Source organism: Pseudomonas putida W15Oct28, from assembly GCF_000708715.2.
GTDB classification, from domain to species: domain Bacteria; phylum Pseudomonadota; class Gammaproteobacteria; order Pseudomonadales; family Pseudomonadaceae; genus Aquipseudomonas; species Aquipseudomonas putida_R.
In genome coordinates this window covers 57,672-113,930 of the sequence record NZ_JENB01000016.1, presented here as the reverse complement: position 1 = coordinate 113,930, position 56,259 = coordinate 57,672, and the positions used below count along the sequence as shown (strand labels likewise).

The following is a 56,259-nucleotide window of genomic DNA, read 5'->3' as shown; positions in this document are numbered from 1 at the left end:
GACCTGAAATCCGTCCTGCCGACCATTGCCGCGAATGCCATGCGTGCAGAGCAGGACCGCAGTGTACCGGCAGAGAATATCGCCTTGCTGAAAAGCATCGGCATGCACCGCGCCTTCTTGCCCAAACACTACGGCGGCATGGAAATCACCCTGCCGGAGTTCGCCCAGTGCATCGCCCTGCTGGCGGGGGCCTGCGCCAGCACCGCCTGGGCCATGAGCCTGTTGTGCACCCACAGCCACCAGATGGCGATGTTTTCGCCCAAGCTGCAGCAGGAGGTGTGGGGCAGCGACCCGGACGCCACCGCCAGCAGCAGTATCGCGCCGTTCGGCCGCACCGAAGAGGTCGAGGGTGGCGTGTCGTTCAGCGGCGAAATGGGCTGGAGCTCGGGTTGCGATCACGCCGAATGGGCGATTCTCGGTTTCCGCCGCAAGAATGCCGAAGGCGCTCAGGATTACTGCTTCGCCATCCTGCCACGCAGCGACTATGAAATCCGTGATGACTGGTATGCCGTGGGCATGCGCGGCAGCGGCAGCAAGACCCTGATCGTGCGTGACGCCTTCGTGCCCGAGCACCGCATCCAGAAGGCCAAGGACATGATGGAGGGCAAGTCGGCGGGCTTTGGTTTGTACCCCGACAGCAAGATTTTCTTCGCCCCGTATCGCCCGTATTTTGCCAGCGGCTTCTCCACTGTCAGCCTGGGCGTTGCCGAGCGCATGCTGGAGGTGTTCCGCGAGAAAACCCGCAACCGCGTGCGTGCCTACACCGGTGCTGCCGTGGGCGCCGCCACCCCGGCGCTGATGCGCCTGGCCGAGTCGACCCACCAGGTGGCCGCCGCCCGGGCACTGCTGGAAAAAAGCTGGGACGAGATTGCCGAGCACAGCGCCCGCCACGCATACCCGACGCGTGGCACGCTGGCGTTCTGGCGTACCAACCAGGGCTACGCCGTGAAGATGTGCATCCAGGCCGTCGACCGCCTGATGGAAGCGGCCGGTGGTGGCGCCTGGTTCGAGAGCAACGAACTGCAACGGCTGTTCCGCGATTCGCACATGACCGGCGCCCACGCCTACACCGATTACGACGTGTGTTCGCAAATCCTCGGCCGCGAGCTGATGGGCCTGGAGCCTGACCCGGCGATGGTCTGAGCCGCTGCCTGTTTTGAACCATCCCCTACAAGCACAACAACAAACAGGGCAGGCTGCCAGGCCTGCCCGGGAGTCTTGCATGTCCAACGAAACCTTCGATTCACGTGCCTTCCGCCGCGCTCTGGGCAACTTCGCCACCGGCGTGACTGTAGTGACTGCCGCCGGCCCCAGTGGCCGCAAGGTCGGCGTTACCGCCAACAGTTTCAACTCGGTATCGCTGGACCCGGCGCTGATCCTGTGGAGCATCGACAAGCGCTCCACCAGCCATGAAGTGTTCGAAGAAGCCTCGCACTTTGCCGTGAACATTCTGGCTGCGGACCAGATCGACCTGTCCAACAACTTTGCCCGCCCGAAGGAAGACCGTTTTGCCGGCGTCGTGTACGAAACCGGCGTCGGCGGTGCGCCGCTGTTGGTCGACTGCGCGGCGCGCTTCGCGTGTGAAAAGTACCAGCAGCTGGACGGTGGCGATCACTGGATCCTGGTGGGCAAGGTGGTGGCCTTCGATGATTTCGGCCGCTCGCCGCTGCTGTACCACCAAGGCGCCTATTCCATGGTACTGCCGCACACCCGCATGACCCAGCGCGCGGAGGGGCAGGCACCGAGCAGCCACTTCCAGGGTCGCCTGCAGCACAACCTGTACTACCTGATGACCCAGGCGTTGCGCGCCTACCAGGCTGACTACCAACCACGCCAGTTGTGCACCGGCCTGCGCACCAGCGAGGCACGCATGCTGATGGTGCTGGAGAACGATGCGGGCCTGAGCCTGAACGACCTGCAACGCGAAGTGGCGATGCCGGCGCGGGAGATCGAGGAAGCGGTGGCCAACCTCAAGCGCAAAGGGCTGATTGCCGATGACGAGGGGCGTGTGCGGTTGTCGGTGAAGGGCGTGGACGAGACCGAGGCGTTGTGGACCATTGCCCGCGAACAACAGCACAAGGTGTTCGGGCAGTTCAGTGAAGCGCAGCTGGATACCTTCAAGACAGTGCTGAAGGCGCTTATCAATATCTGAACCTGAAAGACCGGGGCCGCTTTGCGGCCCTTCGCGGGCTTGCCCGCTCCCACAGGTTTTGCGCTGAGTGCAGGCATACGCAACCACTGTGGGAGCGGGCAAGCCCGCGAACACCGGCAAAGCCGGTGCCATCCGCTAAGGTGCCTCAGTAGACACCACCCCCGGCACTGCTGACCACCGGGGTATCCTTGAACTTCCCCGCCAACTCGCGCAGCCCGCGCATCAGCACTGTGGTATCCACACCCACTGCCACAAACGCCGCACCCAGCGCGATGTAACGCCGCGCCAACTTCTCGTCCGCGCTGAGAATACCGGCAGCCTTGCCCGCCTTGCCAATGCGCACGATCGCGTCTTCAATCGCCGCCTGCACCTCCGGGTGCCCTGGGTTGCCCCGATGCCCCATCGCCGCACTCAGGTCCGCAGGCCCGATGAACACGCCATCCACACCCTCCACTGCAACGATCTCGTCCAGGTTGGCCAGGCCTTCCTTGTTCTCGATCTGCACCAGCAGGCACATCTGTTCATCGGCGTGGTCGAGGTAACCGGGGATTGTGTTCCAGCGTGAAGCCCGCGCCAGCGCGCTGCCCACCCCGCGAACGCCCTTGGGCGGGTAGTGCATGGCCTTGACCAGTTGCTGCGCCTGTTCGGCAGTTTCTACCATCGGCACCAGCAAGGTTTGTGCGCCGATATCCAGCACCTGCTTGATCAGCGCGGTGTCGCCGATCACCGGGCGGATCACCGCCTGGCTGGGGTAGGGCGCAACAGCCTGCAACTGCGCAAGCATGCCGCGCAGGTCGTTGGGCGCGTGTTCGCCGTCGATCAGCAGCCAGTCGAAACCAGCATTGGCGGCCAGTTCTGCACAGTAGGCGTCGGCCAGGCCGAGCCACAGGCCGATTTGCGGTTCGCCGCTGCGCAGGCGTTGCTTGAAGTGGTTGATGGGCATGTCCATGGGCAGGTCCTCAAACGAAGCGGCAGGCGATGGAGCCGAGCATGTCGTAGTCGACGTGGAAGGTGTCGCCAGGGCGTGCGGCGACCGGGCGGGTGAACGAACCCCCAAGGATGATCTGGCCGGGCTGCAAGGTGACGTCGTACGGCGCTAGTTTGTTGGCCAGCCAGGCAACGCCCTTGGCCGGGTGGTTGAGCACGGCAGCGCTGACCCCGGACTCCTCGATCACGCCGTTGCGGTAGAGCACTGCGGGCACCTTGCGCAGGTCGATTTCGGTGGGGCGCACGGCCCGCCCGCCCATCACCACACCGGCATTGGCGGCGTTGTCGGAGATGGTGTCGAACACCTTGCGCGTGGCCTGGGTTTGCGGGTCCACCTGCTGGATGCGCGCGTCAATGATTTCCAGCGCCGGGATCACCCATTCGGTGGCATCCAGCACATCAAACACGGTGACGTTCGGGCCCTTCAGCGGCTTGCCGAGGATGAACGCCAACTCCACTTCAACGCGCGGCACGATGAAGCGCTCGAAGGGGATGTCGCTGCCCTCATCGAACAGCATGTCGTCGAGCAAGGCGCCGTAGTCGGGCTCGGTGATGTTCGACGACACCTGCATGGCGCGCGAGGTCAGGCCGATCTTGTGGCCCACCAGCTTGCGGCCGGCGGCGATCTTTTTCGCCACCCAGGCGCGCTGGATGGCGTAGGCGTCTTCGATGGTGATTGCCGGTTGCTCCAGCGAGAACTGGCGCACTTGCTCGCGGGAGCGTTCGGCCTGGTCGAGGCGTTCGGCGGCGTGCTGGATGAAAGCGTTGTCTAGCATGGGGGCGGTCTCTAGATTCAAGGGTTGACGATGGCAGCCTGGGTGCGCAGCACCAGCAGGCCGCCCAGGGCGATGAAGACGGCGAGTACGTACAGGGCCAGGCTGGCGCTGTGGGTGGTGTCGCGTACCCAGCCGATGAAGTAGGGCGTGAAGAACGAGGCGATGCTGCCCAGCGAGCTGATCAGGGCAATGCCGGCGGCCTGGGTACGGGCGTTGAGGAACGCCGGCGGCAGTTGCCAGAACATCGGCAGCGCAGCGCTGGCGCCCATGCCGGCCAGCACCAGGCCGGCCATTACCGGCAGCGCCTGCTCGGGTGCAATGGCCGCAACGGCGATGCCGACGGCAGCCATCAGCAGCGGTACGCACAGGTGCCAGCGGCGTTCGCGCTGGCGGTCGCTGGAGCGCCCGCAAGCCAGCATGAACACGCAGCCGGCCACGTAAGGCACAGCGCTGAGCAGGCCGACACTGGCGTCGCTGGCCACCCCAGCGCTGTGAATCAGGCTGGGCATCCAGAACGCCAGGGTGTTCACCGCCAGCATCACTGCGCAATACACCGCTACTAGCAGCCACAGCGCCCGGCTGGCGAAAATGGCACTGAACGAGGTCACCGACTTGCGCTGTTCTTCCTCACCGAATTGCGCGCGCAGCGTGGCTTTCTGCTGCTCATTCAGCCAGCTCACCCGCTCGAAGTGTTCCGGCAGAACGGCCAGTACCACCAGGCCCAGCAACACCACCGGCGCGCCTTCGAGCAGGAACATCCACTGCCAGCCACGCAGCCCGCCCGTGTCGTGCATAAAGGCCAGGATGGCCCCGGACACCGGCCCGCCGACCACCCCGGCCAATGGCACGGCAATGGCGAACAGCGCGGTGACCTGGGCACGGCGCCCGGCCGGGTACCAGCGGTTGAGGTAAACCAGAATGCCCGGGAAGAACCCGGCCTCGGCCGCGCCCAGGGCAAAGCGCAACAGGTAGAATGCGCTGCTGCTTTCGATCAGCAGCATGCTGGTCGACAACAGCCCCCACACCACCATCAGGCAGGCGATCCAGCGGCGTGGGCCAACGCGGTCGAGCATCAGGTTGCTGGGGACGCCGAACAGCGCATAGGCAATGAAGAACAGCCCGGCACCCAGGCCATAGACCGTGTCGGACAAGTGCAGGTCCTGGCTCATCTGCATCTTGGCGAAGCCGATGTTGATGCGGTCCAGGTGGGCGAACAGGTAGCACACCAGCAGCAGCGGCATCAGCCGCCAGGTGACTGCCCGATGGGTACTGTCGGCCCGTTCAGCGTGTGCCTCGCGCGGCGAGGCGTGTTCGAGTGTGCTCATGTTTTTGTACTTGTTCTGTAATGAGTCGGGGAGGGCGTGGTTTGCGCTGGCGCGCTAGCGGTTGAACAGTGGGTGCAAGGTGCTGTGCTTGGCGTCGTAAACCTGTGCGGTGCTGTGGTCGATCTGCACGGTGATGCCGACCGGGCGCTGTTGCAGCAGGGGGTCCAGGCGGGCTTTCAACACCGCCAGCAAGCTGTCGCCCACTGCTTTGTGCACCTCGGCGCTGCGCCCGGTAGCCATGCGCAGGTTGGCGTACAGAAAGCCGTACTCGCTTTTGCCGTCGGCCACCGCGCAATGGGCGGCGGGGTAGGCCAGCACGCGGGTACCGCCAGTGGGGAACACGGCTTTGCCTTCGGCATCGCGTTGTTCAAGCATGGTGTCGGCCAGGGCGCGGCACAGGCCGGGGATGTCGGCGTCGGTTTCAAGGTCGGGGGTGTAGAGCAGAACCAGGTGTGGCATGGGTGCCTCCTCGGTGAGGCGCGGCTGGCCACCCGCCAGGGCGACCAGGCGCGAACGGGTGGGTTACAGGCGGCTGGTGGACACCACGGCGGCCGGGTTGGCGGCCTGGGCAGCAGGGATGGCGCCGCCGTCCTGCGGGGTGACCGGGAAAATCGCGTTGATCTGGCCGGTGCCGGAAGAGCCGAAGTAGGGCGTGACCACTTCGGCTTTGCCGTCGTAATCGGACCAGCCCAGCGCACCCAGCAGCATCGCCGTGTCGTGCATGAAACCCTCGCCGTGGCCCTTGGCGGCGTACTCCGGCAGCATCCCGCAGAAGGCTTCCCACTCACCGTCTTGCCACATTTGCACCACACGGTGGTCGAGGGTTTCGAGGAACGGGCTCCACACCTTGGTGGCAAAGTCCGGTGCCTGGCCGTTCTGCGCGAAGCGGTGCGACAGCGAGCCGCTGGCCAGGAACGCCACGGTGCCGTCGTAATGCTCTTCCACGGCCTTGCGCATGGCCCAGCCCAGGCGGGCGCTGTCGGCCAGGTAGTGCGAGGTGCACAGTGCCGAGACCGAGACCACCTTGAAGTGCTGGTCCTGGTTCATGTAGCGCATGGGCACCAGGGTGCCGTATTCCGGGGCGAGGGTGGTGGCGTGGTGGGCCATGGTTTCGACGTTGAAGCGGTTGCATTCTTCGGCCAGCAGCTTGCCCAGCTCGGGGTTGCCGGGGAAGGCGTAGGGCATGTTGCTGATGAAGTGCGGCAGTTCGTTGCTGGTGTACACACCCTCGAAATGCGGCCCGCACAGCACGTGGTAGTTGGCGTTGACCAGCCAGTGGGTGTCGAACACGACAATGGTGTCCACGCCCAGCTCACGGCAACGGCGGCTGATTTCGTGATGCCCGTCGATGGCCGCCTGGCGAAAGCCCTGGCGCGGGCCTGGCAGTTCGGACATGTACATGGACGGTACATGGGTAATCTTGGCAGTGAGAGCGAGTTTGCCCATGGAAAGCTCCGGTTTGAGGATGTTGTTGTGGTGTGGGAGCAACGGTCGGCCGACGCGACGCCCTTGTGGGAGCGGGCATGCCCGCGAACACCGGCGTAGCCGGTGCCATCCACCGCGTCGGTTTTTTCGCGGGCGCGCCCGCTCCCACAGGGTTACTTACCCGATCGAGCCAGCGTTATACGCCCCAGCGAGGAATGTGGTGGCTACCCATGGAAATACACACGTTCTTGATCTCTGCAAAGACCTCGAAGCTGTACTGCCCACCTTCACGCCCGGTACCGGAACCTTTCACACCACCAAACGGCTGGCGCAGGTCGCGTACGTTCTGGCTGTTGATGAACACCATGCCGGCCTCGATGCCACGGGCCAGGCGATGGGCTTTGCCGATGTCCTGGGTCCAGATGTACGAGGCCAGGCCGTACTCGGTGTCGTTGGCCAGTTGCAGCGCCTCGGCTTCGTCCTTGAACGGGATCAGGCACACCACCGGGCCGAAGATTTCTTCCTGGGCAATGCGCATCTTGTTGTTCACGTCGGCGAACACGGTGGGCTGAATGAACTGCCCTTTGGCCAGGTGCGCCGGCAGGTTGGCCGGGCGCTCCAGGCCACCGGCGACCAGGCGTGCGCCTTCTTCGATGCCGATGCGGATGTAGCCGGTGACCTTGTCGTAGTGCTGCTGGGTGATCATCGAGCCGACCTGGGTTTTCGGGTCGGTCGGGTCACCGACGATCAGGCGCTTGGCGCGGGCCGCGAACTCGGCAACGAACTGCGGATACACGCTTTCCTGGATGAAGATGCGGCTGCCGGCGGTGCAGCGTTCGCCGTTCAGCGAGAAGATGGTGAACAGCGCGGCGTCCAGTGCACGCTCAAGGTCAGCGTCTTCGAAGATCAGCACCGGCGACTTGCCGCCCAGTTCCATCGAGTACTTTTTAAGGCCTGCGGTCTGCATGATCTTCTTGCCGGTGGCAGTGCCACCGGTGAAGGAAATGGCGCGCACATCCGGGTGGCGTACCAGTGCATCGCCGGCGGTGGCGCCGTAACCCTGGATCACGTTCAGCACGCCGTTGGGGATGCCGGCTTCTACAGCCAAGCGGCCCAGTTCGTTGGCGGTCAGCGGCGACAGCTCGCTCATCTTCAGCACGGCGGTGTTGCCCAGCGCCAGGCACGGCGCAGTCTTCCAGGTAGCCGTCATGAACGGCACGTTCCACGGGCTTACCAGGCCGCACACACCCACCGGCTGGTACAGGGTGTAGTTGAGCATCTGGTCGTCGACCGGGTAGGTGTGGCCGTCCATGCGCGTGCACACTTCGGCAAAGAAGTCGAAGTTGTGCGAGGCACGCGGGATCAGCACGTTCTTTGTCTGGTGGATCGGTAGGCCGGTGTCGAGGGTTTCCAGCTCGGCCAGTTTCGGCACGTTCTGCTCGATCAGCTCACCCAGCTTGCGCATCAGCCGGGCACGTTCCTTGGCCGGGGTGTTGGCCCACTTGGGGAAGGCTTCCTTGGCCGCAGCCACGGCCTGGGCCACTTCTTCGGCGCCGCCGCTGGCGACTTCACAGATGGCATCGCCGGTGGCCGGGTTGTAGTTGACGAAGGTGTCTTTGCTCTCGACCTCACGGCCGTTGATCCAGTGCTTGATCATGCTGCTCATGCCTTGTTGTTCTTGAAGAAGTCAGCTTCGCTGACGATACGGTTGACCAGGCGACCGACGCCTTCCACTTCCACCACCACTTCATCACCCGGCACTACATCGGCCAGGCCTTCTGGGGTGCCGGTGGCGATCATGTCGCCCGGTTGCAGGGTCATGAAGCTGGAGAAGTATTCGATGAGGTGCGGGATGTCGAAGATCATGTCCGCCGTGGTGCCTTCCTGCTTCAGCTCACCGTTGATCCAGGTGCGCAGCTTCAGGTTGCTGACGTCTGGCACATCGGCGGCATCGACAATCCATGGGCCGACCGGGGTGGTGGCGTCACGGTTTTTCACCCGCAGGTTGGGGCGGTAGTAGTTTTCCAGGTAGTCGCGGATGGCGTAGTCGTTGCACACGGTGTAGCCGGCTACATACTCCAGGGCGTTTTCACGCTTGACGTTTTTTGCCGGCTTGCCAATGACCGCGACCAGCTCGCACTCGTAGTGCATGTATTCGACGTTGTCCGGGCGCCAGGTGACCTGGTTGTGGCCGGTGTAGGTGCCCGGCGACTTGATGAAGGCCAACGGTTCGGTGGGCGGCGCGAAGGCCAGCTCCCTGGCGTGGTCGGCGTAGTTCAGGCCCAGGGCGAACATGCTGCCGGTGGCCGGTGGCAGCCAGGTGACCTGGTCCTGATGGACCAGGCGGCCGTCGGCCAGGCGCAGGTGATCGTCTTCGACCGTGACATCGTGGGCTTGGCCGTCGAACTGGATACGGGCGTGTTTCACAGGTAATTCCTCACTCGGCGACGATGTGGTTGGTCAGCTTGCCCAGGCCGTCGATCTCGATGTCGACGCGGTCACCTGGCTGTACATCGACGCGGCCCTCGGGGGTGCCGGTGATCAGGATGTCGCCGGCGTGCAGGGTCATGAACTCGCTGATTTCGGCAATCAGCTGGGCCACCGTGCGCACGCAGTTGGCGGTGTTGTTGTGCTGGCGAAGTTCGCCATTCACATACAGGCGCAGGCCCAGGGCATCGGGGTTTGCCACCTGGCTGGCGGGCACCAGTTCGGGGCCGACCGGGCAAAAGCCATCACGGCACTTGGCCTTGACCGCCGGGCGGTAGTAGCTGTCTTCGGGCAGGCTCACTTCGTTGACGATGGTGTAGCCCGCCACGTGCGCCAGGGCATCGGCCACGCTGACGCGGCTGGCGTCCTTGCCAATCACCACACCCAGCGCCGGGCCGGGTTGCACGCGCTGCACGCCGGCCGGGAACACCACCTGGCCTTCATGCTGGTTGCGGGTGTTCGGGGTTTTAACGAACAGCACCGGCTTGACCGGCAGTTGCTTGTACGGTGCTTCGACGAACGCCGCTTGGTGCTGCTGCAGCAAACCCTGGTAGTTCAGCGCGACGCCGAACAGGGTGCCGCTGGCAATGTCATGCAGGGCATGGCTCATGCTCTTCTCCTGGCAATGCAGGGCGGTGGCCGTCCTGCGGATTTCGTTAATGTGTTAATGTTATAGTTAATATGTTAACGATGGTCAAGGGGTGGCCAGTGGCGCCTGCCGGCAAGGCAGTGCACCATGGGCCATCGTCAACAGGGTTAAGCGATTTGCGAGCAAGCAGCCATGAGCGACCGGCATCCGATACCGAACATCAACATCGGCCAGGTCTACGACCAGCGCTATAGCGACAGCGAGGTGCATTACGACCGGCTGGGCAACCTGGCAGGCTTTTTCGGGCGCAACATGCCGGTGCACCGGCATGACCGGTTTTTCCAGGTGCATTACGTGAAGTCGGGCACGGTGCGGGTGTACCTGGATGACCAGCAGTACATCGAGGCGGGGCCGATGTTTTTCCTCACGCCGCCCACGGTGGCGCACGCGTTCGTCACCGAAGCTGACAGCGACGGGCATGTGCTGACGGTGCGCCAGCAACTGGTGTGGCAACTGATCGAAGCCGATGCCAGCCTGCTGCCGGCGGGCATGCAGGTGCAGCCGGCCTGTGTGGCGCTGGGCAACCTGCCGGCCGAATACAAGGCCGAGGCGCAGCGCCTGCAAGGCTGGCTGGAAGCGTTGAGCGACGAATTTGCCACGCAGCAACCGGGGCGCGAGGCGGCGTTGCAGTCGCTTACCCGCCTGATCATGATCAGCCTGCTGCGGCTGTGCCCCCACTCGCTGGAATCGACCCCGGCGCGGCATGAAGACCTGAAGATCTTCCACCGCTTCAATGCCCTGATCGAAGCGCATTACCTGGAGCACTGGCCGCTGGCCCGCTACGCGCAGCAGATCGGCGTGACCGAGGCGCGGCTGAACGATGTGTGCCGGCGCATCGCCGACTTGCCGTCCAAGCGCCTGGTGCTGGAACGGCTGATGCAGGAGGCCAAGCGTTTGCTGTTGTTTTCCGGCAGCACGGCCAACGAAATCTGTTACCAGCTCGGTTTCAAGGACCCGGCCTATTTCAGCCGCTTCTTCAACCGCTACGCCAAGCTCACGCCCGGGGAGTACCGCCAGCGGCAGGCAGAATTGCAGTGAAATGGCCACGTCGGCTCACCCGCTTGCTGTTGTTGTTTGCAACGGATGGTCGCAGCCCGCGCGCCGGGCTTGAATGGGTTTTCCGTGGAACAGATTGCACTTTCCATCGCGCATGCCCTTAAATTCGTGAATTGAAAAAAAGCCACAGGTTTGACCATGACCAAGACCCAACCTTCGCTCACGCTAAGCCTGTTGCAGGCCCGAGAAGCCGCGATGGCATTTTTCAGGCCGCTGTTGAACCAGCACGACCTGACCGAGCAGCAATGGCGGGTAATCCGCATCCTCAAGCAGCATGGCGAGCTGGAGAATTACCAGTTGGCGGAGCTGGCCTGCATCCTCAAACCGAGCATGACCGGGGTACTGGGGCGCCTGGAACGCGACGGACTGGTGCGGCGGCAGAAGGCCGCGCAGGACCAGCGGCGGGTGTTCGTCAGCCTGACCGAAGGCGGGGAGGCGTGCTTTGCCTCGATGAAGGAAGGGATGGAGGCCAACTACCAGAAGATTCAGGCGCAGTTTGGTGAAGAGAAGCTGCAGCAACTGATAGGGTTGTTGAATGACCTGAAGCGCATCGCGCCGTAGCATTCTCCTGGCCTTGCGCGAACCTTTTGTAGGAGCGGCCTTGTGTCGCGATGGGCTGCGCAGCAGCCCCAAGATTTGAGCTTCGCCGCAGAAATCGCCGGGGCCGCTGCGCAGCCCATCGCGACACAAGGCCGCTCCTACAGGGGGCGCGTTCGCCGGTGGGGCGGAGCGAGGCCCCCAGTGCCGGCGAACCGGCCTTGAGGGTAAACGATCAGTACTCCCAGAAAATCCGCTGCAGCTCTTTGCTGTCCTGGGTCTTGGTCATGGCGACCATCGCCAGAATGCGCGCCTTCTGCGGGTTCAGGTCGTGGGCCACGACCCAGTCGTTCTTGTCATCCGGCTGTTCGGCGTTGCGCAGCACGAAACCGCCCTGGTTGACGTGCGACGAGCGGATGATCTGCACGCCGTTCTTGCGCAGTTCCTGCAACGCCGGCACCACCCGTGACGACACCGAACCGTTGCCGGTACCGGCATGGATCAGCGCCTTGGCGCCGTTTTGCGCCAGTGCCTTGTAGGCGGTGTCGGTCACGTTGCCATAGCCATAGGCGATGTCCACCTGCGGCAGGCTGCTGATCTGCTTGATGTCGAACTCGGAATTGACCGTGTGGCGCTTGGCCGGCAGGCGGAACCAGTAGGATTTGCCTTCCACCACCATGCCCATCGGGCCCCAGGCGCTCTTGAAGGCTTCGGTCTTGATGTTGACCGACTTGCTCACGTCACGGCCCGACTGGATTTCGTCGTTCATGGTCACCAGCACGCCCTTGCCGCGCGACTGCTTGTCGCTGGCCACGGCCACGGCGTTGTACAAGTTGAGCATGCCGTCGGCAGACATGGCGGTGCCCGGGCGCATCGAGCCGACCACCACGATTGGCTTGTCGGTCTTTTCTACCAGGTTGAGGAAGTAGGCGGTTTCTTCGAGGGTGTCGGTGCCGTGGGTAATGACGATGCCGTCGACGTCCTTGCTCTCGGCCAGTTCGGCAACGCGCTTGCCGAGCTTGAGCAAGTCTTCGTTGGTGATGCTTTCAGAGGCGATCTGCATCACCTGCTCGCCGCGCACGTTGGCGATGTCGGCCAGTTCCGGCACGCCGGCGATCAGCTTGTCGATGCCCAGCTTGGCAGCCTGGTAGGTGGCGCTGTTGGCGGCGCTGGCACCGGCGCCGGCAATGGTGCCGCCGGTGGCGAGGATGACCACGTTGGCCAGCTTTTGCTGGGTTTCGGCTTCTTTGGCCGAGGCGGTGGCTGGCAGGATCAGCAGCAGGGCGAGTGCGCTGGGGGCGAAGGTTTTAAGTGCGGCATTCATCGTTATTGTTCTCTCTCTTCCTAGTGAGATAGTTATTGAGTCGCGCAGGGCTTGAGGCATGTTTCGTACCAAGCCCGTACGCGCTCTTTGTGTAGGAGCGGCCTTGCGTCGCGATGGGCTGCGCAGCAGCCCCAAATTGCTGGCTTTTGCACATATCGCCGGGTCTGCTGCGCAGCCCATCGCGACACAAGGCCGCTCCTACAGGGGCATCAATCCATTCGCAATTCCGAACAAGCATAGGAAAAGGTGTTCGGTTTTCCGGAAAAATCTGGATAATCGGCACAGCAGCGCTTTGGCCTCCGAAATCAAACGGATTTGACAAACCCCGGTCCTGTTTCCATAGTTAGTCAACGCAAACGTTTGCGATCCGATAAAAAACACAAGATTCGGAGTCATCGTCCATGAAACTGCCGTTCCCCGGTCGTCTGCTGGCCCTCGCTGTCGTTTCCTCCCTTTCCCTCGCCCTGCCATTGTCTGCCGCCCATGCCGAAGACAAGCCCAAGGTCGCCCTGGTGATGAAGTCACTGGCCAACGAATTCTTCCGCACCATGGAAGACGGCGCCAAGGACTACCAGAAAACCCACGCCGACGAATTCGATCTGGTTGCCAACGGCATCAAGAACGAAACCGACACCGGCGAACAGATCCGCATCGTCGAGCAGATGGTCAATTCCGGCGCCAAGGCGTTGGTGATTGCCCCGGCTGATTCCAAGGCGCTGGTATCGGTGGTGAAGAAGGCCATGGACCAGGGCGTGGTGGTGATCAATATCGACAACCGCCTGGACCCGGACCTGCTCAAGAGCAAAGGCATCAGCGTGCCCTTCGTCGGCCCCGACAACCGCAAAGGCGCGCGCCTGGTTGGCGACTACCTGGCCAACGAGAAGCTCAAGGCTGGCGACCAGGTGGGCATCATCGAAGGGGTGCCGACCACCACCAACGCCCAGCAGCGCACCGCCGGCTTCAAGGACGCCATGGACGCCGCGCAGATGAAAATCGTCTCGGTACAAAGCGGCAACTGGGAAATCGACAAAGGCAACGCCGTCGCCGCCGCCATGCTCAACGAATACCCTGACCTGAAAGCCTTGCTGGCCGGCAACGACAGCATGGCGCTGGGCGCCGTGTCGGCCGTGCGCGCCGCCGGCAAGACCGGCCAGGTGCAAGTGGTGGGTTATGACAACATCAACGCCATCAAGCCGATGCTTGCCGATGGTCGCGTGCTTGCCACCCTCGACCAGGCCGCCAGCCAGCAGGCGGTGTACGGCATCCAGGCCGCACTGAAAATGGTCAAGGGCGAGAAGCCTGATGTGGATGCCGACAACGTCATCCAGACCCCGGTCCAACTCATCACCAAGCCCTGATTGCTGGCAGGAGAAACGGCCATGTCTGCATCGGCCAACGAAGTGATGCTCGCCGCCAGCGGCCTGGGCAAGACCTACGCCCAGCCCGTGCTCGGCGAGGTCAGCCTGAGCCTGCGCGCCGGGGAAGTGCTGGCCCTGACCGGCGAGAACGGCGCGGGCAAGAGTACGCTGTCCAAGCTGATCAGCGGCCTGGAGGTGCCCACCACCGGGCACATGACCTACCGCGGCCAGGCCTACGCGCCTGCCAGCCGCAGCGAGGCCGAGCGCCTTGGTGTGCGCATGGTCATGCAGGAGCTGAACCTGCTGCCGACGCTGACCGTGGCGGAAAACCTGTTTCTCGACAACCTGCCCAGCCGCTTCGGCTGGATCAGCCACAAGCGCCTGCGCCAGTTGGCCACGGCCGCCATGGCCCAGGTCGGGCTCGACGCCATCGACCCGGACACCCCGGTCGGCGAGCTGGGCATTGGCCACCAGCAGATGGTCGAGATTGCCCGCAACCTGATCGGCGACTGCCATGTGCTGATCTTCGATGAGCCCACGGCGATGCTCACCGCGCGCGAGGTGGAGCTGCTGTTCACCCAGATCGAGCGCCTGCGCCAGCGTGGCGTGGCCATCGTCTACATTTCCCACCGCCTGGAGGAACTGCAGCGCGTGGCACAGCGCATCGTCGTGCTGCGCGACGGCAAACTGGTGTGCGATGAGCCGATCCAGCGCTACAGCAGTACCGAGCTGGTCAACCTGATGGTTGGCCGCGAGCTGGGCGAGCATATCGACCTGGGCCGTCGGCAGATCGGTGCGCCGCTGTTGAAGGTCGACAAGCTCAGCCGTGCTGACAAGGTGCGCGAGGTGTCGTTCGAGGTCAGGGCAGGGGAGATCTTCGGCATCTCCGGCTTGATCGGCGCCGGGCGTACCGAGCTGTTGCGGCTGATCTACGGCGCCGACCGTGCCGACAGTGGCAGCATCGCGCTCGGCCAGCCACTACAAGCGGTCACCATCGACTCGCCCAAGGCCGCCGTGAAGGCGGGCATCGCGCTGATTACCGAAGACCGCAAAGGCGAGGGCCTGCTGCTGACGCAGTCGATCAGCGCCAACATCGCCTTGGGCAACCTGGGCGCGGTGTCGCGGGCCGGTGTGCTCGATGGCCAGGCGGAACAGGCCTTGGCCGAGCGCCAGATCCAGGCCATGCGCATTCGCAGTGCCGGCGCCCACCAGGTTGTGGGCGAGCTGTCTGGCGGCAACCAGCAGAAGGTGGTGATCGGGCGCTGGCTGGAGCGCGACTGCCAGGTGCTGCTGTTCGACGAGCCCACCCGTGGCATCGACGTGGGTGCCAAGTTCGACATCTATGGCCTGCTGGCCGAACTGGCGCGCCAGGGCAAGGCGCTGGTGGTGGTGTCCAGCGACCTGCGCGAGCTGATGCTGATCTGCGACCGCATCGCCGTGCTGTCGGCCGGTCGCCTGATCGACACCTTCGACCGTGACCATTGGAGCCAGGACCAGCTGCTGGCCGCGGCCTTTGCCGGTTATCAGAAACGTGACGCACTGCTGCACGCTGCAGCCCCCAGGACGGACGCATGAAAACCACCCCGCTCGATAGCCAAGGCGCCGCCGCTGTGCGCCGCAGTGGCACCTACTTTGGCCTGGGCACTTACCTGGGCCTGGCTGGCGCCTTGCTGGCGATGATTGTGCTGTTCTCGTTCCTTAGCAGCCACTTCTGGTCGTACAACACCTTCAGCACCCTGGCCAACCAGATCCCCGACCTGATGGTGTTGGCGGTGGGCATGACCTTCGTGCTGATCATCGGCGGCATCGACCTGTCGGTGGGCTCGGTGCTGGCCCTGGCGGCTTCTGCCGTAAGTGTGGCGATCCTCGGCTGGGGCTGGAGCGCGCTGCCGTCGGCCCTGCTGGGCATGGCCGTGGCCGCACTGGCCGGTAGCATCACCGGCGGCGTTACCGTGGCCTGGCGTATTCCCTCGTTCATCGTCTCGCTTGGCGTGCTGGAAATGGCCCGCGGCCTGGCCTACCAGTTAACCGACTCGCGCACCGCCTATATCGGCGATGCCTATGCCTGGTTTTCCAACCCGGTTGCCTTTGGTATTTCGCCAGCGTTCATCATTGCCTTGCTGGTGATTGTGCTCGCCCACCTGGTGCTGACCCGCACGGTGTTCGGCCGCTACCTGATCGGTATCGGTACCAATGAAGAGGCCGTGCGCCTGGCGGGCATCGACCCGCGCCCGTACAAAGTGCTGGTGTTCGCCCTGATGGGGCTGCTCGCCGGCTTGGCTGCGCTGTTCCAGATATCCCGCCTGGAAGCAGCAGACCCCAATGCCGGCTCTGGCCTGGAGCTGCAGGTGATCGCCGCCGTGGTGATCGGCGGCACCAGCCTGATGGGCGGGCGTGGCTCGGTCATCAGCACCTTCTTTGGCGTCCTGATCATTTCCGTACTGGCCGCCGGGCTGGCGCAGATTGGCGCCAGCGAGCCGACCAAACGCATCATCACCGGGGCGGTGATCGTCATCGCCGTGGTGCTCGACACTTACCGCAGCCGGCGTGCAGCCCGGCGGAACTGACAATATGGCAACCATCAAAGACGTCGCGGCACTGGCGGGCATTTCCTACACCACCGTGTCCCATGTACTGAACAAGACCCGGCCGGTGAGCGAACACGTGCGGCAGAAGGTTGAAGCCGCCATTATCGAGCTGGACTACGTGCCCAGTGCGGTGGCGCGCTCACTCAAGGCGCGCAGCACGGCCACCATCGGCCTGCTGGTGCCCAACAGCGTCAACCCGTACTTCGCCGAGCTGGCACGGGGCATTGAAGATGCCTGCGAGCGCAACGGCTACTGTGTGATTTTGTGCAACTCCGACGACAACCCACAGAAGCAGCGCAGTTACCTGCGCGTGCTGCTGGAAAAGCGCATCGACGGCCTGGTAGTGGCTTCGGTGGGCCAGGACAGCGACCTGCTGCAAAGCCTGGCCTGCGTGCGCACGCCGATGGTTATCGTCGACCGTGAGCTGGAAGGCGTCGATGCCGACCTGGTGCGCATCGACCACGAGCAGGGCGCATACCTGGCCACCCAGCATCTGCTGGAGCTTGGCCACCGCGACGTCGCCTATATTGGCGGCCCCGCCGAAACCGGGGTAACCCAGCTGCGCCTGAACGGCTTCCGCCGTGCCATGGCCGAAGTCGGCGTGCCGGTGCTGGGCAGCCGTGTGCTGCACTGCGACTTCACCAGCCCGGGTGGGCATGCCGCAGCGGCGCAGGTGCTGGAGGGCAAGCGGCCCACGGCGATTTTTGCCGGCAACGACATGATCGGTTTCGGCGTGCTGCGTGCGGCAGCCGAACGCAATATCAGCGTACCCGGCGAGCTGTCGGTGATCGGCTTCGACGACATCGAGCTCAGCCGCTATGTGTACCCGCCGTTGACCACGGTGGGCCAGTCGATTCGCGAGCTGGGCGAGAGCGCCGCTTCACTGTTGCTGACACGTATAGGTACACCCCGGCAAGGCGCGGCGGAGCAACGCATTGTTGCCCCGCGCATCGTGCTGCGTGAGTCCACCGGGCCGCGCCCGGACTTGTTCAACGATTACCGCTAACGCTAAGGAAACGTCATGAATGCCAAGGTTGTGGTGGTCGGCAGCCTCAATATGGACCTGGTGGCCCGCGCCCAGCGCCTGCCCCGGGCCGGCGAAACACTCCCCGGCGAAAGCTTTTTCACCGTGCCGGGCGGCAAGGGTGCCAACCAGGCCGTGGCGGTGGCACGGCTGGGCGGCAGCGTGGCGATGATCGGCAACGTGGGTGACGATGACTATGGTCGGCAGTTACACCGGGCCCTGTATGTCGAGGGCATCGACTGCCAGGGCGTCAGCACGTGCCCGGGTATGTCCAGCGGTGTGGCACTGATCACCGTGGATGCTGCCAGCCAGAACTGCATTGTCATCATTCCCGGCGGCAACGGCCTGCTGACGCCGCAGTCGGTACAGCGCTTCGATGCATTGCTGCAGGCGGCCGAGGTGGTCATCTGCCAGCTGGAAGTGCCGGCCGACACCGTGGCCTGGACCCTGGCCAGGGCGCATGAATTGGGCAAACAGGTGATCCTGAACCCGGCGCCGGCCACCGGCCCCTTGCCGGCGGACTGGTTTGCCCGCATCGATTACCTCACGCCTAACGAAAGCGAGGCCGAAGCCCTGACCGGCGTGGCCGTCACTGACCAGGACAGCGCCCGGCGCGCCGGTGAGCGCTTGCTGCAACTGGGTGCGGGCAAAGTGATCATTACCTTGGGTGCGCAAGGGGCCTTGTTGGTGACTGCCAATGGGCATCAGCATTTCCCGGCGCCTGTGGTGCAACCGCTGGACACCACGGCTGCTGGCGATACCTTCATTGGCGGCTTTGCTGCCGGGCTGGTGCGGGGGCTGGAGGAGGGCGAGGCCATTGCCTTTGGCCAGCGTGCCGCCGCCTTGTCGGTTACACGTGCCGGTGCCCAGCCGTCCATTCCCTACCTGGCGGAGCTGACACCATGAAGAAAACCCCCTTGCTGAACGTTGCCCTGTCGCGGGTCATTGCCGGCATGGGGCATGGCGATATCCTGGTGATCGGCGATGCCGGGCTGCCAGTGCCGCCGGGTGTTGAAATGATCGACCTGGCCATCACGCCCGGCCTGCCGGATTTCGCCAGCGTGTTGCGCGTGGTGCTGAGCGAGTTGCAGGTAGAACGGCATGTGCTGGCGGAAGAAATGCAGAAAGTGGTGCCGCCGGCGCTGGTCGAGATCGAGCGGTTGAAGGGCAAGCTGGGCAAGCGCGAATGGCTTAGCCATGAAGATTTCAAAGTGCTGTCGCGCAGTGCCCGAGCGGTGGTGCGGACCGGTGAGTGCCAGCCCTACAGCAACATCGCCCTGATCTCAGGCGTCACCTTCTAGCTCGTCGGGTTGGCCTGTACAGATCTCTGTGGGAGCGGGCGTGCCCGCGAACACCGGCAACGCCGGTGCCATTCACCGAGTTGAATTCTTCGCGGGCATGCCCGCTCCCACAGAGGATTGCGGTTAGCCTTCATAATCATGCTCTGGCAACAGGAGTGCCCCATGCTCAAACCCCTGCTACAAGGAATCGCCTTCATGGCCACCGCCACCACCCTCCAGGCCGCCCCCATCGACCTGATCATCGACACCGACCCCGGCGCCGACGACGTGGTCGCGCTGTTCCTGGCCATGGCCTCGCCCGACGAGCTCAATATCCGCGCCATCACCACAGTGGCCGGCAACGTGCGCCTGGATAAAACCTCGCGCAACGCCCGCCTGGCCCGCGAATGGGCGGGGCGCGAAGACATCCCCGTGTACGCCGGCGCCGGCCGCCCAATGGTACGCACACCCATCTACGCCGCTGACGTGCATGGCGAAGAGGGCCTTACCGGTGTGCAGGTTCACGAGCCAAAAGCGCCCCTGGCCCAGGGCAATGCCGTGCAATACCTGGTCGACACCCTCGGCGCAGCCAAACCGCACAGCATCACCGTTGCCATGCTCGGCCCGCAGACCAACCTGGCCCTGGCGTTGATCCAGCGCCCGGACATCGCCAAGGGCATCAAGGAGGTGGTGGTTATGGGCGGTGCCCACTTCAATGGCGGCAACATCACCCCGGCAGCAGAATTCAACCTCTACGCCGACCCGCACGCCGCCGAAGTGGTGCTGGCCAGCGGCGTGCAACTCACCTACCTGCCGTTGGACGTCACCCACAAGCTGTTGACCAGTGACGCCCGCCTGAAACAACTGGCAGCCGTGAACAACCAGGCCAGCAAGCGCGTGGTGGATATCCTTAAGGCGTACATTGCCCACGACATGGACCTGTACGGCATGCCCGGCGGCCCGGTGCATGACGCCAGCGTCATTGCCTACCTGTTAAAGCCTGAGCTGTTCAGCGGCCGACGCATTCATATGAGCATCGACAGCCGCGAAGGCCCGACCTTCGGCCAGACCATTGCCGACTGGTACGGCGTGCTCAAGCAGCCGGCGAATGTGCTGTGGGTGGAGCAGGGCGATGCCCAGGGGCTGTTCGACCTGCTCAGCGCACGTCTGGCGCGATTGGAATAGCCGCGTGCGGCGCGTAGCGCTCGAACACCTGGTCGATGAAGCTGCGTGCCGCCTCGGCGCCGTTGTCGCGTACCAACAGGTCGATGGCGATCAACAACAATTCCTCCGGTGTGCCAGGGCTGTACGCGCTCTGGCCCTCGGCCCATTTGACCTTGATGTCGGCATCGATGCTATGGGTACTCATGAAAAGCTCTCGCTGGGGGCCCGGAACGAAGGGGTGAACACCTGACCCTGGTGTTCGATGGAGGCGGGATGCGCTCCACTTCTTGCAGCAAATCATGGCTTTGCGCCAGTGACCGTGCGCTAAGCATATGGCAAACGCAGGGGGTTGTGCAAAATCCGGTCACGATTGCTTTTCGCCTCGGTGCTAGAGTTGAGGCAGACTTGACCGGTTTTGCAACGAATACTGAGCGGAGCTGTCGGAACAGACAGTTCCCGGACCCATTTAGGAGGCTTCATGTTCCGTACCCGTGCTTACCTGGCAACCCTGGCGGTGGCTGCTGTCCTGGCTGGTTGCAGCACAGGTGGCAACGCTGGTGGCGATGCGCCAGCCGCATCGGCTGGCAACGATGGCCGCTGCGAAGCCAGCGGCGCCGATTTTGCCATTGGCAAACCAGGCAGCGCCGAGCTGCTGGAGCAGGCGCGCAAGGCCAGTGGCTCGCAGACGGCACGCATTCTCAAGCCGCACGATGTGGTAACCCTGGAGTACCGCTCCGACCGCCTGAACCTGAACGTGGACGAACAGGGCAAGGTAACCCGCGTCAACTGCGGTTGATGCAGCTCTAAAGGCCCATGCGGTCCCTGTAGGAGCGGCCTTGTGTCGCGATGGGCCGCAAAGCGGCCCCGGCATTTCATGCGGCGAAGCTAAAAACCTGGGGCCGCTTCGCGGCCCATTCCGACCGGTCCGGCGCCCCGGCAAGGCCGCTCCTACAAAGAGCAGCGTGTGCCGCCTGGCAAACGCCCATAAAAAAACCCGCCACAAGGGCGGGTTTTTTCACAGCTTCCGAATTACTCCGGACGAACCTGTGCAGCCTGCATGCCCTTCTGGCCGCGCTCGGCGACGAAGGAAACAGTCTGGCCTTCTTTCAGGCTCTTGAAGCCGTCGGATTCGATGGCCTTGAAGTGAACGAACAGGTCGTCGCCGCCGCCTTGTGGGGTGATGAAGCCGAAGCCTTTCTCATCATTGAACCATTTGACGGTGCCGGTTTGGCGATTGGACATGGGATGAATCTCCAGAAACTTGAATTTTTTCGAAGTGCCACAGGCGCCTGAGCTGCCTGGCACAGAACACATCATAGTCTAATTCTGCGGATGTAGCGCCTTTTACCTTCACTAGATGTTGATCTAGGGCAAAAAAATTATCGCCAACCCCGGCTTTAAGGTTTCAGCCCTGGGGCGCGCAGGCCTGTTTCACTACCGTTTGCGCCTTCTGCATCAGCTTGGCGTCCACGCCATCCTGGCTGTCCAGGTCGGCAATCTCCGCGTCGGTGAAATTCTTTTTGATGGCCTTGGCGCCACAATCGCAGTGCTTCTTCGCGGTCGCAGCGTCGACGCCTTGGCCAGCGGCCACCTGCGTGCACTGGGTTGTGTAGGCGGCTTCCTTCCCGGCTGGGAAGTTGCCAGCGTTGGCAGCCACGGGCAGCAGCAGGGCGCCAGCGGCCGCCAGGGCCAGAAGAGACGGAACTCGCATAACCAGTTACTCCTTGGGTTAAGGTCTCATCAAGAGTAGGTTGCTTCCCAAAGTCTGAGCGGTATTTTTCCGCGTTAGTTCACCGCTGCGGTGCAATTTCCAAATATTTCTGCCTGGGGTGCAACCCGCGTGCTAGCATGCTCGGCTTGTGGTCGCGCTGTGCCGGCTGCAGCTATCTTTTTTCTTTCCAGTCACTCTGGTTCGTCCCTTGCAAGCCGAAAGGCTTCTGCCACTGTGAGGCAGGCTTCCTTATAAAGGAGGGCAGGTCGGATCTTGTACTGGCTCATCCCAACCCACGTGACCTTTGGTAGGGGTCACCACTAGGAGAGGAGGCGCCATGCCCACTATTACTCTTCCCGATGGCAGTCAACGTTCGTTTGATCACGCCGTATCCGTAGCCGACGTTGCCGCCTCTATCGGCGCCGGCCTGGCCAAGGCCACCGTCGCCGGCAAGGTCGACGGCAAACTGGTCGATGCTTGCGACCTGATCAGCCACGACGCCACCCTGCAGATCATCACCCCTAAAGATGAAGAGGGACTGGAGATCATCCGTCACTCGTGCGCCCACTTGGTTGGCCACGCCGTGAAGCAGCTGTACCCGACCGCCAAGATGGTGATCGGCCCGGTTATCGACGAAGGCTTCTATTACGACATCGCCTACGAGCGCCCCTTCACCCCTGAAGACATGGCCGCCATCGAAAAGCGCATGATGGAGCTGATCGAGAAAGACTACGACGTGGTCAAGAAGGTGACCCCGCGCGCCGAAGTCATCGACGTGTTCAAGGCCCGTGGCGAAGACTACAAGCTGCGCCTGGTCGAAGACATGCCGGATGAACAGGCCATGGGCCTGTACTACCACGAAGAATACGTCGACATGTGCCGTGGTCCGCACGTGCCGAACACCCGCTTCCTCAAGGCATTCAAGCTGACCAAGCTGTCCGGTGCCTACTGGCGCGGCGATGCCAAGAACGAGCAGCTGCAGCGCGTGTACGGCACCGCCTGGGCCGACAAGAAGCAGCTGGCTGCCTACGTTCAGCGCATCGAAGAAGCCGAAAAACGCGACCACCGCAAGATCGGCAAGCAGCTCGACCTGTTCCACCTGCAGGAAGAAGCCCCGGGCATGGTGTTCTGGCACGCCAACGGCTGGACCGTGTACCAGGTACTCGAGCAGTACATGCGTCAGGTACAACGCGCCAACGGCTACCTGGAAATCAAGACCCCGCAGGTTGTCGATCGCATTCTCTGGGAGCGTTCGGGCCACTGGTCCAACTACGCCGAGAACATGTTCACCACTTCGTCGGAAAGCCGTGACTACGCGGTAAAACCGATGAACTGCCCGTGCCACGTGCAGGTGTTCAACCAGGGCCTGAAAAGCTACCGCGACCTGCCGCTGCGCCTGGCCGAGTTCGGTGCCTGCCACCGTAACGAGCCGTCCGGCGCCCTGCACGGCATCATGCGCGTGCGTGGCTTCGTGCAGGACGACGCGCACATCTTCTGCACCGAAGATCAGGTGAAGAAAGAAGCCGCCGACTTCATCAAGCTGACCCTGGACGTGTACAAGGACTTCGGCTTCAGCGACATCGCCATGAAGTTGTCCACTCGTCCGGCCAAGCGTGTCGGTTCCGAAGAGCTGTGGGACCGTGCCGAAAGCGCACTGGCCGACGCCCTGAACGAATCGGGCCTTGAGTGGGAATACCAGCCGGGCGAGGGCGCCTTCTACGGCCCGAAAATCGAGTTTACCCTGCGCGACTGCCTCGGCCGTAGCTGGCAGTGTGGTACCCTGCAGTACGATCCGAACCTGCCAGAGCGTCTGGATGCGAGCTACATCGCCGAAGACAACAGCCGTGTTCGCCCGGTCATGCTGCACCGCGCCATCCTCGGTTCGTTCGAGCGCTTCATCGGCATGCTGATCGAACACTACGCTGGCGTGTTCCCGGCGTGGCTGGCTCCGACCCAGGCGGTGATCATGAATATCACCGACAAACAGGCCGATTTCGCCCTCGAGGTTGAGAAATCTCTGAACGGTAGCGGTTTCCGTGCCAAGTCGGACTTGAGAAATGAGAAGATCGGCTTTAAAATCCGCGAGCATACTTTGCTCAAGGTCCCGTACCTTTTGGTTATAGGGGATCGCGAAGTCGAAACGCAAACCGTTGCAGTGCGTACTCGCGAAGGCGCAGACCTGGGCTCCATGCCCGTCGCCCAATTCGCTGAGCTTCTGACACAAGCGGTTTCCCGGCGTGGTCGCCAAGAATCGGAGTAATGACTATTAAGCGTGAAATGAGAAACGATAAGCGTGCTGTACCGAAGGCCCCGATCAACGAGAATATCTCGGCCCGCGAGGTTCGGTTAATTGGCGCAGACGGCGAGCAGGTTGGCATCGTCTCGATTGATGAAGCGCTGCGTATCGCTGATGAAGCGAAGCTGGATCTGGTAGAAATCTCTGCAGACGCGTTACCACCCGTCTGCAAGGTCATGGACTACGGCAAGCACCTCTTCGAGAAGAAGAAGCAGGCCAACGAAGCCAAGAAAAACCAGAAGCAGATCCAGATCAAAGAAATCAAGTTTCGTCCAGGGACGGAGGATGGGGATTACCAGGTAAAACTACGCAACCTGGTACGTTTCCTTACCGATGGGGACAAGGCCAAGATCTCTCTGAGATTCCGTGGTCGTGAGATGGCCCACCAGGAGCTGGGCATGGAGCTGTTGAAGCGGGTTGAAGCTGACCTGCTTGAATACGGCACCGTTGAGCAGCATCCTAAGATGGAAGGACGCCAGCTTATGATGGTCATCGCCCCCAAGAAAAAGAAGTAATCTCCCGGGCACGGCAGGCCTGATGATTATGTGTAATTTTATCGAATGCGGAGTTCCAACATGCCAAAAATGAAAACCAAAAGCGGTGCTGCGAAGCGCTTCCTGAAGACAGCTTCGGGCTTCAAGCACAAGCACGCTTTCAAGAGCCACATCCTGACCAAAATGTCGACCAAGCGTAAGCGTCAACTGCGCGGTAGCAGCTTGCTGCACCCGTCTGACGTGGCGAAAGTCGCGCGCATGCTGCGCGTTCGTTAATTCTGGTTAAGATAGAGGAAGTTACTCATGGCTCGTGTTAAGCGTGGCGTCATCGCTCGTAAGCGTCACAAGAAAATTCTGAAACTGGCTAAAGGTTACTACGGTGCACGCTCGCGCGTATTCCGCGTAGCCAAGCAAGCGGTCATCAAGGCAGGCCAATACGCCTACCGCGACCGTCGCCAGAAGAAGCGTCAGTTCCGCGCACTGTGGATCGCTCGTATCAACGCCGGTGCCCGCAACAACGGTCTGTCCTACAGCCGTCTGATTGCTGGCCTGAAAAAGGCTTCGATCGAAATCGACCGTAAGGTTCTGGCCGATCTGGCAGTGAACGAAAAAGCGGCGTTTGCTGCGATTGTCGAGAAAGCTAAAGCCGTTCTGGCTTAAGTACCCGCGACAATCACCCGGCGGCGCTAGCGCCGTCGGGCATTGAACGTCATCGATAGGGGAAGAGCCTTCAAAGCTCTTCCCCTATTTTCGTATCTGGAGTCTGTACATGGAAAACCTGGATGCGCTGGTCTCCCAAGCCCTAGAGGCCGTGGAGCGCGCTGAAGACATCAATGCCCTGGAACAGATCCGGGTTAATTATCTCGGCAAGAAGGGCGAGCTGACCCAGGTGATGAAGACCCTGGGCAACCTGCCAGCCGAAGAGCGGCCGAAAGTCGGCGCGCTGATCAACGACGCCAAAGAGCGCGTCACCGTTGTGCTCAATGCCCGCAAGGCCGCCTTTGAAGAAGCCGAGCTCAGCGCTCGCCTGGCTGCCGAATGCATTGACGTCACCCTGCCAGGCCGCGGCCAGGCCACCGGTGGCTTGCACCCGATCACCCGTACACTCGAGCGCATCGAGCAGTTCTTCACCCACATCGGCTACGGCATTGCCGAAGGCCCAGAGGTCGAAGACGACTACCACAACTTCGAAGCGCTCAACATCCCTGGCCACCACCCGGCCCGGGCGATGCACGACACCTTCTACTTCAATGCCAACATGCTGCTGCGTACCCACACCTCGCCGGTGCAGGTGCGGACCATGGAGTCCACCCAGCCGCCAATCCGCATTGTGTGCCCAGGCCGCGTATACCGCTGCGACTCGGATATCACCCACTCGCCGATGTTCCACCAGGTCGAAGGCCTGCTGATTGATCGCGATATCAACTTCGCCGACCTCAAGGGCACCATCGAAGAATTCCTGCGTGTGTTCTTCGAAAAAGAACTGGCGGTGCGTTTCCGCCCATCGTTCTTCCCCTTCACCGAGCCGTCCGCCGAAGTCGACATCCAGTGCGTGATGTGTTCCGGCAACGGCTGCCGCGTGTGCAAGCAAACCGGCTGGCTGGAAGTAATGGGCTGCGGCATGGTGCACCCAAGCGTGCTGCGCATGTCCGGCATCGACCCTGAAGAGTTCCAGGGCTTCGCCTTCGGCATGGGCGCCGAGCGCCTGGCCATGCTGCGCTACGGCGTCAACGATTTGCGTCTGTTCTTCGACAACGACCTGCGCTTCCTCGCGCAATTCCGCTAGGTCAATGCCCGACGCAACTTTCAGGAGAACAGCATGAAATTCAGTGAACAGTGGCTGCGCGGTTGGGTAAACCCGCAAGTCTCCCGTGACGAACTGGTCGCCCGCCTGTCCATGGCCGGCCTCGAAGTCGACAGCGTTACCCCCGCTGCCGGCCAGTTCAGCGGCATTGTCGTGGGCGAAATCCTCGCCACCGAACAACACCCGGACGCCGACAAGCTGCGCGTGTGCCAGGTGACCAACGGCCAGGAAACCTTCCAGGTCGTGTGCGGCGCGCCTAACGCCCGCCCAGGCATCAAGATTCCGTTCGCCATGATCGGCGCCGAGCTGTCTGGCGACTTCAAGATCAAAAAGGCCAAGCTGCGCGGCGTCGAGTCCTTCGGCATGCTGTGCTCGGCGGCCGAGCTGGAAATCAGCGAAGAGAACGACGGCCTGCTGGAACTGGCGGCTGATGCCCCGGTTGGCGAAAACATTCGCACCTACCTGAGCCTGGACGACGCCAGCATCGAAATCGGCCTGACGCCGAACCGCGGTGACTGCCTGTCCATCGCCGGCCTCGCCCGTGACGTCAGTGCCCTGTACGACACCCCGGTCACCCGCCCGGTCGTGCCGGCCGTAGCGCCTGCCCACGACGAAGTGCGCCCGGTCGAAGTCAGCGCCCGGGCGGCCTGCCCACGCTACCTGGGCCGCGTTATCCGTAACGTCGACCTCAGCAAGCCGACCCCACTGTGGATGGTCGAACGCCTGCGCCGCAGCGACGTGCGCAGCATCGACGCCGCCGTCGACATCACCAACTACGTGATGCTCGAACTCGGCCAGCCGATGCACGCCTTCGACCTGGCAGAAATCAACGGCGGCATCCGCGTACGCATGGCCGAAGAGGGCGAAAAACTCGTCCTGCTCGACGGCCAGGAAGTTGCCCTGCGCGCCGACACCCTGGTCATCGCCGACCACACCCGCGCCCTGGCCATCGCCGGCGTCATGGGTGGCGAGCACAGCGGTGTAAACACCGAAAAAACCCGCGACCTGTTCCTGGAAAGCGCCTTCTTCGAGCCGATTTCCGTCGCCGGTAAAGCCCGTTCCTACGGCCTGCACACCGATGCCTCGCACCGCTACGAGCGCGGCGTCGACTCGCAGCTGGCCCGCGAAGCCATCGAGCGCGCTACCCAGCTGCTGCTGGACATCGTCGGCGGCGAAGCCGGCCCGGTGGTCGAAGCCGTCAGCGAACAGCACCTGCCGAAGGTGGCCCCGGTCACCCTGCGCGCCGAACGCATCACCCAGATGCTCGGCATGCAGATGGACCCAGCCCAGGTCGAGCAGTTGCTCAACGCCCTGGAACTGACCACCGCCAGCAATGGGGCAGGGGAGTGGACCGTCAACGTCCCGAGCCACCGCTTCGACATCAGCCTGGAAGTGGACCTGATCGAAGAGCTGGCCCGCCTGTACGGCTACAACAACCTGCCGGTTCGCTACCCGCAAGCCCGCCTGGCCCCACAGGGCAAGCCGGAAACCCGCGGCGACCTGCCAACCCTGCGCCGCCTGCTGGTTGCCCGCGGCTACCAGGAAGCCATCACCTACAGCTTCATCGACCCGAAACTGTTCGAACTGTTCAGCCCGGGCGTAGAGCCGCTGCTGCTGGCCAACCCCATCTCCAGCGACATGGCCGCCATGCGTGCGTCCCTGTGGCCGGGCCTGGTCAAGGCACTGCAGCACAACCTGAACCGCCAGCAAGACCGCGTGCGCCTGTTCGAAAGCGGCCTGCGTTTCGTTGGCCAGCTGGGTGACCTGCAGCAGCAGCCAATGATTGCTGGCGTTATCACCGGTAGCCGCCTGCCAGAAGGCTGGGCCAACGGCCGCGACGGCGTCGACTTCTTCGACGTCAAAGCCGACGTCGAAGCCCTGCTGGGCTACTCCGGCGCCCTGAGCGACTTCACCTTCAGCGCCGGGAAACACCCAGCCCTGCACCCAGGCCAAACCGCCGCCATTGAGCGTGACGGCAAACTGGTCGGCTACCTCGGCGCCATCCACCCAGAGCTGGCCAAAGCCCTGGGCCTGGACCGCCCGGTGTTCCTGTTCGAGCTGGTGCTGGGCGACGTGGTCGAAGGCCGCCTGCCGAAATTCAGCGAGCTGTCCAAGTTCCCGGAAACCCGTCGCGACCTGGCTTTAATCGCAGGACGTGATGTAGCTTCTAGCGCGGTGCTTGAATTAATTCGTGACAATGCAGGCGAATGGCTCACAGACCTCAGGCTGTTTGATGTCTACCAAGGTAAAGGCATTGATCCTGATAGAAAAAGCCTTGCCGTCGGCTTGACCTGGCAGCATCCATCGCGCACTCTTAACGACGATGAGGTGAACACTACCCTGCAAAACATCCTCACCTCGCTTGAACAAAGGTTGAACACCACGTTAAGGAAATAACGGCATGGGTGCTCTGACGAAAGCTGAGATGGCCGAAAGGCTGTACGAGGAGCTGGGGCTTAACAAGCGTGAGGCCAAGGAGCTGGTCGAGCTGTTTTTCGAAGAAATTCGGCACGCACTTGAAGAGAACGAGCAGGTGAAGCTGTCCGGTTTCGGCAACTTCGACCTTCGCGACAAACGCCAGCGGCCGGGCCGCAACCCCAAGACAGGGGAAGAGATCCCGATCACTGCACGGCGCGTCGTCACCTTTCGTCCAGGGCAGAAGTTGAAGGCCCGGGTTGAGGCCTATGCTGGAACCAAGCCATAACGACGAACTGCCCCCCATACCGGGCAAACGCTACTTCACCATTGGTGAAGTAAGCGAGCTTTGTGCGGTAAAGCCGCACGTGCTGCGGTATTGGGAGCAGGAGTTCGACCAGCTTAACCCTGTGAAGCGGCGGGGGAACCGGCGGTATTACCAGCGCCAAGATGTGCTGATGATCCGCCAGATTCGTGCGCTGCTTTATGACCAGGGGTTCACCATTGGCGGGGCCCGGTTGCGGCTTTCCAGTGATGAGGCTAAGGATGAATCTAGCCAGTACAAGCAGCTGATTCGGCAGATGATTGTTGAGTTGGAGGATGTGCTGGTGGTTTTGAAGAAGTGAGCTGGGCTTTTTCTGATCGGTGGAAAATTTTTTGAGAAAAAGGTTTCATTTATCAGAGGGTTAGGGTACATTCTTCAACGTTCTCGGCAAGATTGAGAACATGCTTCAAGCCCAGTCGGGGCGTAGCGCAGCCCGGTAGCGCACTTGCATGGGGTGCAAGGGGTCGAGTGTTCGAATCACTCCGTCCCGACCATTATTTAAACGATTAAGCCACCTTCGGGTGGCTTTTTTGTTTGTGGGGTAGAAGAGGCGCGCTGTAGGCCGTGCAGCCAGTCTGAATGTTCACCTTTCTCTTAACGCTTTCGCTAAGTCTCCTTTCGTGTTCCGCGCTTATCCCCGCTGTAAGGCACATGGCCGAATGCGTCAGTAGCTTAGTAGGCCGCTCCTGCGAGCCGGGGTAATTTGAATCAGCTCGATAATAAACTGATTAATAGGCCTAATTTCGGTTTTGAGCTTTAGGCAGGAATACCATTTGGAATACCGTGCCACCGATTCTTCGCCTGGCGAGAAACAGTAGTATCTCTAGGTAGCCGACCTATGCCCGATCTCAGCCGGCATGAGCAGAGCGTCAGACAGCGTCGACAGACCTGTGCGAGCTCCTGCTCCCTCAGTAGGCCTTGGGTCGGCATTGGGCAGCGAATCAAACCGGCGGCACCGTCGTTCATCAGCCTTGAGCACAGTTGTCTGAGGTTTTTCGCCCCGATCTGCTGCGCGCCCGAGGCTTGTCCCTAGGTCGCGTGCGTACCGTTCGATGATATCCAGTACAATTGGTTGATCCGTAGCCATCCAGCGGAGCAGGCTACCCGACCAGCTGCGCAAGATTTTTTCGAGTAAAAATGACCCTGATTAATTTAAAAGACCTTGAAGCCCACCTATGGCACGCCGCGCACATCATCACCGGCCCCATCGATGCCTCTGACTATAAAACCTATATATTCCCGATCCTGTTCTTCAAAAGGATCTGCGATGTCTACGACGAAGAGTTTGAAGAGGTACTGGCCAAGGTCGGCAGCGCGGACCTTGCGCGTGAGAAGATCTTCCATCGCATTCAGGTGCCTGTTGGCAGCCATTGGGATGACGTGTTCGCCAAGTCTCGCGACATCGGTAAAGCACTCAGGGACGCTTTTCTGGGCGTAGAGCAAGCGAACCCTCAACTGCATGGCATATTCGGTGACGCTAGCTGGACAAATAAAGAACGCTTGTCGGATGAGCTCCTTGCAACGCTGCTCAACCACTTCAATAAAGTCGATCTCGGGGTTGCCAGCGTTCGTAACGACGATATGGGTCGCGCCTACGAATACCTGATTAAGCGTTTTGCCGACAAAGCCAACAAGAAAGCCGGTGAGTTCTACACCCCCCGGACTATTGTGCGGCTGATGGTCAACATTCTTGATCCCAAAGCGGGTGAAAGCGTTTATGACCCGGCTTGCGGTACGGGCGGCATGTTGCTGGAGACCATTCACCACGTTCGAGATAGTGCGGGTGATCCCCGGCTGCTGAAGCTTAAAGGTCAGGAAAAGAACTTAACTACTGAAGCAATTGCCCGCATGAACCTGTTCCTCCACGGCCAGGAAGACTTTGAGATTGTTCGTGGAGATACCCTGCGTGAGCCAAAGTTCCTGATTTACGACCGGCTCGAAACCTTTGATTGTGTGATCGCTAATCCACCGTTCAGTCTCAGTGAGTGGGGGCATGAACAATGGGCGGCGGACGCCTACAGCCGCAACATTCACGGCCTGGCCCCGAAAACCAACGGTGATTTTGCCTGGGTTCAGCATATGTTCGCCTCTCTCAATGCCAATGGGCGAATGGCGGTGGTTCTGCCTCATGGCGTGCTGTTCCGCGGTGCGGCAGAGGACCGAATCCGCACCAGCCTGCTCAAAGAAAACCGCATCGAAGCCATTATCGGCGTCGCGCCTAACCTGTTTTACGGCACAGCTATCCCGGCGTGCATCCTGTTGCTGCGCAGGAAGCGCCCTGATGAGCATCAGGACCATGTACTTATCATCAATGCCGAGGAGATTTTCACCAAAGGCCGTGCGCAAAACACCCTGAGCAATGCCCAGGCGGATCAGATTTTCCAGATCTACTTAGAGCAGTATCAGCAGGGCCCCTCTGCGGTAGCATTAGAAGGCGTAGCGCGTTGGGTGCCGCTCAGTGAAATTGCCGAGAACGACTTCAACCTGAACATTGCGCGCTATGTGCAAAAGCCGCTGGAAGAGGAAGCCATCACTGGCGAAGAGGCGCTCAAGGACTTTCGACAGAAACTGGCTGCGCTGGAGCAGGCCGAGCAGGAGCTGGAGGAAATGCTCATCAAGGAAGGGTTTGAGCTATGAGCACGGATAGCGCCTGCAGCGACACCTCGCAGTTCATCAAGCAACATGCCGAGTCGCAGTACAAGCAGTTTTATCAACGCCAACTTGAATATCCCGTCGGATCAGATAAACGCTTCGCCGACCTGAGCCAGATTGCTCATCAGCTATCAGACAAGATTAGTAAAAATGATTGAGTATCAGAAAAACCAAGCCTCTCAACTTGGAAAAAAGAAACTTGAGGACCTGCTTTGGGGAGCGGCTGAGTTCCTGCGCGGGCAGATTGACGCTTCCGATTACAAGCAGTACATCTTTCCCTTACTGTTCTACAAACGCCTGTCCGACGTTTACCTTGAAGAGTATGTCGAGGCCATGGAGGTCAACGAGGGCGATGCCGACTATGCGGCCATGCCCATGTTTCACCGCTTCCATATTCCTCAGGAGGCGCGCTGGGAAAAGGTTCGCCATACCAGCAAGAACATCGGCGAAGCCATCCAGAATGCCTTACGCCTGATCGAGATCCACAACGAACGCCTGCACGGCGTATTCGGCGATGCCCAGTGGACCAACAAAGAGCGTCTACCCGACCACTTGTTGATCGACCTGATTCAGCACTTCAGCAAGATTCCTCTGGGCATCAAGTCGGTGGCCCAGGACGACCTAGGCGAAGCTTACGAGTACCTAATCAAGAAGTTCGCCGACGACTCTGGCCACACCGCCGCAGAGTTCTACACCAATCGTACTGTGGTGCACCTGATGACCCGTATAATGGGTCTCAAACCCGGTGAAACTGCCTATGACCCCACCTGCGGCACCGGCGGCATGTTGCTAAACGCGGTGATGGACCTGCGGGACGAAGGTAAAGAATGGCGCAGTGTTAAGCTCTATGGCCAGGAAGTGAATCTGCTCACCTCCGCCATCGCCCGTATGAACATGTTCCTGCACGAGATCGAAGAGTTCGAAGTACTGCGCGGCGATACCTTGGCAGATCCCAAGTTTATCGATAACGACCAGCTCAAACAGTTTGATGTGATCTTTGCCAACCCGCCGTACTCCATAAAAAAATGGAATCGTGACAAGTTCTTGGCCGACCCTTATGGCCGTAACCTTTATGGCGTACCACCCCAGGGCTGTGCCGACTATGGCTTTTACACCCATATTATCAAAAGCCTGAAGCCCGACACTGGTCGCGCCGCCATGCTCTGGCCCCACGGGGTGCTGTTCCGAGACTCAGAGCAGGCAATCCGTAAAGAGGTAATCGAGTCGGACATTATCGAAGCAGTGATCGGCCTTGGTCCTAACCTTTTCTACAACTCGCCGATGGAATCCTGCGTCGTGGTGCTCAACTGCAACAAGCCTACTGAGCGCAAAGGCAAAGTCCTGTTCATCAATGGCGTCGAGAGTGTCACCCGTGAGCGCGCCCAAAGCCGGCTTTCGGATGACGATCTAGCTGTGCTGATCGAAGCCTATTGTGCCCCGGACAAGATACCGGCCATTACCGCGCTGGTGGAAATCGAGACGATTCGTGAGAATCAGCATAATTTATCGATACCGCTCTATGTACAGGCCCGCGATGAAGACGAATCACATGATGTTGAACATGCCATTGAAGTTTGGAAAGTTAATCGTGTGAAGTTAAAAGGCAGAGCTAGACGGCTATTTAAGAGTCTCGAAGTCTTAAGCGTCGGGGTGGGTGATTAATGAGTGGCATATTTAGTGCGCGATTTGGCGATATTTGTCGCGAGATCAAAGCTACAACAAGAGATCCGATTGCGGAGGGGTATTGTCGCTATGTCGGATTAGAGCATTTGGACTCTGGCTCATTAAAAATCAAGCGCTGGGGCTCTGTGGCTGAAGATAGCCCGAGTTTCACGCGCGTGTTTAAAAAAGGGCAAATTCTTCTTGGGAAGCGTCGTCCTTATTTAAAGAAATGTGCCGTAGCAGAGTTTGATGGCATCTGCTCGGGAGATATTATTGTTTTGGAACCAAAGCCGTCTAAAATAATTCCTGGCTTGTTGCGGTTTATAATTCAATCCGATGCTTTTTGGCGAGTCGCGATTGCTACGTCATCTGGATCTCTGTCACCTAGAACTAAGTTCTCAGCATTGGCCTCTTGGGAATTCACTGTAGATTGCTCTTTCGCGCAAGAGGCAATCCTTAACTTGCTGGTCAAATCCCAAGAGGCAAGCGAAAAGCTAATTGACCTGCAAATATCCTCTGCGGAAAATATAAGAAGTTTATATTTAAAATTTTTTAAGAATTATTATGAGCGAGGTGCAAGCCAGGTTGCACTACCTGATGATTGGAAGACAATGCGCCTTGGGGATCTGCTGACATGTGTTCCGCAAAGTGGATTCTCGGCTAATGAGGTATCAAGTGATACTGGGAGTTACGTCTTAAACTTAAACAATCTATCGACTGATGGATACGTTTTGGACGGAGAGCTGAAGCCAATTGCCATCTCGGATTATGATGCTGCTTTAGAACTTAAGGAGGGCGACTTCCTAATATCAAGGGCGAACACTCAAGACTTGGTTGGTCTTGTTGGTATTTATAATCCTCGTAAAGATAAAGTCATTTTTCCAGACACGATGATGCGGTTGAGTCTAAATGAAAAATTGATTGTCAAAGAGTATCTCGAAGCATATCTTCTTTCTCCGTATGGCCGAAGATCAATACAGCGGGTGGCTGCTGGAACTAGCGCTAGCATGAAAAAGATAAATAAGAGGACTTTGTCAGAAATCCCTGTTCCAGTTGCTCCGATTGAGGAGCAGTCGCTGATTTTTTCGACTATTTCATCTTTCCTGGATGTTCGCGAGCAACTGGGTAGTTTGTCGAGGTCTCATTCGATTTTAAGAAGTCGCATTATTGAAGAAGTTATCTCATAGTCCGAGGCTGTCATGTTTAATGAGCAAACCGTCACCGAGAATGGAATAATCGATCGTTTAAGAAATTTAAGCGGAGTAAAGTGGACTTACTGTCACGGCGAAAATTTGCCCAAGAAGGCACAGGATATCTTTGTCGATGAGTGGCTCAAAGACGCGTTATGCTTTTTAAACCCAGCTATCGAAAAACAGCCGGATTCTGCTGATGAGGTGATCCACAAGCTGCGCGGTGTTCTGCTGGAGGCGTCGAACAGTGGTTTGGTCAGGGCTAACGAAAATTTCCAAGCGTGGCTGCTGGGCGAAAAAACCCTGGCCTTCGGCGAGAATGGTGAGCACGTCACCATCAATCTGATCGACTTCGACAACCTCAAAAACAACCAGTTTGTGGTGGCCCAGCAGGTGCATTACATAGCGGCTGGCGAGGTGTTCTTCGATATTGTGCTGTATGTGAACGGCATCCCGCTGGTGGTAGGTGAAGTGAAAAGCGCCACTCGCCCCAGCGTCAGTTGGCAAGACGGTGCCGCTGACTTCATGGGCGGCAAAAAGAGTTATTGGCAGCATGCGAAAGCTTTCTTCGTACCCAACCTGCTGTGCTTCGCCAGTGAGGGTAAAACCTTTGCCTATGGAGCGATCAATGCCCGTGTCAAGGATTGGGGCCCCTGGCACCAAACCGATCAGCGTGAGGATATACCTGCTACCCTGGCCTCCGTGCTGGCGAGCACTGAAGGGCTACTGAACCCACAAACCCTATTGCAACTGCTGGCCTCTTTTGCGCTGTTTTCTACCCATAAAACCGGTAAAGATACGCCACCCAAACGCATCAAATTACTGCCGCGTTACCCACAGTTTGAGACGGCCAAGCAGATTGTTGAGCGGGTCAAACAGGGTTACGTAAAAAAAGGCCTGATCTGGCATTTTCAAGGCTCGGGCAAGTCGCTGCTGATGCTCTACGCGGCCAAAATGTTACGTGCCGACGACGATCTGAAAAATCCCACTGTGCTGATCGTGGTCGACCGCCGCGACTTGGACAGCCAGCTTAGTGAGACTTTCGGCGGCGCCGACGTGAAAAACTTGATCAAGGTGCAGAGCTGTAAAAAGCTCGGTGAGCATATCGAGCAGGACAGTCGCGGTATCCTCATCACCACCATTTTCAAGTTCAAAGATGTTGAGATTGATGAGCACAACCTAGCTGGTCTAAACAATCGCGATAACATTATCGTGCTGGTGGATGAAGCCCACCGCACCCAGGAAGGCGGCTTGGGCGAGAAGATGCGTTGGGCGCTGCCCAATGCTCACTTCTACGGCCTGACCGGCACGCCGATATCTGGTATCGAGCGAAATACCTTCAAGCTGTTCGGCGCCGATGAGGACCCCGGCCGCTATATGAACCGCTACAGCTACAAACAGTCAATCCGCGACGGCGCCACTAACCCGGTAAAGTTTGAGCCTCGTTTAGCCGAATTACGGGTCGACCGTGAGGCGATCAATGAAGAGTTCGAACAACTGGTCAAAGACAACAACTTGGACGAGGATGAAAAAACTCTTCTGTCCAAGCGCGCCGGTAAGCTGGCCGTGATGCTCAAGGCACCGAAGCGCATGGAAGCCATCAGCGCCGACATTGCCGAACACTTCACCAGCCATGTACAGCCGAAAAAGATGAAGGCTATGGTGGTGGTCTATGACCGCGATGCCTGCGTGCAGATGTATTACCTGCTTGGTAACAAGCTGGGTTTCGACGCACTAGAGGTTGTCATGAATCTCGACCAGGCGCCGGTGAAGGATGAGAACGGCAAGCTCAACAAGGACTGGAGCAAGTGGAAGGACGAGCTCGAACTACCGATTAATCAAATCGACTTTGAGCGCTGGCAGAAATTCGATAGTGAAGAGCAGGCGCAGAAAAGTCTGCTGGAAACTTATAAAGACCCGAAGCAACCCCTGCAACTGCTGATCGTGACCGCCAAGCTGCTGACCGGTTTCGATGCGCCGATCTGTTACTGCATGTACCTGGACAAGCCACTGCGCGACCATACATTGCTACAGGCCATGTGCCGTACCAACCGTCTGTATGAGGCGGATGGGGTGGTCAAGCGTATGGGCTTGATCATCGATTATCTGGGCGTATTCGAAAATCTGCGCACGGCGCTGGCCTATAACCCAGAAGAGATCGACGGGATCGTCGAAGGTATTGAGAAATTCAAGGAGTTACTGCCAGAGCAGTTGAAGCTTTGTCTTGCCTTCTTCCCGAATGTGGACCGTACCCAGGTAGGCTTCGACGGCATACTGGCCGCCCAGGAATGCTTGCCGGACAACAAAACCCGCGATGAGTTTGCAGCAGCCTTTGGTGTGCTTGCCAAACTCTGGTCTGCCATCAATCCCGACCTTTTCCTGACGCCCTACCGCCAGGATTACAAATGGTTGGCGCAAATTTATGAGTCGGTACGCCCGGTTGGTCAAACGGGTGCGCTGGTCTGGGCCGCGTTAGGACCCGAGACCATCAAGATGATTCATGAGCACACCGATATCAGTCGCATACGCGATGACATCGATGAGCTGATCATGGATGAGCACGCGATCTTCACCCTGACCGAGAAAGAGCAGGAAAAACGTGCGCGCCGGCTGGAAATAGACCTGATGGGACGTCTGCGCGGCCATAGCGAGGCTGTATTTGTCGAGCTGGGCGAGCGCTTGGAGAAACTGCGGCGAGAATACGAAGCGGGTGTAATTAAGGCCATCGATTGGCTTAAGGGCCTACTGGATGCCGCTAAAGATACGGTTCAGGCTGAGCGTGAAACCGGTGACGCGGTGGTAACGGAAGCAGACAAGAAGCAGGCACTGACCAAACTCTTCCTGGAAACACGTCCGGAAACCACGCCGAAGCTAATTGGTGATGTGGTTGAGCAAATCGATAAAATTGTCAACGCTACTCGCTTTGAGGGTTGGCAGAACTCCAACAGTGGCCCACGCGAAATCCAGAAAGCACTAATGCTGACTTTGGCGCAATTTGGCCTAAGCAAGGACAAAGAACTGTTTCAGAAGGCATATGCCTATATTGAGGAACATTACTAACTCGATGTTTACGCGCGGCCAAAGGATAAAATTGGCTAAGTGCCCTTGGCGTGAGGACGCTTAGGGCCAGAAAATTCTCAAATTTTATTTTCGTCTGGCTTGATACGCGGCTTTTGGTCGTGGCTGGAAGTTACGACCAAAAGCAGTTCCTCACGAAGAAAAATGTGTAAGTGCCTGGGGTGCTGCGCCTGCTGTATACAAAGAGGTGCGTGTACTCATTGAAATTGGATGTCTTGCCTTCATGAGTGGAGATTCAAGTCAAGGCCCGGACTTTGGCTGAAGAGGTTTCTTACGGACTGTTTTTTTCTTTGTAACGGCTGTTTTCTTTTTGGAGGCTTTTGCTGCAGTTTTTTGGGCGATACTAGCAAGGTGAGCGGCAGACTCCGGAATATGCATAAGCTTTACCACGTAGCCATATGAGCTGATGGTCTTCCCGTAGTTCTGTAAGGTCACTTTACTGAAAAAAGGTATATCTAGAGCTGTTGAAGCGGGGCCATCAATGATTGCGTAGATTACGTCATTGCCGCGTGCTTCGAAATTAACAGGGATTGCGTCAAATTTATTCTTTTCTAGTTGTAAGTTTACATCTTTTACAAAGCCTGGTTCTCTCACCATGAGGGTCGAAGCCACAAAACCTTGCGCGAAGAGATGGCTTAGCGTCGATGAACCACGGCCGCGTTTAACATGGATAAACTCCCCCCGCTCAGTTTGAGTTTTCACTCTGTAGATGTCACAGACCTCAACTTTATCATAGCTACCACCAAATTTTATCATTTGCCTGTCAAGCATTGCGTGGGAACTCTGGGCTTGAGCGCAAACGTACTCATTGTAGGGACCTTCGCCAGCATGCGAATACTCTGCGAAAGGTGGCGCGAACGGCTTTCTCGGTAGCTCCGAGAAGTATTTTTCCACCGCGGTCTGGAAAGATGCTTCTACCTTAAACCAGTTTCCTGTATTTAAAATATATAAGTTCGCATCGTGCTTGACTTCCGCGTAGAGGCATTTAAAAGCAGGAAATGGTCTAGGAGGGCTGCCGTTCGAAAGAATGAGAAAAATTTCGCGTCGTTTAAGGGTGTCTAAATTTGCTCCTTGTCTAAATGTAGACAAAAATCTTTCCAAATCTAGCACTGGGTCGATATCGTCATTGTCAGGTGTTCGTTTGTAAGCAAACCCTGTGACGGAGGTCCAGTCTATTATGTCTGGTATGGCGAGCCACATGTTTTTGGTTTGACTAGAGGATAGAGATTGCCAAAGTTTTGTGTCGAGTACTTCGGAAATGTCTTTGTCTTTGACCGGGAGTAAGTTTTCAACCCAAGAAAACTCGCTGGCATGTCCATCTGCATCTCTAGCAAGATAGTCTTTAGAGGTGGATCTCTCGAATGCCAGTTGCAGGAAGTCTCCTAGGTCAGAGAGATCTATCGCAACAGATGCCTTGAATGAATCAATCCCGGCTATTATTTTTCCAAAAATATCTGAATAGGCGCTTTTAGTGTGTCCTACTAGTCCGCGAAGCAAGTCCTGCTCAGCATTAATCATGTAGTCTGACACAGATGCTGCTTTGATCGTCTGTGTCCTGCTCAGTCGTGGGGATGCGTCGAATGTTTGACGATCAATTGATGCTATCTTGTCTGGTGAGACACTGTTTAGAACGACCTTTATACCAAATCTATCCTCGATTAACCTTGGCTCGATCAGATAGCGGCCATATCCAAAAGAGATAGCAAACTGGCGAGCGCCATTTTTCACAATCAAAATGGCCGAAATGCTCTTATTCGTCCATTTGGATGTTTTGACTCCTTTATCTAAACCCTTCTGAATGAAATTTAACCATTCTGGAGCGGCCTCTATAAAAGGTTTTCGAATGAAAAGAGTGCCATACTCCCCTTCAGGCCCAAGAGGATACTGTTCAGTGCCAATTTTTTTAGGTTTTCCATTGGAACCCATGGGGCTTGCTATGAAATCTTTATCCGTCCACTCAGAGGCCGAGTTCGATGCCTCTTTGAGTAAGTAAATATTCAGCGTAATCCGCTTGGGCTTTCCTGTGCTCATCAACGCTCCTCCTAAGCTTTGCGACCAAGTTTTTAGCTTTCGCTTGATAGCCCCATAGGTTTGGGGTATGGCCCTTGGCCATGCATCAGCTTACTTCAGAACCGGCGAAACTGTCAGCAGCTGCTTTCATGGATTTACTCGCCCGATCACCCTACGCGCTTGGCCGTTACCCATCCTCATCAAGATCAAAACGGCAGTAAGTCGATAGTAGTATCGGCTGGCTATAGAGTGATCCTTCAGGTAATGGTGAAGAAACCAGCGCACATGCTTTAGCTGCCAAGTCCACGGATTGTCTCGCTGCCATCGCCGTTGGATGGCTGCCTGCATGATTCGCGCTTGCCGTAGATGCCGTTGCTGGGTGCTCTTCGAACCGGCCTGGACTCCGCTGAGGAACAGCGCTATATAAAAAGGTTTGGTCATGATCGGCTACCAATGTAGGCCGACACCACATCAATCCGGTAGTGTCCAAGTTCAAGGCTGATCTGTTGACGCGCCCACCGATCAAGATCGCGGTCGATGTGGTAGCCGTGGCTGTCATTGACTGGTGCAGCACGGCTGGTGAGTTGCGTGTAACGTTCGCAAGCGTAGGCCGCGCGCAGTTCATGAAAGCCCTTTATCCCGTGCTTATGCAGAATTTCGCGAGCTGGGAGCACCGTTCGTTGCAAGAACGCGGTGTAGGCTTCGGCCTGGTGCAGTAAGTTTTGGCTGCCGATCGGCGATGCGTTGCGCGCCAATAAGAGTGAGGCTTTGACCTCTTCATTGGCGATGATCCAACGCGGCGCTGATGCCCCGCTTCGCCCGCCTTTGGTGCCGTCCTGGATATTGATCCGACCAAGCGACTCGGCCTCGTGGTGCAAGCGTGGAAGGTTTGCCAGGATCGCTTCGCGCAGGCGCATACCGGTAGTCCGGGTCAACATGATGATAGCGGCCACCCGTTCGTATTGGTGTTCCATCAGCGACAGCGCCACTCGCTGTACGTCTTGATAATCTTGCCCGTCCGGCGCACGGGTGCGTACGTTGGGCGGTGCTGTCCCAACGCCTGGCTCGGACTGATGACTCTCACGTCCTGATCACCGCGCAGCGCGGCGAGGGTTCGGTTAACGCTGCTCAGGCGGTTTTGCGCGGTGGCGATGCACAGTTCGCCTTGCTGGATCTGCTGGCGCAGGTATGCGACGTAGTCCTCCAGCGTCTGTCGATCAATCTGACGTGCATCGTTGTAACCGGGGCCGTCCTCCGATCGGCACCAGCGCACGAAGGCTTGCCAGCGATCGCTGTGTGCTTTGACGGTGGCGAAGTGGCCGCCGGCAAACAGATCTTCCAGTGCCTGCCTACCGGCGTAGCTCAGTTGGCGACCGTAGCCAAAGTTGCGACCGTCACGCCGACCGACCAGCGCCATTGTCTTCACCTTGATCATTGGTTTGTAGGAGCAGCAGTAGGGCTTTCCAGTGGGGGCCGATGGTGTCCAACTGTCCCCAGTGAGCTGGGCGGATGAGGAGGGTATTTTCGCGGCGTTGCAGCAAAGCCCCTTCTTCTTGCAACTGCTCGATAAGCCGAGCGAGGTCGGTTGACTCAGTTGTTGGAGCGGCGACAGCGGCGACACTGGCGACAACCCCCGCCGTATCTGGATTGGCACGTGGCGACAAAGTGGTGGCAGTGACAGCGACACACCGTAACTCGGTCGGCGAGCGATGTTGCGCTCGATAGCGGCGCACGGCGTCATTGAGTCGGAACATGGCGCACCTCGAATATGTCCCCGTCATTGTCCAGCCAGTTATGGGCAACCAGTTGCAGCAACAACTCGAAGGTGTGCCGCGTGCTTTTACGGGCAAAGCGGGGGCCGTTGCGCGTAAGGTCGCGCAGGCGAAAGGGTGGCCAGTTCTTCTTTATCAACCAGCGCAGCAGGCAATCAGCCTCTGCCCGAAGCTTATTCGGTGGTTCCTGCTCAGTCAGGCGTTGGTTCTCGGCCAGGTAGTAATCCATCAGCGTGGAGGCGCGCTGAATGTGCATGTCTTCCAATACAGTCGACTCCTCAACCACCGCCATCACACCAGCCATGCGTAGTACGTTCGCGGCGGCCTTGCTCGCTGCAGCTTGGACGTTGACCAACTCGCCGAACTCCCCAGACTCGCATTCAATGGTGTCGTGAATGGCAATCCATGCTTCACGGGCGCGGGGGCTTAACTCTAGGGTTACAGGGTTGAGGCCGCCGTCTCTATGGCGTGACCAAGGCTTCTGCATGAGCGCGGTAATCCGCTGCTGGTACAGGTGCACCTTTGGATCTCGGGTCAAGTCGATGGCTCTGTACAGCCGTTGTCCAACCAGACGCTCTGGCCAACTGATCAGACAGCGTCCCAGGATCCCCTGGTCTTTGATATCAGCGTCTTGTAGCAAGCGGTCTGCCAGGCGGGGTTGAAGCATCAAGTGCATGCTGAGGCGGCGATCATAGGCACGCAGACTTTCTCCAGTCATCGCGCGCGACCGATCAATCGGGCTACCGTCCCACAGCGTCGACAAGTGAGTGATCGCCTTGATCATGTTGTCCTTGCTCATGGTGCTGCCGCCCAAAAATTGCCCACCCTCATCGCTGAACAGCCCCATGCTGGGCAAGCCGTGGCACAGGCTTTTGATCAGGCCCTCAATGGTCGGCTCAGCAGTGAGCAGTCTTGGTTGAACAGGTTCAGGCAGGGCGTCCAGCGCTGGCTGTGCTGACTTTTTCGAGGTCGGTGACTTCGCGGTGAGACTCATTGCAACTCGGTGCGCCTTGAGTTGTTCGCCATAGGCGATCCACTGCTGTCTTTCCCAGTCACGTACGGCCTGCAGCGCAATATGGTCCACCGCGCTTTTGCGATCACCCGAGCAAGCCACCGTCAGCAAGTACAGAGACAACGGATAGATTCGACCGTCCAGGTGAACATTGCCGTGCGCTTGGCTCGCCAAAGCTGCCGTGGCTAAAACAGATTGCGCGGCCATGGCGGATGGCACACCGATCACATCGGCCATGCGTTCCACGGCAGGCCCCAATAGATCGCCCAGTGCCGCGACCGGGTAGGGTAGGGGCGTGATCTGCTGTTCCAACAAGGGGCGTGGTGGCCCTTGTACTTCGCGCAGTTGCATAGCCGTCCTCCATAAATTACCGATCTCTCCCTCACGTCATCCCGCCAAGAATGCTGAGTGTTATCAGGGATCAAGGCCCCTGCGACCTGTGAGGGTGTCCACTGACGCGGGACTGGCGGCTCCTTACGACCAGGAGCAAGGGCATCTCATGATCTGGCCTCCTGAGCACCGATAGCGGTGGGCGGGCGGAGGCTGTACTGGCTGACGAGACCAGCGCCGCGAGATCCTGAGCCGGGTGCAAGCAGCACTGCGATGACCGGGGCATGCCTGACTGTCAGTCAGGTGCAGTCCATTCCCTGGTCTGCGGCACCATCATCTACAGCGCTGTTGCTGTTGAGATCGGCGTTTGTCACGCCGATTGTCACGAGGGGGATTTCCGCAAAGCCAGGTGCGATCAGGGCTGCAGCAGTGTCAGGAGCGCCCGTCTCTTTTCTGGAAAAAGAGACGGGCACAAGTTGGCGCAAGAATCGGCCAGGCGATTAGGTTGCTGCAGGACAGCGCAGTACGGTGTAGCTGGCGCACGAGGGCCATGAGGTTAAAGAGCACCCATCACCGGGAAGGTGACCGGGCGAGCTGCCGGATGCTAATCGCCCTTGGGAGAACCACCGCATAAAGCGGCGTGACCTTGAAGGTTCGGGTCACCTGGGTGCTGCCAGCGGCAGCGTTTCGAGGCTTCTTTCTAGCGCCGGTGGGATGGCCGGGTCAATCAAGTTAGGCACTGCTCATTGCGCCAAAATTCGATAGCGGAAAGTGGTAGCTGTGAGTGGTGGTGAGTGGACGATGGGCCGTTTGTCGCCTTCTTGATGCGAGTCCCTGTGCATGGGAATGCGGAGCCTTCCCATGCACAGGGACTTTGCCTGAAAAGCGCAGAGCGAGCGGAGAATTGGCGACGGTCGCTATACCAGTCGCCATTCTGTACCCCACGTATTTCAACGTTTAGCGCCGTTGTCGCCGCTGTCGCCAAAACAGTCAGCTTGCGTTTGTAGCCGGGTCAGCGGATCGGCACTACGTTCTTGTCTCTGACTTGGCCATATGCTGAGGCGAGCAGGCTGCCGGTCGCGGCTTTCTGGATGTACTCACTCCACCAAGCCATCATCGGACGCCGGCGCTCGATGTAGTCGGCTCGGTTGTAGGCGCTGCGCACCTCATCCTTGTCTACGTGAGCTAGTGCGACTTCGATGAGCTCCGGGTCCCACCCATGCTCATTCAAGATGGTGCTCGCCATCGAACGCAGGCCGTGGCTGACCAAGCGATCCTGGAACCCCATGCGTTTCAACGCCATGTTGGCAGTCTGGCTATTGGCGTGGGTACGCGGATTTCTGTCTGACGGGAAGACGTATTCGCGATGGCCGCTGTGAGTCTTTAGTGATTGCAGCAGCGCGACTGCTTGATCACTCAACGGGATGCTGTGTGGGCGGCGCTTTTTCATTCGCTCCGGAGGGATGGTCCAAACACGCCTTTCAAAATCAATGTCTGCCCAGCGAGTAGTCGCCGCCTCGACGGGGCGAGTCATCGTGTGCAACTGCCATTCGATCAGGCATCGGGTGGTGCGCTTGATACTGGCGTTCGCGATCTCCAGCATGAGCTCGGGGAGCTCTTCTGGTGGAAGCGCAGCCATGTTTTCTTTTTTCGGTTTCTTGAACACCGCACGAATTCCATTGAGCGGATTCGCGTGTATCAAACCGGCGTTCACCCCATAGGTCATGATCTCGTTGAGTCGTTGGCTCAATCGCTTCACAGTCTCGAGGCTGCCTTTAGCCTCGATTGGGCGGAGGATTTTGATGACCATCGGGGCGGTGATTTCTGAAAGCGGTGTTGTCTTCATGCTCGGGAGAACGTGAAGGGTAAGCGATCGCCAAATGTCCTCGGCGTAGGCGGGGGTTACCGAGTCTTTCTTCAGCTCGAACCAGGCGGTGGCCACCTTCTCGAAGGTGTGCTCAGTCTCAGCAAGCTTGGCTTGCCTTACCTCATCACGTTGGACTTTGGGATCAATACCCAGGGCAAGCAGCTCGCGCGCCTCGACTGCTTTTTTCCGAGCATTGGCTAGTGAGAGGTCGGGGTAAGGACCGAGTGCCATGTTGATACGGCTTCTGGTCAACGGCTCGCGGTAATTGAAGTTCCACATCATCGAGCCGCTGGCTCTGACGCGAAGCTGTAGGCCGTCACCATCGCTGAGGACGAAATCTTTACCAGTTGCCTTGACCGCCTTGAGCTGGCGGTCGGAGAGGCGGGTTGCTTGAGTAGGCATGAGAGCTACCTCCGGCACCGTTTTGGTATCCTAAAAATAGCACCGGGTAGCCCGGGATACCACCTGGGATACCAAACCGTCTGGAACTCAAAAAACCTCTATGGCCCTCAAAAGCGCTGTAAGTCATTGATTTAACTGAGTTACAGGTACAAAAAAAGACGTCCGTGGACGTCTTTTATTGATCATCTGGTGGAGCCGGGGGGATCTGAACCCGCGTCCGTGGTTTGTTAACTTTATGCTGACTCGTACAGTGCGAGCTGAGGGTGCGGCGGCATCCGCTAAGTGCACCAACTAAAGGACATCGATGCCCGAGACGTAGCTCACAACGAGTCACACAACATTCAGCGGTTCGGTCAATTCTCATTGAGCCGTAGGAAATTTCCTCTTTTTTGGTAGGCTTTTGCAACCAGTCGAGAGGAAATGTAATGCCCTTCGTCATCGTTGAAAACGACACATCGCAATGGGAAGACGAGACAGGCGCTGTCTATCACTTCCCCAAACGCTACAAGGCCTGGCTTACCCAGGGAACTGAAGTGATCTATTACAAGGGGCGTATTAAGGACCAAGCCTTTGCTTCCGCACGACTTAGCGCCGCGCCGCATTACTTCGGCAAGGCACGCATCGGTAAGGTCTACGCGGACCCAAAGAGCGATAAGGGTGATCTTTTTGCGTTCGTCGAAAATTTCACGCCGTTTGAAGACGCTGTCTCAGCCAAAATCGACGGGCTGTACCTGGAGACTATTCCAGCTACCCGCGTCAAGAACTACTGGCGTGACGGGGTCCGGCCCATCTCCCAGGCCGATTACGATGCCATCTTAAGCCATGCGAAGCTCTTGCCTTCGCAGGCTGAAGCGGTCGTGTCGAATACCGAAGACGATGCATACACCTTTGAATCGTTCAGTGAAGGTAGCAAGACAAGCTACTTCGGAACCCGCTACGAGCGTAGAAAAGATCTGCGGTTGAAGGCCATTGCCTTCCACGGGCTTGATTGCAAGGCATGTGGCTTTGATTTCGAACTGGCTTACGGTGAGCACGCGAAGGGTTTTATTCACGTTCACCACGTAGTACCGATTTCGAAATTTGGTGGGGAGCAGGTCGTGAACCCTGAGACAGATCTAGTGACGCTTTGTGCTAACTGTCACGCGGTAATCCACCGCAAGCGAGACATGACTCTGAGCGTTGGTGAGTTGAAAGGGATGTTACGCGGGCGATGGGTCAGCGATTCGGTGTAGAGACCCGAGCGTGATTTAAGTCGATGGCCCTGCAGCGGACCTGTACAAATCGCGAAAGGTTTACTGTCAGCTTACCCGAGCCTTTGCGTCTCAGTCTTGATGTCGCGGTCTATGGAGCAGGATCTGGGATGGCTAAAGCAGGCCGTATAGTCGGATTGCCTCCGAGGCCGGGTTTGAATTAGGTCTCGAAGACATCCGTTGAGGAATAGGCAGTTCAGCGCATCATGCCCAGTTCGGCATCATCCATCAGCGCCTTGGCCAAGGCGCAGAGGTAGTGCGAAGCCCAGATCAGCTGTGGCTTGTCCTCCATCAAGCCGTCCAAGGTCATATCCCGTGCATAGCCCATCAGCTCCGAGGCCTGTTCGCGTGCACTCTGACAGGGGATGCCGGCCTCGATGCGGAAGAGGGGATGAGTCTGGTTTTCACCTTGGTAGAAGGTGGTTTTGCCGACGGTGAATTTGGTTTCTTCTGTGGACATTGTTCAATCTCCCCGAAATCTCTAAAGCCTGGGCTGGCCTCTCGCCGGCAAGCCAGCTCCCACAAATGCTGCGTAGGCTTCAAGATCTGCGGCATTGACCAGATCAATGTGGGCGCTCAGCTCTCCGGTGTTAGGGGGCCTAGGCGACACAGCAGTTAGGCTTCAGTGCGAAGTCAGAGGTCCAGTAGGCATCTGCACCTGGGCTATTGCAGATTCAAGTAAGGCTCGCAGCGTCTCCAGTTCATGCATCGAGGTCATCATCAAAATCGACGCTGGCGACTTGGGCTGCAACTGCATTGCGTGATGCACAACAGTGGCTGCGCATAACGCGTAATCTGTGGCCTGGATCAGGGTGTCTTCAAGGGAGAGAACGGTGTGGGGTGGATCAGGGACTATCTTCAGCATAAACCCTCTCAGTGCCTTAAGGGCTGCCGCAAACCCGCTGTCAAACGGAAGGGTGGCAGCTGTTTGTGGGTTGACAGACCGAGGGCACTGAGAATCCCGGCGCACACAAAGGTGCCCCACGCACAGCTGCCATAACTGGCATTGCACATGCTCTCAGTGAACCACGGTCTGTCAAAACCGTGCCGCCAATTGGTAGCGGCAGGTCGAGACTAGGACTCACGATATGGATGTGCAACGAAAACTAGGCGCAGGGAGTATCTTTGGGAAATGCCCTACAAGGAAGGGCCTATTTCTGATTTTTCGCACGATCACTTACCAAGTGTGCACGTAGCGATGATGGCAAACGGTCAGCATGGACTTCCGCCCCTCAGCCCTCGAAACTGCCCCCACGCAACCAGACCAAGGCCGGTCATGAATAACCTCAAGCGCACAACCTCCCTCCTGCTACTACTGGCCACAGCCTCCCTAACCGCCTGCGTCCCCTGGAAACGCGAACGTGCCGCCTACGCTGACCTCTGCGAATCCGAATTCCAGTTCAAAGTCCCAGGCCCGCAAGGCGCAACCACCCTCTACCTGGAAACCTACCTCTACGACCACGCCGCCCAGTGGGGCGAAAAGCGCTACGAGCAAGGCCTGCACGTGCAGTACTCGGGCGAGGAATACCCACGCGCGGAATTCTTCGTGCAGATGATCGCCTACAACAAGGACCGCCAGCGCCCGTCGACCGATTTCAAGCGTGGCGAACCGCCAATCCCGGTGCTCTACGACAGCCGTCAGGCCTACATCACTTTTGAAGACGGCTCACGCCTGAATGCACGGCCTGAGGTGTACGTGGGCCTCAACGATATCTACGACTATCCCTCTGTGAATGAGCGGGCTGCCAGGCCATCGCCGTACGACATCAACAGCGATGAAGTGCACCGGATGATTCCCAAACTCACCAACAACAAGCGCTACGGCTCGGCTTATGTGATCTTCCAGACGGACAAGCTGAACGCTGATTCCAAGTGGACGATCAACATGGGTAGCCTGCAGGTGCAGGGGCGAAATGTGGAAATTCCGCCCTTGCAGCTGTGTTATCACCCGGTGAAAAGATGGATCGGCATCGAGCCGCTTATGAAGCCCTGATAGCAGTGGTTGAAGGTGGCGAGTGCCTTTCTGGTTTTACTGGGAATCCCGGCCCACCCATCCCGCATGCCTGCAAACACGTTCAGGCGCGCTCAACTGTACATTCAGGTGAGCGCAGTTGCGGTTCGCTCAACTTAAAAGTAAGTGGTTACCCCGACAAAATACGCCCGACCGGGCACGTAAAAGCTGGTCGAGTCATCACGTGGGTCTTCATCCAGCAAGTTCTGCACGCCGGCGTTCAGGGTTAACCAGTTGGTGGCCGCCCAGTTTGCGGTCAGATCATAGGTGGTGTACGACTTGACGAAGTCTGTGCCTAGTCCGCGTTGCTTGCCCACATGCTGAGCCGAAAGCTCGGTACCGATCCGCTCGCTGATCTGCCAATCGATTGCACTGAACAACGAGAGCTTCGGCGAACTGATCAGGTCTTCACCGGTCGACAGGTTGCGGCTTTCGAGCATGTAGGTTGCGTTGGTGCGCCAGCTGGCATTTTCCCACAACGGCACCTTGGTGCTGCCTTCCCAGCCGCGGGTGCGGGCTTTGTCCGCATTCTCCAGCATGGTCCACCAGCGGCCCTGGAAATACCCCAGAGGTGCATATTCAATTTTGTCCTTGAAGTCGGTATGGAAGTACGTGAGGCTGGCCTCCCAGCCGTCGTGGTCGAATGAAACGCCGATTTCCTTGTTGGTACTGATTTCCGGGCGCAGGTTTGGGTTGCCTGCCATCCAGCAACTACCGGTCACGTAGCCAAGAGGGCGTAGAGAGGTACAGCCGCGACCGCCAGAGTTGGTCGCTGCGCCCGCACTGCCTTCTTTCAAGCTGGGGGCCCGGAACCCGCGCGACACCCCACCGCGCACTGTCCAGTCAGGATGAGGGTGATAGACCACATAAGCGCGTGGGCTATTGTGGTTGCCGTATTCATCGCTGTGGTCGAAGCGATTGCCCAGTGTCAGCGATAGGTTATCGAGCAGGAACAATTCATCCTCGACGAACAGCGCGGAATAGTCACCTTCAAGCTCCGACCCTCCCACTGTTGCACCTTGGTAATCCACGGGCACCGTGCCCAGCGTGTCAGTGTTGGTCAGCTGTTCTCGTTTCCACTGGCCGCCCACGGTCAGGCGCTGGTTGACCAACAGTTCGAACGGGATATTAAGGCTGCCCTCGACAATTTTTTCTTCCGAGTTGGCCTTGCCCTCGCCGATGTCATTGTCGAATTTATTCAAGTAAGCGTCGATACGCGAGGTTCCAAAGCCCCAGTCGCCATGGTGAGATACGACGAAACTGTCGCGCGTCAGGCGTCCGGCGCCGAAACCTTCACCTACGGTATCCCCCCAATCACCGAACGTTTTCTTTGACGACCACGAACGCTCCACGCCGTGGATCGCCTCGAAGGACAACTCATGGTTGTCATTAACTTGCCAATTGAGCAAAGCGTTGACGCTGTGGTCTTTGGCGCCGCCGGCGCCGTCGTTGTAAACGAAGTCACCCGTTGCGTCGAGGCGAGGCGTGGCCTCGTCGGCAGCGCGTCGAGTGAGATTGGCGCCCATGCGCAGGCCGATGGTGTTCGTGACAGGGCCGGACAAGTTAATGCTGGTTTGGTTGGTCTGCCCACGGTCGGAGTCTTCCGGCATCGTGGTGTTTACGTTGAGCGACCCACTCCACTCACGGGATACCTTGCGGGTAATGATATTGATGACGCCACCCATGGCGTCTGAGCCATACAGCGAAGACATCGGCCCGCGCACGATTTCGATCCGCTCAATCATGTTCGGCGAAATCCAGTTGATGTCCTGGCGACCGAGATCACGTCGGTAATTGGTGTCGGCGGAGCTACCGATGCGTTTCCCGTCCACCAAGATCAAGGTGTATTTGTCGTCAAGGCCTCGTAGCTTGATCTTCGACTGCTCGCCCACCGGGCCGTAACCGCCTGTCACACCAGGGATGCGGCGTAGGAGGGTGTTGAGGTCGTAGACAGGCTGGCGTTCGATCTCTTCCCGAGTGATGACACTGACACTGGCTGGCGCATCTCGTACATCCGTACCGCCCCCTGTGGCGGTGACGAAGGAGGCCTGCAGTTCGGTGGCGGGAAGCGGCTCGAGCTCGAGGGGTTCCTCGGCTTGCGCTGCAGCCGCCGCAAGCAATCCAACGGTGAGCAGGGCACGGGAGAACGGAGGGCATGGCAGCATTGCGTAACAGTCCTTGTCGATCGGTAGGGTTGAAATCGAGGCGGGACGTTAACGCAAATGAGAACTATTTGGAATAAAATGTGTAAAATTATTTACATAAAACTGACAAAAAATTTACTCAGTGGATAGATAGGCGTTCATCAACCGTGCGGTTGGTCCGGGTGGGTTTGATCATTCGGCTGGTTGCCAAGGAGTATCTGGTCCAGAAGAAAACGACGTGCTGCACGTGAGCCGGCACTGACGCTGCTCGGGTGCTGAATGCGATAGCACTGTATCGAGCCATGCAGGCGGAAGCGCCACAGTTGCTTTACCGGGATGCCTTGCGCACGGTAATCACCAAGGTCGTTGCAAACGCTGAGTTCGCCTTTGTGCGGGAAGAATTGCTGCCTTACATGGGCACTGCTCGCGCCGTTGGCAAACACGATGATGTCTGGGCGAAGTATGGTGATTTGCGCTTCGAGCAGGCGCTTGGACACCTTCATGAGATCTGCGAAATGCGGCCAGCGCATGGGGGACCCTTTCTGCCATGCGAAGCTGAAGAGGTTGGCCCAGGCGATACCTATGGGTTGGTCGGCCTGGTGGAGTTTGCGCAGAAAGTTGAAGAAGCTGGCCCCTCGGTCGGCCTTGTCCTGGATGTACTTTGCCAGGTGGCGCTGCTGGATTGCCATGGCGCGCTGGATGTACTCGTCCAGATCGATGAAGGGTTTGCCGGCGGTCAAAACATCCCAACGACGCGTTTCTCGACCCACAACCATGATACGTTTTGCCGCCTGCTCGAAGTGCGGCGACGTACCAGGAAGAAACAAGCCTGAAAGGTGCTTGAAATCTGCTTCGTGCTCGCGGCTGCGGTCCAGCCAATGCGGGGGTAGGTCTGATAACGTTTGGCGGTATGCCGTCATCAATTGCTGCTGCTTGCTTTCCATCGCATATTTTCCAGAGCTGCATCTGTCTGCCAGATGTTATCGGTGCGGAAGGTTTGCAAATTGGTGGGGTAGTGTCAATTTGATGTCTCGCGATGAAACTGGAACGTACCCACGATGACTAACGAAGCTTTTACCCCTTTCCAGCGCCTGGCCGCTGACCTGTTGAAGCATTTGCCAGATGACCAACCAGATGGCTCCCACGACCTGTCCCACATCCATCGCGTGTGGGTCAACGCGCAACGGATTCAGCGCGTAGAAGGCGGCGACCTGGAAGTGCTGCTTGCAGCGACTCTGCTGCATGACTGTGTCGCTGTAGAAAAGAATTCGCCCTTGCGCGGGCAGGCGTCAACGCTGTCGGCACAGAAGGCGACTTCAATCTTGGCTGGCATGGGTTGGCCATCGCAACGTATCGAGCAGGTGGCGCATGCAGTCAAAACCCACAGCTACTCGGCTGGCTTCGAACCACTCACCCTTGAGGCCAGAATTCTTCAGGACAGTGATCGCCTGGATGCCATAGGTGCAGTGGGCATCGCCCGGTGCTTCTACGTTTCCGGGCGGATGGGATCGGCGCTGTACGATTTCGAGAACCCCACTGCGCGAGGGCGGGAGTATCAGGATGCGACGTATGCGATCGAGCACTTCCATACCAAGCTGCTCAAGCTCGCTTCAGGCTTTAGAACCTGCGAAGGGGCTCGCCTTGCGGCTGAGCGGCATGCGCGGCTTGAGGCGTATCTTGCGGACTTCATGGATGAGGTCGGGACTGGAGTTGTTGGCAGAGGTGCGTGAGACCCTGTGAGTTTTAGCGTACCTCTGGAGCTTGCTTGCCCGAGAAGCAGGTAGAGCGGTCGCTGGATAGATCAGAACTACGCATCCGCCCCTGCTTCACCCTCCTGGTGCGCTTCCATCGCTTCACGCTTGGCGGCAAGTACCTGCTGTGTCGTCATCTCTATAAGTCCGAACACTGCTTCGGCGCAAAGGCTGGATAAAGCGGCGAGTCTATTTCCGGTGGCGCTTCTTTTTGATGGCGAACGAGTTTTGGGCTTTCTGCAGGTATGCCCAGTTGATCGCTCGATCCATCGTTCTGCTTGAACGTAAACGCCAATATTTCCTTCACTGGACCCCCAAAATCTTGAGATCTGGGGAATGTGCAGACTTTTTCTTCAGTTACCAGCATCGGGGAAGGCTCAGGGCCAGCTTTGCGCCCGGGTCGTGGACGCCACCCGCACAGCCCTTCCCATCGTAAGTGAACTTGGCTCGACCACCTGCGGTGTGTAGCCAGCGCTGATGCTCTACACCTCGTACCCGGTCAGCACAGTGAGCGAGTCAGATCGGGCAACTGTTATCGCATCAGACGCAGGTTCAGTACGAGCAAGCTGAACTGGTCGCGCACTTGCGAACGTTTAACAGCGTTGCCGATAGTAAAAAAATGATGGTGGCTGTAATCTCGGAGCCCTCAACTTGGTGGAGGGATGAAGAGGTGATGAGTGTCTGATGGGGCGTTGATGTATGCAATGAATATTGTTGATTTTATTTTCAAGGTTTGGCCTCTTGTCGCGACGGTATTTGTTGTGGCAGTTGTCCTGAAGCGCACCAATTCCTTTTTCTTTTTCTATCATCGGGCTTTTCAACTCCTTGGAGCTGAGAAGAAATTTTCAAACCATAGTGATCAGAAAGCATGGGATGAATATTTAAGCTTGATGAGCTTTAATCTTCAGTTGGGCTTTGGCTTGGAGAGCTTGAAAAATAAACAGGCATTTCATAAGTGGCGAAGTGAGCATGGGCTCGAGATTGTTGAGTTAAGGATGGCGGGGCCGTACTTTCACGCTAATAAGTTGGAATTTAAAGTTGTAAAGATTTGGTGGCAGGTGCTCAGAACGATGATCATAGTCCCCATGATCTTTATTTTATTTTATTGGGGTAGTATTTTTTCAAGCGCTGAATCAGCGCTCTGGCAGGCCAAAGGCACCGAGCCATGGTTTTGGGCTACCGAGAGCAGTGCAAGGGACTTTTACTATGATGTGCCTTTGGATTTTGACTGGTTGAAGTCGAGAAGGTGGAAGCTGGAATCGGCAGACTGTCGGTATGACGTTGAGCCGCCTGAGTATATCGGGGCATGGATTAAAGGCGTTGCTTGTCTCTCCATTGTGGGGTTGTATCCAGGCGAAGTTGAAAAGACGGTCGCTAGCCAGAAACGATTCGGCTTTTTCTTGTTAAGCCTGACTATCGTGTTATCTGCTTGGCTCATTGCTCTTGAAACTTGGACTGCACAGGCAAAGCGACTACAAATTCGCTTAGCTCAGCAAGGAGGGGTTGAACCGCTCGCCAGCATCAGTGAACCTGACTCGTCCACTTGCGCTGGGTAGCCAAAGCCAACAACTCCCGCTGCCCAGAAACCCCCAGCTTGCGATACAGCCGCTTGATATACGTAGCCGCACTCGACAGCTGAATGCCCATCCTCACACTAATCCCCTCAACCTCACTCCCGGCCAGCATCAATTGCAGCAACTCCTGGTCACGCCGGGTCAGTTCCGGGTACAGGCTGACAACCCGTTCACTGAGCAGTGCCGGCATTTCATTGGCTTCGAGATAGGCCCGGTAATGCAGACGCGAGATTTGTACGATCAGCGGGGCGGCTGTTTCGAGCACGTTGATTTCGTTGGGTGAGAAGCGGCCGTGTTCGCGGCCTCGGTAGAAGTTCACCGACAGCCAGCGGTTGCCCTCGCAATGGGTCAGCAGCGCAACACGCTCGGAGATTTGCGGCAGCTCGTAGCAGATGCGTCGGTAGTCGCGGTGGACGATGTCTTCGATGCCTTGGCGTTGAACCATGATGCGGTCGGTTGTCGTCGGGGCAGGGCGCGCGGTCATCGCCTGTTGGTTGCCGTTCATGCTGTAGAAGCGTTCGGCGTAGTTGCTGGAGATTCTGGGTAGCTCGATCATCCGTGCGCGGTCGGCGAAGGAAATGATTTGCGGGCTGCGGTTGGGGCTGTAGGCGAAGATCGTGCACTGGGCCAAGGGGACTTGGGCGCTGACCAGCTTCAGCATGTCGGCGGCCAGCAGCTTGCCGTGGCTTTCGGTGGTGCGGGAGAGCAGGGTGGCGGTTTGCTCGATGCTCAGGCGGAAGTCGGTGGTGGAGGGGCGTAGGGGCCAGAATTCCATGCTGTACTCCCTGGGGGCGAGGCAGGATTTATTGTTTTAGGTGGCCGCTGGGGGCTGGGCTTTTGGGCAGGATAACCAATTTGTGGGCTACTGGCTTGCAGCTGCACGGATGTAATACAAACCGGGGAGAGGGTTTACATGGCAATTCGTGTTTAGGACTCGCATGTGTCAACCATGTCCCCGGTTTGTGATGTAAAGGATATCTCTGGTCGTGTTCTGGCGGGAAATTAACACGGGGTATGGCACCGGCTTTGCCGGTGTTCGCGGGTGAACCCGCTCCCACAGGGACTGTGCAGGCTTCGGGGTCACACTGTACTTGTGGGGGCGGCCAGGGCCGGGGGTAGGTGTGGTGATTTACACCGCGTCGCCTGCTTCGCGGGCTTGCCCGCTCCCACAGGTACTGCATTGCCCTCAAGGTAGTGACATTCCTGTGGGAGCGGCCATGGCCGCGAACACCGGCGAAGCCGGTGCCATGTACTGTGTCGTCTGTTTCGCGGGCTTGCCCGCTCCTACAGGGGCCTTGCGCTTTCTCCGGTATCAGGGCTGAGCAGCTTGGAAGTGAGCAGGCGCCTAGCCGTGGCCGGGGAGCTGACAGTACTCTTGGAAAACACACCGACTTCTGCAAGGACGAAACACATGACTCAACCACCGGATGGGCTGCCGATTTACCGGGTGCTGACTGGCCCCGATGACGCTGCCTTTTGCCATAAGGTCAGTGATGCCTTGAAGCTGGGGTATCAACTCCATGGCGGACCTGCACTCACGTTCAATGGGAAAGATGTGATCGTGGCGCAGGCGGTTACCTGGCCCGGGGCGCAGAATGGGGTCCGCGACTAAGCACTCAGGGCCCGTTTCAACACTTCATAGATTCTGGCGTCACCCGATTGCGCAACGTTGAAGCGGAGAAAATCTCCTGCCGTCATGGATTGGCTAAACGCATTTCCGGGCGCCAGCACTACACCTTCATTCAAACAGGCCCTGGCCAGCGTTGCTGCATCCTTGCCTTGAGGCAGTTGGCACCACAGGTACAGGCCTGCCTGGGGCATTAGCCAGGGCTTGATACCGATGGCCTGAAGCTTGGTTGCCGTGTTGTCCATTGCCTCGGCTAGCCGAAGGCGCACACTCTCCATGTGCTTTCGGTAGCCGCTATCCGTAATCGCGTGGTGGATGATGTCCGCAGCCAGCCGTCCACCCCCGAATGTGGTCGCAATCTTGAGGTCGACCAGGCTCTCGATCCATTCACCACGGGCAGCGATGTAGCCGCATCGCACCGAAGCGGAGATGGTTTTGGAAAAGCTGCCGATCTGGATGACACGAGAGAGGCCATCGAAGGCAGACAGGCGTGGCGCGGGCGTGGTCTCGAAATCCCCGAAGATGTCGTCCTCGACAATCACCAGGTTGGAGGTGTCGGCCAGCTTTAGCAGCCGGTGTGCCGTGACCGGCGACAGGGTGGCACCGGTGGGGTTGTGGATGCCGGAATTTGTTATGTACAACCGGGGCGCGTGTTCGAGCAGGGCAGCGCCGAACGCATCGATGTCCGGGCCCGTCGCCGTGTAGGGTACGCCTACAATCTTCACCCTGTGTGCTTTCAACAGTGCGTGA

At 58.8% G+C, this 56,259-nt stretch carries 52 protein-coding genes, 1 tRNA gene and 1 pseudogene (2 of these 54 running past the window's edge); 31 read left to right on the top strand and 23 right to left on the bottom strand.

Translation table 11 applies throughout. From position 1 onward, the window contains the following. Window positions 1–1,143: the 3' portion of a p-hydroxyphenylacetate 3-hydroxylase oxygenase component gene (locus AK81_RS13720; protein WP_043199758.1), read on the top strand. It extends 27 nt beyond the left edge of the window; the window shows 1,143 of its 1,170 coding nt (coding positions 28–1,170); its start codon lies beyond the left edge, outside the window; it ends in the stop codon at window positions 1,141–1,143. Window positions 1,144–1,222: 79 nt separating this feature from the next. Beyond that, complete coding sequence (locus tag AK81_RS13715) at window positions 1,223–2,152, top strand: p-hydroxyphenylacetate 3-hydroxylase reductase component (protein WP_043199757.1); 930 nt, start codon at window positions 1,223–1,225, stop codon at window positions 2,150–2,152. A 145-nt stretch (window positions 2,153–2,297) separates the two neighbouring features. Here the strand turns inward: AK81_RS13715 and hpaI are convergent, their stop codons facing one another. The 8 genes from hpaI to AK81_RS13675 form a co-directional block, all read right to left on the bottom strand. Further along, entirely contained in the window at window positions 2,298–3,101 is an 804-nt protein-coding gene (gene hpaI / locus AK81_RS13710; RefSeq protein WP_043199756.1) for a 4-hydroxy-2-oxoheptanedioate aldolase, read from the bottom strand. Between the two features lie 10 nt (window positions 3,102–3,111). Continuing rightward, on the bottom strand, window positions 3,112–3,915 hold the full coding sequence (gene hpaH, locus AK81_RS13705; protein WP_028613290.1) for a 2-oxo-hept-4-ene-1,7-dioate hydratase: 804 nt from the start codon (window positions 3,913–3,915) through the stop codon (window positions 3,112–3,114). Window positions 3,916–3,932: 17 nt separating this feature from the next. Beyond that, window positions 3,933–5,240, bottom strand: a complete 1,308-nt coding sequence (locus AK81_RS13700) for an MFS transporter (RefSeq protein ID WP_043199755.1) — start codon at window positions 5,238–5,240, stop codon at window positions 3,933–3,935. A 54-nt stretch (window positions 5,241–5,294) separates the two neighbouring features. Continuing rightward, entirely contained in the window at window positions 5,295–5,699 is a 405-nt protein-coding gene (locus tag AK81_RS13695) for a 5-carboxymethyl-2-hydroxymuconate Delta-isomerase (RefSeq protein ID WP_043199754.1), read from the bottom strand. A 63-nt stretch (window positions 5,700–5,762) separates the two neighbouring features. Continuing rightward, window positions 5,763–6,686: a 3,4-dihydroxyphenylacetate 2,3-dioxygenase gene (gene hpaD / locus AK81_RS13690; protein ID WP_043199753.1), complete on the bottom strand. Its 924-nt coding sequence runs from the start codon at window positions 6,684–6,686 to the stop codon at window positions 5,763–5,765. 175 nt (window positions 6,687–6,861) lie between these two features. After that, window positions 6,862–8,322, bottom strand: coding sequence for a 5-carboxymethyl-2-hydroxymuconate semialdehyde dehydrogenase (gene hpaE, locus AK81_RS13685; RefSeq protein WP_043199800.1), 1,461 nt, complete (start codon window positions 8,320–8,322; stop codon window positions 6,862–6,864). A gap of 5 nt (window positions 8,323–8,327) precedes the next feature. Beyond that, window positions 8,328–9,092: a fumarylacetoacetate hydrolase family protein gene (locus AK81_RS13680; protein WP_043199751.1), complete on the bottom strand. Its 765-nt coding sequence runs from the start codon at window positions 9,090–9,092 to the stop codon at window positions 8,328–8,330. A 10-nt stretch (window positions 9,093–9,102) separates the two neighbouring features. Further along, entirely contained in the window at window positions 9,103–9,762 is a 660-nt protein-coding gene (locus AK81_RS13675; protein WP_043199749.1) for a fumarylacetoacetate hydrolase family protein, read from the bottom strand. Window positions 9,763–9,933: 171 nt separating this feature from the next. On the opposite strand from AK81_RS13675, the gene hpaA reads away from it, so the two are divergent. Then, window positions 9,934–10,839, top strand: a complete 906-nt coding sequence (gene hpaA / locus AK81_RS13670; RefSeq protein WP_043199747.1) for a 4-hydroxyphenylacetate catabolism regulatory protein HpaA — start codon at window positions 9,934–9,936, stop codon at window positions 10,837–10,839. A 156-nt stretch (window positions 10,840–10,995) separates the two neighbouring features. Further along, a complete protein-coding gene (gene hpaR / locus AK81_RS13665; protein ID WP_043199745.1) occupies window positions 10,996–11,418 on the top strand; it encodes a homoprotocatechuate degradation operon regulator HpaR in 423 nt (140 codons plus the stop codon). A gap of 211 nt (window positions 11,419–11,629) precedes the next feature. Here hpaR and AK81_RS13660 read toward each other — a convergent pair whose 3' ends face one another. After that, window positions 11,630–12,718 (bottom strand): asparaginase, encoded by a 1,089-nt coding sequence (locus AK81_RS13660; RefSeq protein WP_043199743.1) that lies wholly within the window; start codon window positions 12,716–12,718, stop codon window positions 11,630–11,632. Window positions 12,719–13,119: 401 nt separating this feature from the next. Here AK81_RS13660 and AK81_RS13655 point away from each other — a divergent pair, with 401 nt between their 5' ends. From AK81_RS13655 to AK81_RS13625, 7 genes are all read left to right on the top strand, one after another. Continuing rightward, a complete protein-coding gene (locus AK81_RS13655; protein WP_043199742.1) occupies window positions 13,120–14,076 on the top strand; it encodes a sugar ABC transporter substrate-binding protein in 957 nt (318 codons plus the stop codon). Between the two features lie 21 nt (window positions 14,077–14,097). After that, window positions 14,098–15,651, top strand: coding sequence for a sugar ABC transporter ATP-binding protein (locus AK81_RS13650; protein ID WP_043199740.1), 1,554 nt, complete (start codon window positions 14,098–14,100; stop codon window positions 15,649–15,651). Then, window positions 15,648–16,643 (top strand): ABC transporter permease, encoded by a 996-nt coding sequence (locus tag AK81_RS13645; protein WP_043199739.1) that lies wholly within the window; start codon window positions 15,648–15,650, stop codon window positions 16,641–16,643. The genes AK81_RS13650 and AK81_RS13645 overlap by 4 nt, the downstream gene beginning before the upstream one ends. A 4-nt stretch (window positions 16,644–16,647) precedes the next feature. Further along, the gene (locus tag AK81_RS13640) at window positions 16,648–17,670 is read left to right on the top strand and encodes a LacI family DNA-binding transcriptional regulator (RefSeq protein ID WP_043199738.1); all 1,023 of its coding nucleotides are present in this window, start codon (window positions 16,648–16,650) and stop codon (window positions 17,668–17,670) included. A 15-nt stretch (window positions 17,671–17,685) separates the two neighbouring features. After that, the gene (gene rbsK, locus AK81_RS13635; RefSeq protein ID WP_043199737.1) at window positions 17,686–18,594 is read left to right on the top strand and encodes a ribokinase; all 909 of its coding nucleotides are present in this window, start codon (window positions 17,686–17,688) and stop codon (window positions 18,592–18,594) included. Continuing rightward, window positions 18,591–18,989 (top strand): D-ribose pyranase, encoded by a 399-nt coding sequence (rbsD, locus tag AK81_RS13630; RefSeq protein ID WP_043199736.1) that lies wholly within the window; start codon window positions 18,591–18,593, stop codon window positions 18,987–18,989. The genes rbsK and rbsD overlap by 4 nt, the downstream gene beginning before the upstream one ends. A 162-nt stretch (window positions 18,990–19,151) precedes the next feature. After that, on the top strand, window positions 19,152–20,153 hold the full coding sequence (locus tag AK81_RS13625; protein ID WP_043199734.1) for a nucleoside hydrolase: 1,002 nt from the start codon (window positions 19,152–19,154) through the stop codon (window positions 20,151–20,153). Here AK81_RS13625 and AK81_RS13620 read toward each other — a convergent pair. Continuing rightward, window positions 20,125–20,337: a hypothetical protein gene (locus tag AK81_RS13620; RefSeq protein WP_016499011.1), complete on the bottom strand. Its 213-nt coding sequence runs from the start codon at window positions 20,335–20,337 to the stop codon at window positions 20,125–20,127. The genes AK81_RS13625 and AK81_RS13620 overlap by 29 nt on opposite strands. Before the next feature lie 273 nt (window positions 20,338–20,610). On the opposite strand from AK81_RS13620, the gene AK81_RS13615 reads away from it, so the two are divergent. After that, the gene (locus tag AK81_RS13615; RefSeq protein WP_043199732.1) at window positions 20,611–20,928 is read left to right on the top strand and encodes an I78 family peptidase inhibitor; all 318 of its coding nucleotides are present in this window, start codon (window positions 20,611–20,613) and stop codon (window positions 20,926–20,928) included. A gap of 233 nt (window positions 20,929–21,161) precedes the next feature. On the opposite strand, the gene AK81_RS13610 is transcribed toward AK81_RS13615, so the two are convergent. Both AK81_RS13610 and AK81_RS13605 read right to left on the bottom strand, forming a co-directional pair. Beyond that, window positions 21,162–21,374 carry a cold-shock protein gene (locus AK81_RS13610; protein WP_012273095.1) on the bottom strand — a complete coding sequence of 71 codons (213 nt, stop codon included), beginning with the start codon at window positions 21,372–21,374 and terminating at the stop codon, window positions 21,162–21,164. Window positions 21,375–21,537: 163 nt separating this feature from the next. After that, window positions 21,538–21,843 carry a hypothetical protein gene (locus tag AK81_RS13605; protein WP_043199730.1) on the bottom strand — a complete coding sequence of 102 codons (306 nt, stop codon included), beginning with the start codon at window positions 21,841–21,843 and terminating at the stop codon, window positions 21,538–21,540. 337 nt (window positions 21,844–22,180) lie between these two features. On the opposite strand from AK81_RS13605, the gene thrS reads away from it, so the two are divergent. The 14 genes from thrS (at window position 22,181) to AK81_RS13545 (ending at window position 37,741) form a co-directional block, all read left to right on the top strand. After that, a complete protein-coding gene (gene thrS, locus AK81_RS13600) occupies window positions 22,181–24,103 on the top strand; it encodes a threonine--tRNA ligase (RefSeq protein WP_043199728.1) in 1,923 nt (640 codons plus the stop codon). Further along, on the top strand, window positions 24,103–24,654 hold the full coding sequence (gene infC / locus AK81_RS13595) for a translation initiation factor IF-3 (protein ID WP_193393763.1): 552 nt from the start codon (window positions 24,103–24,105) through the stop codon (window positions 24,652–24,654). Before thrS ends, infC begins: the two co-directional genes overlap by 1 nt. Window positions 24,655–24,714: 60 nt before the next feature. Continuing rightward, complete coding sequence (gene rpmI / locus AK81_RS13590; protein ID WP_008100408.1) at window positions 24,715–24,909, top strand: 50S ribosomal protein L35; 195 nt, start codon at window positions 24,715–24,717, stop codon at window positions 24,907–24,909. 27 nt (window positions 24,910–24,936) lie between these two features. Continuing rightward, window positions 24,937–25,293, top strand: coding sequence for a 50S ribosomal protein L20 (gene rplT, locus AK81_RS13585; protein WP_009394046.1), 357 nt, complete (start codon window positions 24,937–24,939; stop codon window positions 25,291–25,293). A 109-nt stretch (window positions 25,294–25,402) separates the two neighbouring features. Further along, window positions 25,403–26,419 carry a phenylalanine--tRNA ligase subunit alpha gene (gene pheS / locus AK81_RS13580; RefSeq protein WP_016487883.1) on the top strand — a complete coding sequence of 339 codons (1,017 nt, stop codon included), beginning with the start codon at window positions 25,403–25,405 and terminating at the stop codon, window positions 26,417–26,419. 33 nt (window positions 26,420–26,452) lie between these two features. Then, the gene (gene pheT, locus AK81_RS13575; protein ID WP_043199725.1) at window positions 26,453–28,834 is read left to right on the top strand and encodes a phenylalanine--tRNA ligase subunit beta; all 2,382 of its coding nucleotides are present in this window, start codon (window positions 26,453–26,455) and stop codon (window positions 28,832–28,834) included. Window positions 28,835–28,838: 4 nt separating this feature from the next. Then, window positions 28,839–29,141: an integration host factor subunit alpha gene (gene ihfA / locus AK81_RS13570; protein WP_003250679.1), complete on the top strand. Its 303-nt coding sequence runs from the start codon at window positions 28,839–28,841 to the stop codon at window positions 29,139–29,141. Continuing rightward, window positions 29,122–29,478: a MerR family transcriptional regulator gene (locus tag AK81_RS13565; RefSeq protein ID WP_003250681.1), complete on the top strand. Its 357-nt coding sequence runs from the start codon at window positions 29,122–29,124 to the stop codon at window positions 29,476–29,478. The genes ihfA and AK81_RS13565 overlap by 20 nt, the downstream gene beginning before the upstream one ends. Before the next feature lie 116 nt (window positions 29,479–29,594). After that, window positions 29,595–29,671, top strand: a tRNA-Pro gene (locus AK81_RS13560). Window positions 29,672–30,314: 643 nt separating this feature from the next. Then, window positions 30,315–31,814 (top strand): type I restriction-modification system subunit M, encoded by a 1,500-nt coding sequence (locus tag AK81_RS13555; RefSeq protein WP_043199721.1) that lies wholly within the window; start codon window positions 30,315–30,317, stop codon window positions 31,812–31,814. Further along, window positions 31,811–31,987, top strand: a complete 177-nt coding sequence (locus AK81_RS30135; protein WP_160325558.1) for a hypothetical protein — start codon at window positions 31,811–31,813, stop codon at window positions 31,985–31,987. The genes AK81_RS13555 and AK81_RS30135 overlap by 4 nt, the downstream gene beginning before the upstream one ends. Beyond that, the gene (locus AK81_RS13550; protein ID WP_043199720.1) at window positions 31,980–33,491 is read left to right on the top strand and encodes a type I restriction-modification system subunit M; all 1,512 of its coding nucleotides are present in this window, start codon (window positions 31,980–31,982) and stop codon (window positions 33,489–33,491) included. Before AK81_RS30135 ends, AK81_RS13550 begins: the two co-directional genes overlap by 8 nt. Then, a complete protein-coding gene (locus AK81_RS28260) occupies window positions 33,491–34,678 on the top strand; it encodes a restriction endonuclease subunit S (protein ID WP_081042068.1) in 1,188 nt (395 codons plus the stop codon). The genes AK81_RS13550 and AK81_RS28260 overlap by 1 nt, the downstream gene beginning before the upstream one ends. A 12-nt stretch (window positions 34,679–34,690) precedes the next feature. Further along, a complete protein-coding gene (locus tag AK81_RS13545) occupies window positions 34,691–37,741 on the top strand; it encodes a type I restriction endonuclease subunit R (protein ID WP_043199718.1) in 3,051 nt (1,016 codons plus the stop codon). A 258-nt stretch (window positions 37,742–37,999) separates the two neighbouring features. Here the strand turns inward: AK81_RS13545 and AK81_RS28255 are convergent, their stop codons facing one another. The 5 genes and pseudogenes from AK81_RS28255 to AK81_RS13530 form a co-directional block, all read right to left on the bottom strand. Continuing rightward, a complete protein-coding gene (locus AK81_RS28255) occupies window positions 38,000–39,790 on the bottom strand; it encodes a TIGR04141 family sporadically distributed protein (RefSeq protein WP_081042067.1) in 1,791 nt (596 codons plus the stop codon). 126 nt (window positions 39,791–39,916) lie between these two features. After that, a complete protein-coding gene (locus AK81_RS30425; protein ID WP_081042066.1) occupies window positions 39,917–40,210 on the bottom strand; it encodes a hypothetical protein in 294 nt (97 codons plus the stop codon). Further along, window positions 40,207–41,186 (bottom strand): annotated as a pseudogene (locus AK81_RS13540) (integrase domain-containing protein). The gene AK81_RS30425 and the pseudogene AK81_RS13540 overlap by 4 nt, the downstream one beginning before the upstream one ends. Before the next feature lie 320 nt (window positions 41,187–41,506). Further along, window positions 41,507–42,904, bottom strand: a complete 1,398-nt coding sequence (locus AK81_RS13535; protein WP_043199716.1) for a YfjI family protein — start codon at window positions 42,902–42,904, stop codon at window positions 41,507–41,509. A gap of 991 nt (window positions 42,905–43,895) precedes the next feature. Next, on the bottom strand, window positions 43,896–45,152 hold the full coding sequence (locus AK81_RS13530; RefSeq protein ID WP_043199715.1) for an integrase domain-containing protein: 1,257 nt from the start codon (window positions 45,150–45,152) through the stop codon (window positions 43,896–43,898). 425 nt (window positions 45,153–45,577) lie between these two features. Here AK81_RS13530 and AK81_RS13525 point away from each other — a divergent pair, with 425 nt between their 5' ends. After that, the gene (locus AK81_RS13525) at window positions 45,578–46,384 is read left to right on the top strand and encodes an HNH endonuclease (protein ID WP_043199714.1); all 807 of its coding nucleotides are present in this window, start codon (window positions 45,578–45,580) and stop codon (window positions 46,382–46,384) included. A gap of 214 nt (window positions 46,385–46,598) precedes the next feature. Here AK81_RS13525 and AK81_RS13520 read toward each other — a convergent pair whose 3' ends face one another. Both AK81_RS13520 and AK81_RS30420 read right to left on the bottom strand, forming a co-directional pair. Next, window positions 46,599–46,862, bottom strand: coding sequence for a DUF3077 domain-containing protein (locus AK81_RS13520; RefSeq protein ID WP_003250694.1), 264 nt, complete (start codon window positions 46,860–46,862; stop codon window positions 46,599–46,601). A gap of 162 nt (window positions 46,863–47,024) precedes the next feature. Continuing rightward, a complete protein-coding gene (locus AK81_RS30420) occupies window positions 47,025–47,267 on the bottom strand; it encodes a hypothetical protein (RefSeq protein ID WP_043199713.1) in 243 nt (80 codons plus the stop codon). 411 nt (window positions 47,268–47,678) lie between these two features. Here AK81_RS30420 and AK81_RS13510 point away from each other — a divergent pair, with 411 nt between their 5' ends. Continuing rightward, window positions 47,679–48,395, top strand: coding sequence for a hypothetical protein (locus tag AK81_RS13510; RefSeq protein ID WP_043199711.1), 717 nt, complete (start codon window positions 47,679–47,681; stop codon window positions 48,393–48,395). 134 nt (window positions 48,396–48,529) lie between these two features. On the opposite strand, the gene AK81_RS13505 is transcribed toward AK81_RS13510, so the two are convergent. Next, on the bottom strand, window positions 48,530–50,578 hold the full coding sequence (locus AK81_RS13505; protein ID WP_043199708.1) for a TonB-dependent receptor domain-containing protein: 2,049 nt from the start codon (window positions 50,576–50,578) through the stop codon (window positions 48,530–48,532). A gap of 140 nt (window positions 50,579–50,718) precedes the next feature. Further along, window positions 50,719–51,501: a hypothetical protein gene (locus AK81_RS13500; RefSeq protein ID WP_043199707.1), complete on the bottom strand. Its 783-nt coding sequence runs from the start codon at window positions 51,499–51,501 to the stop codon at window positions 50,719–50,721. 114 nt (window positions 51,502–51,615) lie between these two features. Between AK81_RS13500 and AK81_RS13495 the strand changes: the two genes are divergently transcribed. After that, window positions 51,616–52,287: an HD domain-containing protein gene (locus tag AK81_RS13495; RefSeq protein WP_043199705.1), complete on the top strand. Its 672-nt coding sequence runs from the start codon at window positions 51,616–51,618 to the stop codon at window positions 52,285–52,287. 725 nt (window positions 52,288–53,012) lie between these two features. Further along, window positions 53,013–53,864: a DUF6216 family protein gene (locus AK81_RS13490; RefSeq protein WP_154100787.1), complete on the top strand. Its 852-nt coding sequence runs from the start codon at window positions 53,013–53,015 to the stop codon at window positions 53,862–53,864. Here AK81_RS13490 and AK81_RS13485 read toward each other — a convergent pair. Next, window positions 53,830–54,657: a helix-turn-helix transcriptional regulator gene (locus AK81_RS13485; RefSeq protein ID WP_043199703.1), complete on the bottom strand. Its 828-nt coding sequence runs from the start codon at window positions 54,655–54,657 to the stop codon at window positions 53,830–53,832. The genes AK81_RS13490 and AK81_RS13485 overlap by 35 nt on opposite strands. A gap of 636 nt (window positions 54,658–55,293) precedes the next feature. Between AK81_RS13485 and AK81_RS13480 the strand changes: the two genes are divergently transcribed. Next, window positions 55,294–55,494, top strand: a complete 201-nt coding sequence (locus AK81_RS13480; RefSeq protein WP_043199702.1) for a DUF1737 domain-containing protein — start codon at window positions 55,294–55,296, stop codon at window positions 55,492–55,494. Here the strand turns inward: AK81_RS13480 and AK81_RS13475 are convergent. After that, window positions 55,491–56,259: the 3' portion of a PLP-dependent aminotransferase family protein gene (locus AK81_RS13475; protein ID WP_043199701.1), read on the bottom strand. The gene runs 614 nt beyond the window's last position; 769 of the gene's 1,383 nt are visible here — the last part of the coding sequence; its start codon lies off the right edge, out of view; the stop codon is at window positions 55,491–55,493. The two genes, AK81_RS13480 and AK81_RS13475, sit on opposite strands and share 4 nt — an antisense overlap.

Excerpts from the sequence above, each read along its gene's own strand:
- AK81_RS13715 (WP_043199757.1), top strand. The coding sequence starts at position 1,223 with ATGTCCAACGAAACCTTCGATTCACGTGCCTTCCGCCGCGCTCTGGGC.
- hpaI (WP_043199756.1), bottom strand. The coding sequence starts at position 3,101 with ATGGACATGCCCATCAACCACTTCAAGCAACGCCTGCGCAGCGGCGAA.
- hpaH (WP_028613290.1), bottom strand. The coding sequence starts at position 3,915 with ATGCTAGACAACGCTTTCATCCAGCACGCCGCCGAACGCCTCGACCAG.
- AK81_RS13700 (WP_043199755.1), bottom strand. The coding sequence starts at position 5,240 with ATGAGCACACTCGAACACGCCTCGCCGCGCGAGGCACACGCTGAACGG.
- AK81_RS13695 (WP_043199754.1), bottom strand. The coding sequence starts at position 5,699 with ATGCCACACCTGGTTCTGCTCTACACCCCCGACCTTGAAACCGACGCC.
- hpaD (WP_043199753.1), bottom strand. The coding sequence starts at position 6,686 with ATGGGCAAACTCGCTCTCACTGCCAAGATTACCCATGTACCGTCCATG.
- hpaE (WP_043199800.1), bottom strand. The coding sequence starts at position 8,322 with ATGATCAAGCACTGGATCAACGGCCGTGAGGTCGAGAGCAAAGACACC.
- AK81_RS13675 (WP_043199749.1), bottom strand. The coding sequence starts at position 9,762 with ATGAGCCATGCCCTGCATGACATTGCCAGCGGCACCCTGTTCGGCGTC.
- hpaA (WP_043199747.1), top strand. The coding sequence starts at position 9,934 with ATGAGCGACCGGCATCCGATACCGAACATCAACATCGGCCAGGTCTAC.
- hpaR (WP_043199745.1), top strand. The coding sequence starts at position 10,996 with ATGACCAAGACCCAACCTTCGCTCACGCTAAGCCTGTTGCAGGCCCGA.
- AK81_RS13660 (WP_043199743.1), bottom strand. The coding sequence starts at position 12,718 with ATGAATGCCGCACTTAAAACCTTCGCCCCCAGCGCACTCGCCCTGCTG.
- AK81_RS13655 (WP_043199742.1), top strand. The coding sequence starts at position 13,120 with ATGAAACTGCCGTTCCCCGGTCGTCTGCTGGCCCTCGCTGTCGTTTCC.
- AK81_RS13650 (WP_043199740.1), top strand. The coding sequence starts at position 14,098 with ATGTCTGCATCGGCCAACGAAGTGATGCTCGCCGCCAGCGGCCTGGGC.
- AK81_RS13645 (WP_043199739.1), top strand. The coding sequence starts at position 15,648 with ATGAAAACCACCCCGCTCGATAGCCAAGGCGCCGCCGCTGTGCGCCGC.
- AK81_RS13640 (WP_043199738.1), top strand. The coding sequence starts at position 16,648 with ATGGCAACCATCAAAGACGTCGCGGCACTGGCGGGCATTTCCTACACC.
- rbsK (WP_043199737.1), top strand. The coding sequence starts at position 17,686 with ATGAATGCCAAGGTTGTGGTGGTCGGCAGCCTCAATATGGACCTGGTG.
- rbsD (WP_043199736.1), top strand. The coding sequence starts at position 18,591 with ATGAAGAAAACCCCCTTGCTGAACGTTGCCCTGTCGCGGGTCATTGCC.
- AK81_RS13625 (WP_043199734.1), top strand. The coding sequence starts at position 19,152 with ATGCTCAAACCCCTGCTACAAGGAATCGCCTTCATGGCCACCGCCACC.
- AK81_RS13620 (WP_016499011.1), bottom strand. The coding sequence starts at position 20,337 with ATGAGTACCCATAGCATCGATGCCGACATCAAGGTCAAATGGGCCGAG.
- AK81_RS13615 (WP_043199732.1), top strand. The coding sequence starts at position 20,611 with ATGTTCCGTACCCGTGCTTACCTGGCAACCCTGGCGGTGGCTGCTGTC.
- AK81_RS13610 (WP_012273095.1), bottom strand. The coding sequence starts at position 21,374 with ATGTCCAATCGCCAAACCGGCACCGTCAAATGGTTCAATGATGAGAAA.
- AK81_RS13605 (WP_043199730.1), bottom strand. The coding sequence starts at position 21,843 with ATGCGAGTTCCGTCTCTTCTGGCCCTGGCGGCCGCTGGCGCCCTGCTG.
- thrS (WP_043199728.1), top strand. The coding sequence starts at position 22,181 with ATGCCCACTATTACTCTTCCCGATGGCAGTCAACGTTCGTTTGATCAC.
- infC (WP_193393763.1), top strand. The coding sequence starts at position 24,103 with ATGACTATTAAGCGTGAAATGAGAAACGATAAGCGTGCTGTACCGAAG.
- rpmI (WP_008100408.1), top strand. The coding sequence starts at position 24,715 with ATGCCAAAAATGAAAACCAAAAGCGGTGCTGCGAAGCGCTTCCTGAAG.
- rplT (WP_009394046.1), top strand. The coding sequence starts at position 24,937 with ATGGCTCGTGTTAAGCGTGGCGTCATCGCTCGTAAGCGTCACAAGAAA.
- pheS (WP_016487883.1), top strand. The coding sequence starts at position 25,403 with ATGGAAAACCTGGATGCGCTGGTCTCCCAAGCCCTAGAGGCCGTGGAG.
- pheT (WP_043199725.1), top strand. The coding sequence starts at position 26,453 with ATGAAATTCAGTGAACAGTGGCTGCGCGGTTGGGTAAACCCGCAAGTC.
- ihfA (WP_003250679.1), top strand. The coding sequence starts at position 28,839 with ATGGGTGCTCTGACGAAAGCTGAGATGGCCGAAAGGCTGTACGAGGAG.
- AK81_RS13565 (WP_003250681.1), top strand. The coding sequence starts at position 29,122 with ATGCTGGAACCAAGCCATAACGACGAACTGCCCCCCATACCGGGCAAA.
- AK81_RS13555 (WP_043199721.1), top strand. The coding sequence starts at position 30,315 with ATGACCCTGATTAATTTAAAAGACCTTGAAGCCCACCTATGGCACGCC.
- AK81_RS30135 (WP_160325558.1), top strand. The coding sequence starts at position 31,811 with ATGAGCACGGATAGCGCCTGCAGCGACACCTCGCAGTTCATCAAGCAA.
- AK81_RS13550 (WP_043199720.1), top strand. The coding sequence starts at position 31,980 with ATGATTGAGTATCAGAAAAACCAAGCCTCTCAACTTGGAAAAAAGAAA.
- AK81_RS28260 (WP_081042068.1), top strand. The coding sequence starts at position 33,491 with ATGAGTGGCATATTTAGTGCGCGATTTGGCGATATTTGTCGCGAGATC.
- AK81_RS13545 (WP_043199718.1), top strand. The coding sequence starts at position 34,691 with ATGTTTAATGAGCAAACCGTCACCGAGAATGGAATAATCGATCGTTTA.
- AK81_RS28255 (WP_081042067.1), bottom strand. The coding sequence starts at position 39,790 with ATGAGCACAGGAAAGCCCAAGCGGATTACGCTGAATATTTACTTACTC.
- AK81_RS30425 (WP_081042066.1), bottom strand. The coding sequence starts at position 40,210 with ATGACCAAACCTTTTTATATAGCGCTGTTCCTCAGCGGAGTCCAGGCC.
- AK81_RS13535 (WP_043199716.1), bottom strand. The coding sequence starts at position 42,904 with ATGCAACTGCGCGAAGTACAAGGGCCACCACGCCCCTTGTTGGAACAG.
- AK81_RS13530 (WP_043199715.1), bottom strand. The coding sequence starts at position 45,152 with ATGCCTACTCAAGCAACCCGCCTCTCCGACCGCCAGCTCAAGGCGGTC.
- AK81_RS13525 (WP_043199714.1), top strand. The coding sequence starts at position 45,578 with ATGCCCTTCGTCATCGTTGAAAACGACACATCGCAATGGGAAGACGAG.
- AK81_RS13520 (WP_003250694.1), bottom strand. The coding sequence starts at position 46,862 with ATGTCCACAGAAGAAACCAAATTCACCGTCGGCAAAACCACCTTCTAC.
- AK81_RS30420 (WP_043199713.1), bottom strand. The coding sequence starts at position 47,267 with ATGCTGAAGATAGTCCCTGATCCACCCCACACCGTTCTCTCCCTTGAA.
- AK81_RS13510 (WP_043199711.1), top strand. The coding sequence starts at position 47,679 with ATGAATAACCTCAAGCGCACAACCTCCCTCCTGCTACTACTGGCCACA.
- AK81_RS13505 (WP_043199708.1), bottom strand. The coding sequence starts at position 50,578 with ATGCTGCCATGCCCTCCGTTCTCCCGTGCCCTGCTCACCGTTGGATTG.
- AK81_RS13500 (WP_043199707.1), bottom strand. The coding sequence starts at position 51,501 with ATGGAAAGCAAGCAGCAGCAATTGATGACGGCATACCGCCAAACGTTA.
- AK81_RS13495 (WP_043199705.1), top strand. The coding sequence starts at position 51,616 with ATGACTAACGAAGCTTTTACCCCTTTCCAGCGCCTGGCCGCTGACCTG.
- AK81_RS13490 (WP_154100787.1), top strand. The coding sequence starts at position 53,013 with ATGAATATTGTTGATTTTATTTTCAAGGTTTGGCCTCTTGTCGCGACG.
- AK81_RS13485 (WP_043199703.1), bottom strand. The coding sequence starts at position 54,657 with ATGGAATTCTGGCCCCTACGCCCCTCCACCACCGACTTCCGCCTGAGC.
- AK81_RS13480 (WP_043199702.1), top strand. The coding sequence starts at position 55,294 with ATGACTCAACCACCGGATGGGCTGCCGATTTACCGGGTGCTGACTGGC.